The sequence below is a fragment of the Vibrio splendidus genome (assembly GCF_001557875.1).
In the GTDB taxonomy this organism is placed as follows: Bacteria; Pseudomonadota; Gammaproteobacteria; order Enterobacterales; family Vibrionaceae; genus Vibrio; species Vibrio splendidus_F.
The window spans coordinates 230,687-288,026 of record NZ_LNRF01000006.1 but is presented as its reverse complement, the minus strand read 5'-3'; the positions used below and the strand labels follow the sequence as shown (position 1 = coordinate 288,026).

The 57,340-nt window shown below is 44.4% G+C and carries 41 protein-coding genes, 2 tRNA genes, 2 rRNA genes and 1 riboswitch (1 of these 46 only partly in view); of the genes, 35 read left to right on the top strand and 10 right to left on the bottom strand.

Translation table 11 applies throughout. The features are described 5' to 3' along the window. The 4 genes from ATB74_RS15765 to ATB74_RS15750 form a co-directional block, all read left to right on the top strand. Positions 1-102, top strand: a 23S ribosomal RNA gene (locus tag ATB74_RS15765); the annotation flags it as partial. Positions 103-231: 129 nt separating this feature from the next. Further along, positions 232-347, top strand: a 5S ribosomal RNA gene (gene rrf / locus ATB74_RS15760). 43 nt (positions 348-390) lie between these two features. Then, positions 391-467 (top strand) — tRNA-Asp (locus tag ATB74_RS15755). A gap of 60 nt (positions 468-527) precedes the next feature. Next, a tRNA-Trp gene (locus tag ATB74_RS15750) sits at positions 528-604 on the top strand. A gap of 732 nt (positions 605-1,336) precedes the next feature. Here the strand turns inward: ATB74_RS15750 and ATB74_RS15745 are convergent. Next, a complete protein-coding gene (locus tag ATB74_RS15745; RefSeq protein WP_017061334.1) occupies positions 1,337-2,617 on the bottom strand; it encodes a cation:proton antiporter in 1,281 nt (426 codons plus the stop codon). 169 nt (positions 2,618-2,786) lie between these two features. Here ATB74_RS15745 and metH point away from each other — a divergent pair, with 169 nt between their 5' ends. Continuing rightward, positions 2,787-6,464, top strand: coding sequence for a methionine synthase (gene metH / locus ATB74_RS15740; protein ID WP_061019119.1), 3,678 nt, complete (start codon positions 2,787-2,789; stop codon positions 6,462-6,464). Positions 6,465-6,580: 116 nt separating this feature from the next. Here the strand turns inward: metH and lysC are convergent, their stop codons facing one another. Then, positions 6,581-7,948, bottom strand: a complete 1,368-nt coding sequence (gene lysC / locus ATB74_RS15735) for a lysine-sensitive aspartokinase 3 (RefSeq protein ID WP_061019118.1) — start codon at positions 7,946-7,948, stop codon at positions 6,581-6,583. A gap of 108 nt (positions 7,949-8,056) precedes the next feature. Further along, a riboswitch (Lysine riboswitch) is annotated at positions 8,057-8,234 on the bottom strand. A gap of 176 nt (positions 8,235-8,410) precedes the next feature. Between lysC and ATB74_RS15730 the strand changes: the two genes are divergently transcribed. Continuing rightward, on the top strand, positions 8,411-9,550 hold the full coding sequence (locus ATB74_RS15730; protein ID WP_061019117.1) for a pyridoxal-phosphate-dependent aminotransferase family protein: 1,140 nt from the start codon (positions 8,411-8,413) through the stop codon (positions 9,548-9,550). Between the two features lie 101 nt (positions 9,551-9,651). Here ATB74_RS15730 and ATB74_RS15725 read toward each other — a convergent pair whose 3' ends face one another. The 4 genes from ATB74_RS15725 to ATB74_RS15710 all read right to left on the bottom strand — a co-directional run bounded on the left by ATB74_RS15725 (position 9,652) and on the right by ATB74_RS15710 (position 16,170). Continuing rightward, a complete protein-coding gene (locus ATB74_RS15725; protein ID WP_061019116.1) occupies positions 9,652-11,415 on the bottom strand; it encodes a PglL family O-oligosaccharyltransferase in 1,764 nt (587 codons plus the stop codon). Positions 11,416-11,511: 96 nt separating this feature from the next. After that, a complete protein-coding gene (uvrA, locus tag ATB74_RS15720) occupies positions 11,512-14,343 on the bottom strand; it encodes an excinuclease ABC subunit UvrA (protein ID WP_061019115.1) in 2,832 nt (943 codons plus the stop codon). Between the two features lie 150 nt (positions 14,344-14,493). Continuing rightward, positions 14,494-15,366 carry a UTP--glucose-1-phosphate uridylyltransferase GalU gene (gene galU / locus ATB74_RS15715; protein ID WP_061019114.1) on the bottom strand — a complete coding sequence of 291 codons (873 nt, stop codon included), beginning with the start codon at positions 15,364-15,366 and terminating at the stop codon, positions 14,494-14,496. 156 nt (positions 15,367-15,522) lie between these two features. Continuing rightward, positions 15,523-16,170, bottom strand: a complete 648-nt coding sequence (locus tag ATB74_RS15710) for a LuxR C-terminal-related transcriptional regulator (protein ID WP_061019113.1) — start codon at positions 16,168-16,170, stop codon at positions 15,523-15,525. Between the two features lie 278 nt (positions 16,171-16,448). On the opposite strand from ATB74_RS15710, the gene ATB74_RS15705 reads away from it, so the two are divergent. The 26 genes from ATB74_RS15705 to tldD all read left to right on the top strand — a co-directional run bounded on the left by ATB74_RS15705 (position 16,449) and on the right by tldD (position 47,514). Next, positions 16,449-17,003, top strand: a complete 555-nt coding sequence (locus ATB74_RS15705; protein WP_016797199.1) for a single-stranded DNA-binding protein — start codon at positions 16,449-16,451, stop codon at positions 17,001-17,003. A 161-nt stretch (positions 17,004-17,164) separates the two neighbouring features. After that, a complete protein-coding gene (gene csrD, locus ATB74_RS15700) occupies positions 17,165-19,180 on the top strand; it encodes an RNase E specificity factor CsrD (RefSeq protein WP_061019112.1) in 2,016 nt (671 codons plus the stop codon). Between the two features lie 2 nt (positions 19,181-19,182). Next, positions 19,183-20,625, top strand: coding sequence for a hypothetical protein (locus ATB74_RS15695; RefSeq protein WP_061019111.1), 1,443 nt, complete (start codon positions 19,183-19,185; stop codon positions 20,623-20,625). After that, positions 20,625-21,272: a type 4a pilus biogenesis protein PilO gene (pilO, locus tag ATB74_RS15690; RefSeq protein ID WP_060982969.1), complete on the top strand. Its 648-nt coding sequence runs from the start codon at positions 20,625-20,627 to the stop codon at positions 21,270-21,272. The genes ATB74_RS15695 and pilO overlap by 1 nt, the downstream gene beginning before the upstream one ends. Further along, positions 21,265-21,591 carry a hypothetical protein gene (locus ATB74_RS15685; RefSeq protein ID WP_060982970.1) on the top strand — a complete coding sequence of 109 codons (327 nt, stop codon included), beginning with the start codon at positions 21,265-21,267 and terminating at the stop codon, positions 21,589-21,591. The genes pilO and ATB74_RS15685 overlap by 8 nt, the downstream gene beginning before the upstream one ends. 15 nt (positions 21,592-21,606) lie before the next feature. After that, on the top strand, positions 21,607-23,277 hold the full coding sequence (mshL, locus tag ATB74_RS15680) for a pilus (MSHA type) biogenesis protein MshL (RefSeq protein ID WP_061019110.1): 1,671 nt from the start codon (positions 21,607-21,609) through the stop codon (positions 23,275-23,277). 52 nt (positions 23,278-23,329) lie between these two features. Continuing rightward, the gene (locus ATB74_RS15675) at positions 23,330-24,169 is read left to right on the top strand and encodes an ExeA family protein (protein ID WP_061019109.1); all 840 of its coding nucleotides are present in this window, start codon (positions 23,330-23,332) and stop codon (positions 24,167-24,169) included. A gap of 2 nt (positions 24,170-24,171) precedes the next feature. Beyond that, positions 24,172-25,332, top strand: coding sequence for a tetratricopeptide repeat protein (locus tag ATB74_RS15670; protein WP_061019108.1), 1,161 nt, complete (start codon positions 24,172-24,174; stop codon positions 25,330-25,332). Beyond that, the gene (locus ATB74_RS15665) at positions 25,322-27,046 is read left to right on the top strand and encodes a GspE/PulE family protein (RefSeq protein WP_061019107.1); all 1,725 of its coding nucleotides are present in this window, start codon (positions 25,322-25,324) and stop codon (positions 27,044-27,046) included. The genes ATB74_RS15670 and ATB74_RS15665 overlap by 11 nt, the downstream gene beginning before the upstream one ends. 12 nt (positions 27,047-27,058) lie before the next feature. Next, the gene (locus tag ATB74_RS15660) at positions 27,059-28,282 is read left to right on the top strand and encodes a type II secretion system F family protein (RefSeq protein ID WP_048657953.1); all 1,224 of its coding nucleotides are present in this window, start codon (positions 27,059-27,061) and stop codon (positions 28,280-28,282) included. Positions 28,283-28,285: 3 nt separating this feature from the next. After that, positions 28,286-28,741 carry a hypothetical protein gene (locus ATB74_RS15655; RefSeq protein ID WP_060982975.1) on the top strand — a complete coding sequence of 152 codons (456 nt, stop codon included), beginning with the start codon at positions 28,286-28,288 and terminating at the stop codon, positions 28,739-28,741. 79 nt (positions 28,742-28,820) lie between these two features. Then, complete coding sequence (locus ATB74_RS15650) at positions 28,821-29,396, top strand: prepilin-type N-terminal cleavage/methylation domain-containing protein (protein ID WP_017071538.1); 576 nt, start codon at positions 28,821-28,823, stop codon at positions 29,394-29,396. A 35-nt stretch (positions 29,397-29,431) separates the two neighbouring features. Further along, positions 29,432-29,899, top strand: coding sequence for a type II secretion system protein (locus tag ATB74_RS15645; RefSeq protein WP_060982976.1), 468 nt, complete (start codon positions 29,432-29,434; stop codon positions 29,897-29,899). A 145-nt stretch (positions 29,900-30,044) separates the two neighbouring features. Beyond that, complete coding sequence (locus ATB74_RS15640) at positions 30,045-30,536, top strand: prepilin-type N-terminal cleavage/methylation domain-containing protein (RefSeq protein WP_061019106.1); 492 nt, start codon at positions 30,045-30,047, stop codon at positions 30,534-30,536. Then, a complete protein-coding gene (locus tag ATB74_RS15635; protein WP_061019105.1) occupies positions 30,533-31,102 on the top strand; it encodes a type II secretion system protein in 570 nt (189 codons plus the stop codon). Before ATB74_RS15640 ends, ATB74_RS15635 begins: the two co-directional genes overlap by 4 nt. After that, a complete protein-coding gene (locus ATB74_RS15630; protein ID WP_061019104.1) occupies positions 31,102-31,842 on the top strand; it encodes a prepilin-type N-terminal cleavage/methylation domain-containing protein in 741 nt (246 codons plus the stop codon). The genes ATB74_RS15635 and ATB74_RS15630 overlap by 1 nt, the downstream gene beginning before the upstream one ends. Then, positions 31,832-32,260 (top strand): hypothetical protein, encoded by a 429-nt coding sequence (locus tag ATB74_RS15625; RefSeq protein WP_060982980.1) that lies wholly within the window; start codon positions 31,832-31,834, stop codon positions 32,258-32,260. Before ATB74_RS15630 ends, ATB74_RS15625 begins: the two co-directional genes overlap by 11 nt. A gap of 2 nt (positions 32,261-32,262) precedes the next feature. Next, on the top strand, positions 32,263-36,504 hold the full coding sequence (locus ATB74_RS15620; RefSeq protein ID WP_244270924.1) for a DUF6701 domain-containing protein: 4,242 nt from the start codon (positions 32,263-32,265) through the stop codon (positions 36,502-36,504). A 150-nt stretch (positions 36,505-36,654) separates the two neighbouring features. Next, positions 36,655-37,698, top strand: coding sequence for a rod shape-determining protein (locus ATB74_RS15615; RefSeq protein ID WP_017062957.1), 1,044 nt, complete (start codon positions 36,655-36,657; stop codon positions 37,696-37,698). 94 nt (positions 37,699-37,792) lie between these two features. Further along, the gene (gene mreC / locus ATB74_RS15610) at positions 37,793-38,680 is read left to right on the top strand and encodes a rod shape-determining protein MreC (protein WP_004735927.1); all 888 of its coding nucleotides are present in this window, start codon (positions 37,793-37,795) and stop codon (positions 38,678-38,680) included. After that, positions 38,670-39,158 (top strand): rod shape-determining protein MreD, encoded by a 489-nt coding sequence (gene mreD, locus ATB74_RS15605; protein ID WP_004735926.1) that lies wholly within the window; start codon positions 38,670-38,672, stop codon positions 39,156-39,158. The genes mreC and mreD overlap by 11 nt, the downstream gene beginning before the upstream one ends. A gap of 7 nt (positions 39,159-39,165) precedes the next feature. Beyond that, positions 39,166-39,789, top strand: a complete 624-nt coding sequence (locus ATB74_RS15600; protein ID WP_061019103.1) for a Maf family protein — start codon at positions 39,166-39,168, stop codon at positions 39,787-39,789. 20 nt (positions 39,790-39,809) lie between these two features. Next, entirely contained in the window at positions 39,810-41,279 is a 1,470-nt protein-coding gene (rng, locus tag ATB74_RS15595) for a ribonuclease G (RefSeq protein ID WP_017061363.1), read from the top strand. A 10-nt stretch (positions 41,280-41,289) separates the two neighbouring features. Further along, on the top strand, positions 41,290-45,162 hold the full coding sequence (locus ATB74_RS15590) for a YhdP family protein (RefSeq protein WP_061019102.1): 3,873 nt from the start codon (positions 41,290-41,292) through the stop codon (positions 45,160-45,162). 74 nt (positions 45,163-45,236) lie between these two features. Beyond that, entirely contained in the window at positions 45,237-46,049 is an 813-nt protein-coding gene (locus ATB74_RS15585; RefSeq protein ID WP_061019101.1) for a carbon-nitrogen hydrolase family protein, read from the top strand. Between the two features lie 19 nt (positions 46,050-46,068). Next, positions 46,069-47,514 carry a metalloprotease TldD gene (gene tldD, locus ATB74_RS15580; RefSeq protein ID WP_017061366.1) on the top strand — a complete coding sequence of 482 codons (1,446 nt, stop codon included), beginning with the start codon at positions 46,069-46,071 and terminating at the stop codon, positions 47,512-47,514. A 108-nt stretch (positions 47,515-47,622) separates the two neighbouring features. Here tldD and ATB74_RS15575 read toward each other — a convergent pair whose 3' ends face one another. Further along, positions 47,623-49,002 carry a PhoH family protein gene (locus tag ATB74_RS15575; RefSeq protein WP_061019100.1) on the bottom strand — a complete coding sequence of 460 codons (1,380 nt, stop codon included), beginning with the start codon at positions 49,000-49,002 and terminating at the stop codon, positions 47,623-47,625. 466 nt (positions 49,003-49,468) lie between these two features. Between ATB74_RS15575 and rapA the strand changes: the two genes are divergently transcribed. Next, positions 49,469-52,378 carry an RNA polymerase-associated protein RapA gene (gene rapA / locus ATB74_RS15570; protein ID WP_017062952.1) on the top strand — a complete coding sequence of 970 codons (2,910 nt, stop codon included), beginning with the start codon at positions 49,469-49,471 and terminating at the stop codon, positions 52,376-52,378. A gap of 111 nt (positions 52,379-52,489) precedes the next feature. Here rapA and ATB74_RS15565 read toward each other — a convergent pair whose 3' ends face one another. Next, positions 52,490-53,767 carry an NRAMP family divalent metal transporter gene (locus tag ATB74_RS15565; protein ID WP_061019099.1) on the bottom strand — a complete coding sequence of 426 codons (1,278 nt, stop codon included), beginning with the start codon at positions 53,765-53,767 and terminating at the stop codon, positions 52,490-52,492. Between the two features lie 158 nt (positions 53,768-53,925). Between ATB74_RS15565 and ATB74_RS15560 the strand changes: the two genes are divergently transcribed. Further along, positions 53,926-54,660, top strand: coding sequence for a pseudouridine synthase (locus ATB74_RS15560; RefSeq protein ID WP_061019098.1), 735 nt, complete (start codon positions 53,926-53,928; stop codon positions 54,658-54,660). 36 nt (positions 54,661-54,696) lie between these two features. Then, positions 54,697-55,659 carry a D-2-hydroxyacid dehydrogenase gene (locus ATB74_RS15555; protein ID WP_061019097.1) on the top strand — a complete coding sequence of 321 codons (963 nt, stop codon included), beginning with the start codon at positions 54,697-54,699 and terminating at the stop codon, positions 55,657-55,659. 85 nt (positions 55,660-55,744) lie between these two features. On the opposite strand, the gene ATB74_RS15550 is transcribed toward ATB74_RS15555, so the two are convergent. Continuing rightward, entirely contained in the window at positions 55,745-56,182 is a 438-nt protein-coding gene (locus tag ATB74_RS15550; RefSeq protein WP_048609641.1) for a universal stress protein, read from the bottom strand. A 107-nt stretch (positions 56,183-56,289) separates the two neighbouring features. Further along, positions 56,290-57,340: the 3' portion of a TRAP transporter permease gene (locus ATB74_RS15545; protein WP_061019096.1), read on the bottom strand. Its footprint extends 1,529 nt past the window's final position; 1,051 of the gene's 2,580 nt are visible here — the last part of the coding sequence; the start codon falls outside the window, past its right edge — the gene reads right to left on this strand; it ends in the stop codon at positions 56,290-56,292.

Sequence of the window (57,340 nt, the reverse complement as noted above, 5' to 3'; positions counted from 1 at the left end):
GTCCTAAAGGGTTGTCGTAGACTACGACGTTGATAGGCAGGGTGTGTAAGTGCTGCGAGGCATTGAGCTAACCTGTACTAATTGCCCGTGAGGCTTAACCATACAACACCCAAGGGGTTTTGTGGACTCAAAGACAGACCTTGAATGAGTTTGAAAGAGACTTTTAAATACAGTTTTCCAGATTATTTTGCCTTCAGTTTTTAAAAAAGCTGAAAGTAAAAGCAAAATTTGCTTGGCGACCATAGCATTGTGGACCCACCTGATTCCATGCCGAACTCAGAAGTGAAACACAATAGCGCCGATGGTAGTGTGGGGCTTCCCCATGTGAGAGTAGGACATCGCCAGGCTTTAAATTTGAACACTTGTCAGCGACGACAAGTATTCCACTGCGGAGTGGTAGTTCAGTTGGTTAGAATACCGGCCTGTCACGCCGGGGGTCGCGGGTTCGAGTCCCGTCCACTCCGCCACTTATTCGATAACCTCGCCTAGTGCGAGGTTTTTTCGAATCTGAAGTAGTAAAAAGTTTTAGGGGTGTAGCTCCAATTGGCAGAGCAGCGGATTCCAAATCCGCGTGTTGGGAGTTCGAATCTCTCCACCCCTGCCATATTAAGGCTCTAGCAGAAATGCTAGAGCCTTTTTGCTTTCTGAATCTAATATACGCCATTAGCAAAGCAGCGGATTCTCCGACTTATCAAAACAGCACGTGTTTTTTTTTTGGGGGGGGGAGGCCTCTACTCCTGCCATACACAAAGCCTCAGTAAAAAGGCTGGGACTTGGGTGAACTAGACGTCTCCCAGGCTCGTCAGCTCGGTCGAATCTCCGAAGTGCCGGCTCATTCGAACCCTGCCATATTTAAGGTTCTAGACTGCGCGTCCCGGCAGAAATGCTAGAGGCCTTTATTAGAAGTAACGCTGGAAGCACCAAGTACTCCTTTAGCTCAACAATCATTTTGCTTCTGTAGCTCTGCTAGTTAATAACTAACGCTACTCTAGCGAGACATTGAGTCCCGTTATTTGTGTTTCCAGGTGAAAGGTGAGGCCGTCGATTGATACTTATATAATCTTGGAAGTGGTTTATCGGTAGACTAGCGATGGCGCAGAAGAACGAGTTCTCTGTATGACTTAACCTCCAGAAAGAGTTCTGGCCAAATTTAGTCCTCCCCCACATTAAAGTTTTTGATTACTCAAATACTAGCGGTATCAAATATCGATACAAGCTCTATGTTCCACGTATACCCTTCAGCGATAGCTTCAGTGAGGGAATTGGTGAGTTTGACTTTCATTACGTATAAAAAAGGCCACCTAAAGTAGGCGGCCTTGGTTGATCTATCTAGGTGTTAATCTAGCTCTTTCTCTGCTTGTTTTGCTTTCTCTATCATAGGAGTGATTGTTGAGCCTTGAACTAGAATAGAGAACACAACAACTGCATATGTCATGACAAGGATTATCTCTTTTACATCTATTGCTTTGTCTTCAATTACCCAGATACCAGAAGGGATTGAAAGTGCCATCGCTAATGCTAAACCACCACGCAAGCCACCCCAAGTTAGAATCTTAATCGACCATGGGTTGTAAGTTCTAAAGCGTTTAAATCCGATGTAAGACAAGAAAACACTCAAGTAGCGTGCACTCAATACTAGAGGGACTGCGAACGCCATTAAGATCCAGTCTTCTTGGTGGAATTTGAATAGCAGCATCGACATACCAATTAACAGGAATAATACGCCGTTTAAGAATTCATCTATCAATTCCCAGAAATGATCTAGGTGATCTTCACTCTCTTTTGAGAATCCGATAAAGCGAGTCCAGTTACCAATCATGATACCTGATACCACCATTGCTAATGGTCCTGATACATGTAGAACTTCAGCAAACGCATAACCAGCAGTTGGGATACCGATGGTTAATAGCAACTCCATCGAGTGGTCATCGGTGTTGCTGATTAGGTAATGGAATACAAGACCTAAAACAAAACCGTAGACGATGCCGCCAATCGCCTCTTGGACGAATAACATGGTAACACTGCCAACAGTCGGCGCTTCTGTGCCGAATGCGATAGTAAATAGGGTTACGAAGATAACTAAGCCAAAACCATCGTTGAATAGAGATTCTCCCTCGATTTGAGTAGAGATTCTTCTTGGAGCATCTAGCTTCTTTACTATTGCTAACACGGCAATTGGATCGGTTGGGGAGATTAGAGAGCCAAACAGTAGACAGTAAATTAGATCAAATTGAATACCAATGAACTGACAGAACCCGTAAAGTACAAAACCGATAAAGAAGGTTGAAAACAGTGTTGCACCTAATGCGAGTACTGTTATTTCCCACTTCTGGTCTTTTAGGTTTGGTAATTTAATCCCCAAACCACCGGCAAAGAGCAAGAACCCCAAGATTCCCTTAAGTAAGAAATCTTCAAAGTTGATACTGGCAACGGTTTCTGAGGCGATGTCAGCCAATTGGAACCAATTGTTTTGTCCCGCAATGATAATCAATAGAGATAACATCATTGAGCCAGCTGTGATGGCGATGGTTGTCTGCATTTTACCAATTTTGGTATTCACGAAAGCAATAAGCATGGCTGCAGCGGACAAGAAGCATAAGGTGTAATAGACCGACATTGGGATTCCAATATGTAACAAAGTATGAATATGAATTTTCGTTGTCTCATGCTCAAATAGCAAACATTTTTTTGTCATGAGTCGGTAATCAATTTCATTTTTTAGACGTCTAGACTCCTTTTTAATGTGTGATAGGATGGAGGGATAATTAAAGGAATGAGGTTGTACCGTGGGAAGTAATGTAAGGCAAAAGATTGACGCTCTGTTGAAGCAACGAATTTTACTGATTGATGGTGGCATGGGTACCATGATTCAGGATTATAAATTGGAAGAGCAAGACTATCGTGGTGAACGCTTTGCTGATTGGCACAGTGACTTAAAAGGCAACAATGACCTTTTAGTTCTTACGCAGCCTAAGCTTATCAAAGATATCCATTCAAAATACTTGGAAGCTGGGGCTGACATCCTCGAAACCAATACCTTTAACGCTACAACCATCGCTATGGCCGACTATGATATGGAAAGCCTTAGTGAAGAAATTAACTTTGCTGCTGCCAAGCTTGCTCGTGACGCGGCTGATGAGTGGACAGCAAAGACTCCAGACAAGCCTCGCTTTGTTGCGGGTGTGTTAGGCCCAACCAACCGAACTTGTTCTATCTCGCCTGATGTAAATGATCCAGGGTACCGTAATGTTAGCTTTGACGAATTGGTTGAAGCCTATTCTGAATCGACCCGTGCGCTGATTAAGGGTGGCTCAGATCTTATTCTTATCGAGACTATCTTCGATACGTTGAACGCGAAAGCGTGTGCTTTTGCCGTTGAATCTGTTTTTGAAGAAGTGGGTACTACTCTTCCAGTGATGATCTCCGGTACCATCACTGATGCATCAGGTCGTACGCTTTCAGGGCAGACAACAGAAGCATTCTATAATGCCCTTCGTCATGTTAAACCTATCTCATTTGGACTGAATTGTGCTCTAGGCCCTGACGAACTGCGTGAGTATGTTGGCGAGATGTCTCGCATCTCAGAATGCAATGTTTCGGCTCACCCTAACGCGGGGTTACCTAACGCATTTGGTGAGTATGACCTTTCTCCTGAAGATATGGCCGAACACGTTAAAGAATGGGCTGAAAGTGGTTTCTTGAACCTAATTGGTGGTTGTTGTGGCACTACTCCAGAGCATATCCGCCAAATGGCTGAGGCTGTTGAAGGTGTAACGCCGCGTCAATTGCCAGACTTACCGGTTTCTTGTCGCCTTTCGGGGCTAGAGCCTCTGACGATTGCTAAAGAATCTTTATTCGTGAATGTGGGTGAGCGTACCAATGTTACGGGCTCAGCTCGCTTTAAGCGCCTTATTAAGGAAGAGCTTTACGATGAAGCCTTGAGTGTTGCTCGAGAGCAAGTTGAGAACGGTGCTCAAATTATCGATATCAACATGGATGAAGGGATGCTAGATGCTGAGGCGTGTATGGTTAAATTCCTTAATCTATGTGCGTCTGAACCAGAGATATCGAAAGTGCCAGTCATGGTCGACTCTTCTAAGTGGGAAGTTATCGAAGCTGGTCTGAAATGTATTCAAGGCAAAGGCATTGTTAACTCAATATCTCTAAAAGAAGGTAAAGAGAAGTTTGTCGAGCAAGCCAAGTTAGTTCGTCGCTATGGTGCAGCCGTCATCGTGATGGCGTTTGATGAAGTTGGACAAGCCGATACTCGAGAACGCAAAGTCGAGATCTGTACCAATGCCTACAACATTCTTATTGATGAAGTTGGTTTCCCGCCAGAAGATATCATTTTTGACCCGAACATCTTCGCAGTGGCTACTGGTATCGATGAACACAATAACTATGCGGTTGATTTCATTGAGGCAGTTGGGGACATCAAACGCGATCTGCCACATGCGATGATCTCTGGTGGCGTGTCGAACGTGTCGTTCTCATTCCGCGGCAACAATTACGTTCGTGAGGCAATCCACGCAGTATTCCTATACCACTGTTTTAAGAACGGTATGGATATGGGCATTGTAAACGCTGGTCAATTAGAAATTTACGATAATGTTCCAGAAGACCTGCGTGACGCCGTAGAAGATGTAGTACTAAACCGCCGTGATGATTCGACGGAGCGCTTGCTGGATATGGCTACTGAATATCTAGAGCGTGCAGTCGGCAAGGTTGAAGATAAATCTGCGTTAGAGTGGCGAACTTGGCCTGTAGAGAAGCGTTTAGAGCACTCTTTGGTAAAAGGTATCACCGACTTTATTGTTGAAGATACCGAAGAAGCTCGTGTTAATGCCTCTCGTCCTATTGAAGTGATTGAAGGTCCTCTGATGGACGGCATGAACGTTGTTGGTGACCTATTTGGTGAAGGTAAGATGTTCTTACCACAGGTTGTAAAGTCTGCGCGTGTGATGAAACAAGCGGTTGCCCACTTAGAACCATTCATCAATGCATCCAAAGAAGTGGGCGCAACTAACGGTAAGATTTTGTTAGCGACTGTTAAAGGCGATGTTCACGATATCGGTAAAAATATCGTTGGTGTGGTTTTACAGTGTAATAACTACGAGATTATCGATTTAGGCGTAATGGTTTCTTGTGAGAAGATTCTCAAGGTAGCTAAAGAAGAGAATGTCGACATTATTGGCCTGTCTGGACTGATTACACCGTCTCTTGATGAAATGGTACATGTTGCTAAAGAGATGGAAAGACAGGGTTTCAAGCTGCCTCTTCTGATTGGCGGTGCAACCACATCTAAAGCTCACACAGCAGTTAAGATTGAACAAAATTATTCAGAGCCTGTTGTATACGTAAACAATGCCTCGCGAGCTGTGGGTGTTTGTACTTCACTACTTTCTGATGAATTGAAGCCCGCTTTCGTTGAGAAGCTGGATATCGACTATGATCGCGTTCGAGATCAGCACAATCGTAAGAAGCCGCGCACTAAGCCTGTCACACTAGAGAAAGCTCGTGCCAATAAAGTCGCTATCGATTGGGATGCGTATACGCCGCCGGCACCCGCTAAACCGGGAGTTCACATTTTCAAAGATTTTGATGTGGCGACTTTGCGTCAGTACATCGATTGGACTCCATTCTTTATGACATGGTCATTGGTTGGTAAATACCCAGCCATTCTCGATCATGAAGAAGTGGGTGAAGAAGCAAAACGTTTATTCAAAGATGCCAATGATTTACTGGATCGCGTAGAGAAAGATAAGTTGCTTGAAGCGCGTGGCATGTGTGCCATGTTCCCAGCAAACAGTGTTGGTGATGATATTGAGGTGTATACCGATGAATCTCGCACCGAAGTCCTAAAGGTTCTACACAACCTTCGTCAACAGACAGAGAAACCAAAAGGCTTTAACTATTGCCTGTCAGATTACATTGCGCCAAAAGAAAGTGGTAAAGCGGACTGGATTGGTGGTTTTGCGGTAACGGGAGGTATTGGTGAGCGTGAGCTGGCTGATGAATACAAAGCCAATGGTGATGACTACAACGCAATCATGATTCAGGCGGTTGCTGACCGATTGGCTGAAGCGTTCGCGGAGTATCTGCATAAAGAAGTGAGAAAGGATATTTGGGGTTACTCGCCAGATGAGGATTTGTCTAACGACGATTTGATTCGAGAAAAATACCAAGGTATTCGCCCTGCCCCGGGTTACCCTGCTTGCCCAGAGCATACAGAGAAAGGCACTTTGTGGGAGTTGATGGATGTTGAAAAGGCAATCGACATGTCGTTAACCACGAGCTATGCAATGTGGCCAGGTGCTTCGGTGTCTGGTATGTATTTCTCACACCCTGATGCTAGATACTTCGCAATTGCCCAGATTCAACAGGATCAAGTGGATAGCTATGCTGACCGTAAAGGTTGGGACATGTTAGAAGCCGAGAAGTGGTTAGGGCCAAACATTAACTAACTTTTAGACTATAGCGAGCTTTGATTCGTAAAGTAAAAAAGAGAAAGGGTTGCTTAATAGCAACCCTTTTTGTATTTGTGATGTGGTTAATTCAAACCAACCTATTAACCGCTTCCTTATTCAAATAGCTCTTGATGCAGTTTTTGAATTGCGAGTTTAGATACAGATTCATCCAACAAGAAGCACAGGTTGTGTGGGCTTGCTCCGTAACAAATCATACGTAGGTTGAAATCTTCTAGAGTACCGAATACCTGCTTCGCATAGCCTTTGCTTTCACTCATGTTATTACCAATAAGAGCAACAAGACATAGATCGTGCTCAATATCGACAGAACACAGCTCTTCAAGTTCAAGGCGAGCGGCTTCTGGTAACTCTGGAGCACCACCTGATGTGTCAGTTTGATCGAGAGTGAGTGACACACTGATCTCTGAGGTAGTGATAAGATCGACCGAGATTTTATGCTTAGCAAGGATCTCGAACACTTTTGCCAAAAAACCATACGCATGAAACATATTAGCGCTACGTAACGTAACCATAGTTTGGTTGCAGCGTAGGGCAAGCGCTCTAAACAGAGGAGAGCTCTCAACTTCTTGACGAATCCAAGTGCCACCTAACTCTGGTGCTTTAGAAGATCCAACAAATACCGGGATTTGGTGGCGTAGTGCGGGTACTAGAGTCGATGGGTGTAAGATCTTCGCACCAAAGTTTGCCATTTCCGATGCTTCACTGAAGCTGATCTCTGGGATAGGAGATGCTTTCGGTGCGATGCGTGGATCGGTAGTGTAGATCCCCGGAACATCCGTCCAAATTTCTAAGCCAATTGCTTGTACTGATTCGGCAATCAGTGCAGCCGAATAATCACTGCCCCCGCGACCTAAAGTCGTGGTGTTGCCTTCACTATCAGCGCCGATAAAGCCTTGGGTAACGACAACTTGTTGTTGGCAAAGTGGGATAAGTTTTTCTTGTGCTAGAGCGGCGATATTTTCTAGCTGAGGCTCTGCTTTACCAAAATCATCGTTAGTACGCATCACTTCTCTAATATCGAAACGGACTGCGGGTGTACCACGTTCGCGAAGGATTTGAGCAAGGATATGTGTCGACATCAACTCACCGCATGCAACAAGGTGATCGGTCAGTTTGGTACTTGTTTGAAATGATGCAGCTTCTGCTGCGCTCGCAATGTCATCAAGGATGCAGTGAACTTCTTTCTCGATGCTGATTGGGTCTGCGAGTTGGTCAAGAATCGCATTATGAATGTCCGTTAATTGCGTCATTAGTTCCTGACGACGAGCTTTGTCTTGAACACCATTCGCCAGTTCAACCAGCAAATTGGTCACACCAGAACATGCACTACTCACGACTAATTTGGTATTTGAGTTGTTTTCAATAATGGCAGCACAGCGGCTCATGGCTTCAAAGTTGGCAACACTTGTTCCGCCAAACTTAGCGACATTAAAAGAACCAGCTACATTAGATGCACTCACGATATATCTCCCACGACTTCCTAAAATAAAATTACGGTTGGGTAATCCAACGTCCGATGTTTTTCGAAGAGAGTTTTAGAGCAAAAAGAGAGGAATTATTAGAATAGTAACCTCAGAAGCTCTTCACCATATAGAAATGGCGACAGTTGACGGGATTCAGCCCGCTCAACCGATAATAAAGGTCCTGCATCCTTTTATTATCTCGGCACTGCTCCCCCTAAATGTTTTGTATTGGAAATGCGGTTCCACAAAACACCTGCCTGGGCAGTGCTCCTCTTCTGCTAGATAGCCATTTCATTGAACGTGTTTGCAGTAACAATGTCAATCTGTAACTTGAGATAATTGAAAAATAATTTTAACAATTATGTGACAGTGGTTTGACCTCAATACTTATGGCTAATTGCTGAGATAATCAATTTGCTTTAGGGTGGATTGTTCACAACATTAACGTAAGGGATGTACATGTCTAATTTAACACTCACTACTGCTATCGATAGCTTTTATCCACCACACCGAACGTTAATGGGACCAGGTCCTTCTGATATCTCACCTCAAGTGCTGCAGGCTTTGAGCCGTCCTACCATAGGTCACCTAGATCCGCTGTTTATTGCGATGATGGATGAGCTTAAACAACTTCTTAAATACGCTTTTCAGACGGAAAACGAATTTACGATTGCCGTTTCTGCTCCGGGCAGTGCGGGTATGGAGACCTGTTTTGTTAACTTGATTGAGCCTGGTGAAAAGGTGATCGTTTGTCGTAACGGTGTCTTCGGTGAGCGTATGCGAGAAAACGTGGTGCGTTGTGGTGGCGAAGCCATTCTTGTTGATGACGAGTGGGGCAAGCCCGTTTCAGTTGAAAAGGTAGAACAAGCATTGGCAGAAAATCCCGATGCTGTTGCTGTTGCATTTGTGCATGCAGAGACGTCTACTGGAGCGCTATCTGATGCTCAAGCTATCTCAGCTATCGCTCGTCAATTTGATGCGTTAACGATTGTTGATGCAGTGACATCATTAGGTGGTGTGCCATTGCTGGTTGATGAGTGGCAGCTTGATGCGGTTTATTCTGGCAGCCAAAAGTGTCTGTCTTGTGTGCCAGGGCTATCTCCGGTGACTTTCTCTCAGCGTGCTGTTGATAAAATGAAAGCCCGCCAAGCGCCAGTGCAAAGCTGGTTCTTGGATCAAAGTTTAGTACTAGGTTACTGGAGTGGAGAAGGTAAGCGTAGTTACCACCATACTGCACCTGTAAATAGCCTCTATGCTCTGCATGAGTCGCTGGTTTTGTTGAAAAATGAAGGCCTAGATAATGCGTGGTCTCGTCATCATGCAATGCACCAAGAGCTTAAAGAAGGTGTAGAAGCTCTAGGATTAAAGTTTGTGGTTGATGAAGAGAGTCGCCTTCCGCAGCTTAACGCGCTGTATTTCCCTGAAGGCATTGATGAGGCTAAGATCAGAACGCAGCTTTTAGAAGAATATAACCTTGAAATTGGTGCTGGGTTAGGTTCTTTGGCTGGTAAGGCATGGCGTATCGGCTTGATGGGCTACGGTGCTCGCAAAGAGAATGTCGCGCTGTGTCTTAAAGCGCTGCAAGACGTACTTAAATAATAGAATTAGACTCGTTTCAAAGAAAAGCGCACGATCCTCGTGCGCTTTTTTGTGTTTGTTTTAAAAATAAGATGCAATAGTTACATCTCTCTAGTCCTTAGCTATTCTGCCGATGAGACATTGTTTTCTGCTTGAGATATTTTCTTGTATTGAACCTGTGAAAAGTCTCTGTCTGGAAATAAAAACTTTGCTTCACTACGGATTTGTTCCGCTTTGCTTTCTTCCCCTAAACCTTGGTAAGCAAGGATCAGGTTACTGTAGAACGCTGGTCTTGGTTTACTCTTTATGATCTCTAGTGACCAATCAACGTAGGGCTGAATAAGGCTAGGGTCGCCTTTATAAAGACCAATGTTTAGGTAGGTGCTGTATATATCCCAATCGTAGCGATCTTTCCAAACCACAGGGTTGGTGACTTGTTTGAGAATATCTGGGTTTTTAGGTTTAGATAGCTCAAATTTGGTCAGTACATAGTTGGTGTGTAGCGCACTCAACATGTAAACACTCACCAGAATTGGTAACACTAAGCAGGTCACTCTAAATAGTGTTTTGCTAATTATGCTGAACGGCTGTTGATAGTGTCGGGAAGAGCGTTGATCGACCCAGTAAATCAATATAATGAATGTTATCCAGTGAATCGCCGAGTGGTAAAAAGGATACTCGAGTTGAGAGTGCAAAAGGATTGGGATGAATAACGCGAGCAGGGCTAGACGCGTTCCCTTTGCTGAACTTGCTATGCGTGACATCACCAACGCCGCGGCAATCAAGAGGCCGATGATTGGCACAATACCACCTTCTACTCCCCAAAACAGGAACTCATTGTGCGGGTGATCCATTGAAGGGAGACCTGGGTGATAGTTCGAGTTGAGTTGATGTTGGCGAGCCGTATATAGCGTGTATTCAGACTCAAATTTGCCGTAGCCGTAACCAGTAAATGGCTTCTCTACCAACATGTCTAACGTTTGCGGGAAGGTGTAAGCTCGTGGACTTTCTAGATTGGTTCTTTTGCTTGCCAGGCTATCTGTAGCGCTCAAGTTAATAACCGTAAACGCAACAGCGATACCAGCCACTACTGATATACACCATCCGTAGAAGCGTTTTCTTGTCGAGAACTTGTAAAGATAAGGCAGGATACATATCAATCCTATTCCAGCCGCAAGCCAACCAGTACGAGAAGCGATGATAATCAACAAGGGGACGGTTAAGGTTGGAGTTAAATACAGTAGGAATGATTCGCTGATCTTATGGTTATATTTAGCAGGCTGCCTTGCTAAAAGATAAGCGGACAGCACAAAACCAGTAGCAAGAAAGCTTGCCATTACATTCGGTTGTTGGAATATCCCATATGGTCGGTTTGCAGCAGTGTTGTAGCCAAATAGGTTGCCAGGTTCTAATAAGAAATATTGCACATAGCCAAATAGTGCTTGTATAACAACAGCAAGCACAATGAACCACAACATACGTTGCTTGTGTTTATTGCTGAACTTAAATTGCTGCAGCACCACAAATAGGGCAAAGCCCGCCCATAATCCAAGCAAGCGTCCTGACGCTCCTTGAGGTGCAGCATTGCTGTATAAAATGGGTAGCGTGAGTATGATACAGCTAATCAACAAGCCAACCGTTAACTTGGAATACTTGAGTACTCGATTGGTCGCGAGTTGGTAAAAGCCAATTGCTAGCGTGAAGCTTAGCGCCAGCCAAGTGGTAGGGTTAAAGGATAGAGCAAGGCCCGAGCCTCCAGGATTAGGCATGAAAAAATGCATGGCTAACAAGAATACAACAGCTAAAGAAGCCAGAAATGCTTTATTGAGTGGTAGCTGAGTGACCTGATTTTCTAGCTGGGTACCGCTAGTGTGTATTGTTGCCATAAATCCCTAACCTTATAAAAACAGAGCTTGTTCCTTTTGAAACAAGCTCTGTTACTTTAACATTTTTCTGTCTGCTCGCAGGGCGCTATTTTACACCTACTTCAAATTTAACATAGGCTTAAGAAAGCGAGCTGTGTGTGAACCTTCGACTAATGCCACATCTTCAGGTGTACCTTCTGCAACAATCTCACCACCACCTTGCCCACCTTCTGGGCCAAGATCTAGGATCCAGTCTGCTGTTTTAACGACATCTAAGTTGTGTTCAATCACGACAACCGTATTACCGTGATCGCGCAGTCTATGTAATACAGTTAACAGTTGCTGGATATCGTGGAAATGAAGACCTGTTGTTGGCTCATCTAGAATGTATAATGTTTTCCCTGTGTCTCGTTTCGATAGTTCACGCGCCAATTTAACACGCTGGGCTTCACCACCAGACAAGGTTGTCGCTGCTTGCCCCAAGCGAATGTAAGATAGACCTACGTCCATGAGTGTTTGCAGTTTACGTGCAATCACTGGTACTGGATTGAAGAACTCACGCGCATCTTCTACGGTCATCTCAAGAACTTCGTCAATGGTTTTGCCTTTGTAGCGAACTTCTAGAGTTTCACGGTTATAGCGTTTACCTTTACACACATCACAAGGCACATATACATCGGGTAAGAAGTGCATCTCTACCTTGATTACGCCGTCTCCCTGACAAGCCTCACAACGACCACCACGAACGTTAAAGCTGAATCGACCTGGCTTGTAACCACGAGAACGTGATTCCTGAGTGCCTGCGAATAACTCTCGGATAGGGGTGAAAATACCGGTGTAGGTCGCAGGATTTGATCTAGGGGTGCGACCGATAGGGCTTTGGTCAATATCGATCACTTTGTCGAAATGCTCTAACCCTTTAATCTTTTTGTGCTGTGCTGGAACTGCGGTTGTTGCACCGTTTAATTGAGTGTGGGCGACTTTAAAGAAGGTGTCATTGATCAGCGTTGATTTACCCGAACCTGATACACCCGTAATACAACTGAACAATCCAACAGGAATTGTCGCGGTCACATTCTTTAGGTTGTTTCCTGTTGCGCCAACGATCTCTACGACCTTTTTCTTGTCGATAGGCGTTCTCTTTTCAGGTACTGCAATTTCTTTAGCACCGCTCAGGTATTGGCCTGTCAAAGAGTTCGGGTTTTCGATGATGTCTTGCATGGTACCTTCTGCCACTACGTGACCACCGTGCACCCCTGCGCCTGGACCGATATCGATAACATGGTCAGCACAACGAATTGCATCTTCGTCATGTTCCACGACAAGCACGGTATTACCTAAGTCTCTGAGGTGTATCAAAGTTTGCAGTAGACGTTCATTATCGCGCTGGTGGAGGCCAATCGATGGTTCATCCAGTACATACATAACGCCAACTAAACCGGCACCGATTTGGCTCGCCAAACGAATACGTTGCGCCTCACCACCAGACAGCGTCTCAGCACTGCGTGATAGGTTAAGGTAGTTCAAACCAACGTTGACTAAGAAATGCAGACGGTCATTGATCTCTTTCATCACTTTATCTGCGATCTGCCCACGCTGACCGTCTAACTTCAATTCTTGGAAAAATTGTAGTGCGTCAGCAATGCTCAGTTCAACGATTTCCGGCAGTGTTGTATCACCAATGAAAACATTTCGAGCTTCTAATCTTAAGCGAGTGCCATCACAACTTGAACAAGACTTGGTTGAGATGTACTTGGCGAGATCTTCACGCACCGCGCTAGATTCAGTATCACGATAACGGCGCTCTAAGGTATTTAAAATGCCCTCGAATGGATGACGTTTAACTCGAATATCACCTCGGTCATTGATGTACTTGAATTCCACTTCAGTACGACCTGATCCTTTTAGAATGATCTCTTGAGTCTTTTTCGGTAGAGAATTAAATGGCGCATACAGATCAAAACCATAATGTTCTGATAGCGATGTGAGCATTTGGAAATAGTAGTAGTTCTTTTGATCCCAACCTTTGATCGCACCTTCTGCAATGCTTAGGTTTTCATCTAAAATCACTCGGCTTGGATCAAAATACTGTTGAACCCCAAGGCCATCACAAGTACCACATGCCCCTGCTGGATTATTGAAAGAGAATAGGCGAGGCTCAAGCTCTTGCATGCTGTAGCCACACTTTGGACAAGCGAAGTTAGCAGAAAATACGATCTCTTCTTGATCTGTTTGGTCCATCCAGCCAACAACCGCAATACCGCCAGATAGCTCCAGTGTTGTTTCAAAAGATTCAGCCAAGCGTTGTTGTAGATCTGGGCGTACCTTAAATCGGTCAACCACGACTTCAATGGTGTGCTTCTTATGAAGTTCAAGTGCTGGTGGATCGGATAGATCACAGGTTTCACCATCAATTCGCGCACGGATAAAGCCTTGCGCAGCTAAGTTTTCCAGTGTTTTAACATGCTCGCCTTTGCGCTCTTTGACGATCGGTGCCATTAACATCATCTTTGAGCCTTCAGGCAGTTCTAATACCTTATCGACCATTTGGCTGATAGTTTGCGCCGCGAGGGGGATATTGTGATCTGGACAGCGAGGTTCGCCAACTCGCGCGTACAGTAATCTAAGGTAGTCATAGACTTCAGTAATAGTACCGACGGTTGAGCGAGGGTTATGTGACGTCGATTTTTGTTCTATTGAGATCGCAGGAGACAGGCCTTCAATGTGGTCGACATCAGGCTTTTCCATAAGAGATAGGAATTGACGAGCGTAGGCGGATAAAGACTCAACATAACGGCGCTGTCCTTCTGCGTAGAGTGTATCAAACGCAAGTGACGACTTTCCTGAACCGGATAGCCCGGTGATGACAGTCAGTTTGTCACGAGGAATGGTTAGGTTGACGTCTTTGAGGTTATGCGTACGAGCGCCTCTGATTTCTATTTTATCCATCTCAATAGACCATGTAATTTTAAGTGGCTAAAGTATTACATAGAGTGAGATTTGTGCAAAGTTTTACTGGATAAAAAAACAGTAAAACAAAAAAGGGCGACTCACAGAGTCACCCTTTTACCATTCGAAACGCTAGTTATTAACCAGGCGTTATGCTTCTTTCTTGGTCGAGTGCTTACCTAACTCGATTTGCTTTTGGTCTTTTTTGTATAGGTTTTCAAAGCAGTAGTTTGTTGCTTCGATATAACCTTCAACACTACCACAGTCAAAACGTTGGCCTTTAAATTTGTAAGCTAATACACAGCCCGCTTTTGCTTGTTTTAGCAATGCATCGGTAATCTGGATCTCGCCGCCTTTACCTGGTTCAGTCTGTTCGATAAGTTCAAAGATATCCGGAGTCAGAATATAACGACCAATGATCGCTAGGTTGCTTGGTGCAGTGCCTTGTTCTGGCTTTTCTACCATGTCATCAACACGGAAAAGATCATCTTTAATCATTTCGCCAGAGATAACACCGTACTTGTGAGTTTCTTCTTCAGGAACTTCTTGTACAGCAACAATAGAGCAGCGGAACTGTTTGTATAGCGCAACCATCTGAGCTAGCACGCCTTGTTGCTCGTTTACACAAAGGTCATCGGCAAGTACTACTGCAAAAGGTTCATCACCCACCAGTTCGCGACCCGTTAAGATAGCGTGACCTAAACCTTTCATCTCACGTTGGCGAATGTAGGTGAAGTTTGCCGCTTCAATCGTTTCACGGATATTAATTAGAAGGTCTTCTTTATTGGTGCCGCTAATTTGGTGCTCAAGCTCGTAGTTCTTATCAAAGTGGTCCATCAATGAATGCTTACCACGACCAGTGACGATACACATTCCATCCATACCAGCTTCGATAGCTTCCTCTACACCGTATTCAATCAGAGGTTTGTTTACTACAGGCATCATTTCTTTCGGCATTGACTTAGTAGCTGGTAAAAAACGTGTACCGTAGCCAGCAGCCGGGAAAAGGCACTTTTTGATCATGATAAGACCCTTTATCTATAATAATTATTGATTCAACTGAGTTGTTGATATTTCTGAGGGCAACTCTAGCATAAGTTATGTCGAAAATTCAGCAACAATAGCCATGGTTTACTAGAGCTTCCCTCAAAATTATCGTCAGGCTAAGAGGCGGATCGATTATGCAAGTAGGTTCTGGTTTGCCCAAGCAATGGCTTGAACTCTATTTTTGACTGCCAATTTACGGAATATCTGATAAAGGTGAGATTTAACCGTAAACTCACTAATAAACAAGTCATCGGCGATTTGTGTGTTTGATGACCCTGATTGAAGGCAGCGAATCACTTGGATCTCACGAATGGTTAAATCAACATTGGTTGGTGTCGTGTTGGTATTGACCATATTACGATAATAAAACAACAGTTGATTGGTTACCTTCCTTGGCAGCCAGTTATCGCCATCAATGACTTCTTGAAGACCACGAGCAATCTTGTCCTTTTGTTCAGTGTTGTAAAAGAGTCCTTTTAGTACCCCATAGGTAAGAAGCTCTGAGGTTGGAAGTTGCTGGGGGACATTGAATAAAATGATTTCGTGATTTTTCCACATAACAGTCAGGTTAGGGCAAATAATCAGCAGTTGTGGTACTTCTCTGTAATCGACGAGCAAGATCCGGTTACTCTGTTTTCTATCAACAAGCATTAAATCGTTCGGTGTCATCTTATAAAGGATAATAGATAAGTGCTTTTCTATCTCTTTTACGTGTAGGTAGGTGTCGCTTGGATCGATGCACATAAAGTGTAAAGTGCGAGCATATCGAGACTTTCTCATTGAAACTCCGTGTTCTAATAACATGAGATTTCACGTTGTCATGCACGCTTTCGCTTCTCTAGCACCTTGTTTATGACTTGCGTTGAATATCAATCTGCGAAGTAAATGAGTGGTTTGTAAGTGGAGAAAAAAGCAACATCGCTCTGAATATCATGATTTGTTACGTTTTTATTCTTTGTAGTGGAGTGAGAATAGGAAGCGATTTATCACAGCAGAAAAGCGTGCTATTCTTGTGCGCTAAAAATTTTCTGAGACTATGAATTTAGACGGAGCAAATCATGGCTAGCCGTGGAGTTAACAAAGTTATATTAGTGGGTAACCTAGGTAATGACCCTGAAATTCGTTACATGCCAAATGGCGGCGCAGTAGCGAACATTACCATTGCAACGTCAGAGTCATGGCGTGATAAAGCAACTGGCGAGCAGCGTGAAAAAACAGAATGGCACCGTGTTGCTCTGTTTGGCAAGCTAGCTGAAGTTGCTGGAGAATACCTACGTAAAGGTTCTCAAGTTTACATTGAAGGTCAACTTCAAACTCGTAAATGGCAAGATCAAAGCGGTCAAGATCGCTACACAACTGAAGTGGTTGTTCAAGGCTTCAACGGTGTAATGCAAATGCTTGGCGGCCGTGCTCAAGGCGGTGCTCCTGCTCAAGGTGGTATGGGCAACAACCAACAGCAAGGTGGTTGGGGTCAGCCACAGCAGCCACAACAACAGCAGCAGTACAGTGCTCCAGCTCAACAGCAGCCGAAAGCACCTCAACAAGCTCCTCAGCAGGCTCAACCTCAATATAATGAGCCGCCAATGGATTTTGATGATGACATCCCATTTTAAGCCCTGTTTTTAATATATTATAAAGACAGTATTAAATTGGAAAAAGCCGCGTTTATCGCGGCTTTTTGTTACCTACAATTCTTAACGCTTTATTTACAACGTCAATTTATAGTATAAGTAGCAATACGGTATAATGTGAGTTGAAAAGGATTTCGTTATTCATGAGATATACCCCGACACTAAAATTGAGCACCCGATTGGTCGCATTTGTCACCGTGATAGTTATCAGTGCAATGTTCATCCTTTTTATTGGTGGCACACTCTCCTTTAAGCGCATTGGGCAGGAGTATTTAGATCACTATTTGGTTGGTATTGTCGAGGTTGTAGATAAAGAGATGGAAGATCCAGACGCCGCGTATTCAATGCAGCGCTGGATGCCTAAGATGTTGCAAGCGAGCAATATTGTTGAGATGAAACTCTCGAACAAGACTGGCATCGTCTATCGTTTCAAAGATACCTCCCCACAGATAGATCCCAATCGTCTTTATGAAAAAAGCTTTATTTTAGAGCGTAATGAAGGTTACCTAATCGAATTTAAAGCGCTTCCTCCTTATATTGGCTACAACTACTCAATGGAAGCGATGTGGTCAATTACTTTGGCTGTCGCATTGGTCTTGTTCTGTCTAGCTCACGGTGTTCGTTGGTTGAAAGAGCAACTCATGGGTTCTGAGATCTTAGAAGAGCGAGGAAGAATGATCCTTGCTGGGCAGGTTGAACCTCACGCAAAGGGGGATGAGCGTGAATGGCCTTATACTGCAAGTGAAGCCTTAGATGTATTGATCGAAGAGCTGCAAGACGCTCGTCAAGAGCGAAGTCGCTTTGATACCTTTATTCGTACCCATACCTTCCTAGATAAACTCACGGGTACGGCAAACCGAGTTTTATTTGATAATAAACTGGAATCGGTACTGCATGAGAGTGGTGCCCGAGGTGGTGTGTTACTGATACGTATCGACGAATGGGAACAAGTTCGTGATGCTAACGACAAGCAAACCACTGACGGCTTTATTATTGAAGTGGGTGAAGTCTTATCGAATATCGTTCAGCGTTATCCCGATGTCATTTTTTCTCGCTATTACGACGCGGACTTTGCTGTATTTATCCCTCACCAGGGTGCAAAAGATATTGCGACTTTGGCAGCTCAGTGTCTAAGGCAGTTAGATAAATTAAACCCGCCAGAGCCTTTGGAACCTGATAACTGGTGTCATATCGGTGTGACTATGTATACCGAAGGTGAGCGCCACAGTCAGATCATGGATGAAACGGAAACAGCATTAAAGAGTGCCCAGTTGGAGCGTATAAATAACTGGAGCCGTTACCCGAAACAGAATAAGAATGAGTTGGATAGAGGCAGTGTTCGTTGGAGAACATTACTTGATAAAGCTCTGCTTCCTGAAAATTTAGTAATCTTTGCTCAGCGGTGTTATCTTATGCCGGAATCTGGTCAAGCTAATGAATTACATAGAGAAATATTTACTAGAATTCAGGACCCTGACAAGGGTTTATTGAAATCGTCTCGATTTATGCCTGCAGTAGAGCAAGTGGGTTATCAAGCTCAAATGGATCAATCTGTTTTGAAGGTTTTGTTGCGTTCGCTTAAAGAATCAACTCAATCTATCAACTATTCAGTGAATCTGAATGTTACCCCATTTGCTAATAAACAGCATTTTAAGTGGTTTAGGAGTGAGTTGTTACAACTCTCTGCTCAGCACCGCTCTCAGCTTGCTTTTGAGTTTCCGGAAGGACACTTGATTGCTCATCTTGATTATATGAGACCGGTGGCAAAGATGCTGCGAGGTTTAGGGTGTAAAGTGGTGGTTGGTCAAGCGGGGCGAACCATTGTTAGCACTCACTATATAAAGGACTTGAAGGTTAATTACATTAAGCTTCATCGAAGCCTAATAAAGAAAATTGACCAAAGGCATGAGAATCAACTGTTTGTTCGAAGCTTAATTGGGGCATGCGGTGATTCTTCAACTCAAGTTATTGCTGTTGGAGTCGAGACAAAACAAGAAAAGAACACCTTGATAGAGTTAGGCATTAACGGCTATCAAGGGAGATATTTCGACGAAGAACAACAAATTATCCCTTTGCCTAATCACGTTGAAAAGGCTGCAAAAGCGGAATCTGTTGTAAAAGTTGGACGAAGAAATCGATGGCGTAAGAGTAGTAGTTAAGAATGAATTTTAAAGCGATTTTAGACAAGATAAAGCCAACGAATAATAAAGGTAGCTCGCAAGTTGTCCTGCTGGGCAATGATGCCATTTATATTTCATCGACAGAACAAGAACCTCAAGTAACCAGCATTCCCGTGGTTAATGGGGACTGGGAGAGTGCGCTAAAAAAATCGCTTAGCAGTGAGGCGTTTACCAGTAATCGTCTCCAGTTGGTTGTCTGTGCTAACTACTACCAAACCTATCAACTTGATAAACCGGACATTCCAGAGAGTGAATGGTCGGTTGCGTTGCCATTTTTACTCAAAGATCTCGTTTCTGAAAGGGTTACTGAGATCACGGCGAGTGCGGTCGCGCTTCCGACGTCGAACAAGCTGCAAGTGTATGTCTTGCCTAAAAAGCTGTTAGATAAGCTTCTAAATATTGCCAACTCGGTTCAGATCGAATTAGTTGGAGTCGCTCCTGAAGATGAAATCTGGGGTTACAGTGCTGGCGAGTTGTCTAACTTCATACTTTTACAGCGCAGCTCAAATTCACACTTTAAGCTTGGTGCGTTTGTTGAAAATACCGTTTGTTTTCAAAGAACGATTCGAAGTGTTGTTCCACCTTTAACTGGCGTAGCATCAAGTGCCCTACAGTTAGATGGTCTCGCTTTAGAACTACAACGTTCGATAGATTACCTTTCTTCTCAAATTAAAGGCACTCAACTTCATCAGTTAAAAGTCTGTTGTGATGAGGAAGATGAGGCTGAATTACAAAGTGCTTTAAATAGTACGTTGAGCTCGACAGTTTCATTGTTGGTTGAAGGTGAGCGTGATAATTCAGAGAGTTTGTTGGTCAAACTCGCAGCTGAAAAAGAGACTTTTAATGTCAACCTTTACCCTGAACACCTTAAGCCTAAAAAAGAATATTTTACGCTGACAAATGTTGTTGCGAGCTGGGGGATAGTTTGTGTTTTATTGCTTGGTGGGTACTTCGCGATGCAGTATCAAGCTTCTAATCTAGATAAAGAACTAACAGCCTTGCAACAAGACTCGAATCAACTTAACAAGCAAGTTAACCAGTTGAATAGTAAGTTAACTCAACATAAACCGTCCGCAGAGAAAGTGGCGGCTGTTGCGCGTCTCAAACGTGAGACTGAGGCTAAAAAAGAGGCTTTGAAGGCGGTCGGACAATACGACGAATCCCAACAAGTCGGGTATTCTGGCGTCATGAATTCCTTAGCTAAATTAGGCCGAAATGACATCTCTCTTTCGCACATCTACATGACCCACGACACTTTAGATCTTAGTGGTTTGGCTCGTAACGCAAATGTCGTTCCGAACTGGATTGGTCAGTTTAAGAGTGAGCTTAATTTAGTCGGACGTGCTTTTGAAAAACTTAAAATTGGCCGTAATGACCAGGACGTGGTGACGTTTGAATTAAGTACTCGCAGGGAGAGTAAATAATGCAACAGTGGAACCAGCTTAGCGATAAGTTTCTTGCATTAAGCCAAAGAGAAAAATGGCTACTTTCTGTGTGTGGTTTTGTTGGCCTGTCCATGTTGTTATTCACCTTATTGGTTGAGCCCGCGTATCTCGACTTACAAGCGAAAAATGCCAAGACGATGAGCCTGACTCAATCGAATCAAAGGCAGCAGGGTGAATTACTTGTTCTGCAAGCTAAGTTAAACAAAGACCCAGATAAAGAAATTAACCTCGAATACAAGAAACTCATGCGAGAGAGCCAAGACCTTTCTCTGCAACTTTCAGAGATTGTCGATGGATTGATTACGCCTTCTCAAATGTCGCAATTATTGGAGAGTGTTCTTAATGCCGGTAATGGGCTAAAGCTTGAGTCGCTGGAGTCGTTAAAACCGGAAGCGATTTCGAATAATAAAGAGACCAGTGAATATTCTGGCTACTTTCTTCACCCTGTGAGAATGGAATTGACGGGCAGTTACTTTGATATTTCAACTTATCTTCAAGCGCTTGAATCTTTGCCTGTTAGCTACTACTGGCGCACATTTGAATACTCAGTAGAAGAATATCCTAAAGCTCGACTGGTTTTCGAGGTTTACACGTTAGGTACTAGACAGGAGTTTATCGGTGGTTAGAACTCTTTTGTTATTTCTGCTGTTTAGCAGTTCCGCGGTGTGGGCTGAGCAAGATCCCACTGCGCCATTAGGCTGGCTTTCACCTCAACAGAAGACAGCTAAGAAAGCGCCAACTCGTTATCGTCTACCTTCTCTAGAAAGTATTGTGTGCAAGGGAGATGCACCTTGTTATGCCATTCTGAATGGTCAGGTTCTCGGTCAAGGGGAAACGATCCGAGGGTACCGAGTTAAGAACATAGATCCAGAATACGTCACTCTGCAGAGAAGCTCTAAGCAGTGGAAATTAGAGATGTTCTCTTTAGATGTTAAGAATAATTAAGGTTAGAGTGAAGACATGCGTAAACTTGTAGTAGCAATCCTAGTGTCATCTTTGGTCGGCTGTTCGATGGGGCATAGAGATCCTGTTGAGATTAAAGAATCTTTAAACGAATCAATTAATGAAGCCAATAGCAAAGCGCTTCATGATCTACCTTCGTCGGTACAAGATGACCTTATGCCTCAGCTTAGTTCTGACTCTATGTCTCCGGGAATGGAAACGGTTAAGCGTTTTCGTATTCAGGCTAAGGGTGTTGAAGCGAGAACGTTTTTTGCAAGCCTAGTAAAAGGTACTGAATACAGTGCCGCTATTCATCCAAGTGTCGCTGGGAAACTCACTTTAAATCTAACCGATGTGACGTTAGATGAAGTGCTGGCTGTTGCTCAAGATATGTATGGTTACGATATAGAAAAGCGTGGCAAGGTTATTCAGGTTTACCCAGCAGGTCTGCGCACTGTAACGATCCCTGTCGACTACTTACAAGTTAAACGTTCTGGTCGCTCATTAACGACGATCACGACAGGGACAATCACGACTTCTGATTCAAACTCGTCGAGCTCTTCCAGTTCCAATTCAAATTCGTCGAATTCATCCAACTCTTCTAACTCATCGAATTCTACATCGAACGGTGGTACAGAGATTGAAACGACCTCTGAAAGTGACTTTTGGCCACAACTTGAAGCCGCCGTTGCTCACTTAATTGGTTCTGGTGATGGACAGAGCGTCGTTGTTACCCCGCAAGCCAGTGTGATTACTGTGCGTGCTTATCCTGATGAAATCCGTGAAGTTCGAGAGTTCTTAGGCGTATCTCAGAAGCGCTTACAACGCCAAGTGATCTTGGAAGCAAAGATCATGGAAGTGACTTTGAGTGATGGCTACCAGCAGGGTATTAACTGGACCAAGATGTTCTCGTCAAATGGTACTAACTACACAATTGGCATGGGCTCTATTGTTAAAGATGCAGCCGGTACGATAATCCCAGGTACATTGCCAGGAATGGACCCAATTGGTGCAGCTTTAGGTGGTCAATCTAACCTAGTTGTTTCTGGTGGTAGCTTTGAAGCAGTATTAAGTTTCATGGATACACAGGGTGATTTGAACGTGCTGTCTAGCCCTAGAGTGACAGCTGCGAATAACCAGAAAGCGGTTATTAAAGTGGGTACTGATGAATACTATGTAACTGATTTATCAAGTGCTGTTGGTAGTGGCGATAACGCGAATGTCGCTCCTGAGGTTGAATTAACCCCGTTTTTCTCTGGTATCTCTTTGGACGTGACACCTCAGATCGATGATAAAGGCAGTGTGTTCTTACATGTCCACCCGGCAGTTATTGAGGTGGATGAAGAGGTCAAAGAGCTTAACTTGGGTTCAACAACGGGGGTCGTGACGCTTCCTCTGGCAAAAAGCTCCATTCGTGAGTCTGACTCAGTGATTCGAGCTCAAGATGGTGATGTTGTAGTTATTGGTGGCTTGATGAAATCAAATACCAGCGATGTAACCTCTAAAGTTCCATTCCTTGGTGATATTCCAGCCCTTGGCCACTTATTCCGTAATACCAGTCAGTTGACACAAAAAACTGAGCTTGTGATCTTGCTTAAACCGACAATCGTCGGTGTGAACACATGGCAAACAGAGTTAGAGCGTTCTCGAGATCTGCTTCAACAGTGGTTCCCAGATGATGAAGAGTAGTTACTTGCTTTTTCAATGTAGATTGGCAGCATCTAACTAAGCTAGGTTACTTATGTATCAAGCTCATTTTGGTTTTGAACAACTGCCATTTACCTTAACGCCGAATACCGATTTTTTTTATGGTTTAGCGCCTCACTTTGAAGCGATTCAGACGGTAATATCGGCGTTAGAAATGGGCGAGGGCGTGATTAAGGTCACCGGAGAGGTCGGTACTGGAAAAACCATGGTTTGCCGGATGCTAGTCAATCATCTAAATGATTGTACCGCTCTAATTTACCTGCCAAACCCTGTGCTCTCAGGTGCAGACCTACGCCAAGCCGTTGCTAAAGAGCTCGGTTTGACTATCGACAGTGAAGCAACCTTGGTTGACAACATTCAGCATAAGCTCATTGAATTGCACAATTCGGGTTTAAGAGTGGTGGCAATTCTTGATGAAGCTCAGGCCCTATCGGATGAAGCTCTCGAAACACTAAGGCTGTTTGGCAACCTTGAAACAGAAGATAAAAAGCTGCTGCAGATTGTTTTATTGGGGCAGCCTGAGCTGGATGCTCGACTAGAGGCTTACCATCTCAGACAGTTTCGCCAAAGAATCACGTTTAGTTCAATTTTGAGGCCGCTGACTCTCGATGAAACGGTGGCGTATATTGATAACCGGATCGCTAAATCTGGTGGTAATCCTGAGTTGTTCAGTTTGAATCAAAAAAAGGCGATTTGTCGATCGTCGTTAGGTATCCCTAGATTGATCAATCAACTTTGTCATAAGGCTCTATTGCTGTCGTTCAGTGAAGATAAGAAAAGTATCGACAACCAGCATCTGTTTTCCGCTATGCATGAAACATACGATGTGTGTAAGCCTAAATTTAAAACGCCAATACTGTGGGGTTGGAATTAATTATGAGCGTCATTAACAACGCCTTGTCTGAATTAGCAAAGAAAAAATCAGCGACTTCGATTGAAGCGGCAGTTGTACCTAAAGTAAAAACACGTTCCCCATTGGTTTGGGTCGCAGCAGGCTTTACTCTGAGTTTAGCAATGGGCGGTTGGGCGATATCGCAAGGTCCAGTGATTGAACAGTCAATCTCAACTCGAGATTTACAGGTTCAGGTCTCTGTCGTTGATGATTCAAATGGTATTCAGAAAGCAGTTCAACCTATCTCATCACCAACTAAGAAACTGGTGAAGCTAGACTCTGCGAGCTTTTCAACAGAAAACTCCGCAATAGTAAAAAGCGTTCAAGCTAAGCCAGTTGTATCTGATCCGGTTGCTGCGTCTATCCCACAGCCTAAAAAACAGCAAGCATCAACGAAAGCTCTAAGCGCGCCTCAAACGACTAAGACTGAAATTCCTCAGCCGATTTACGTTGCTAATGTGGCAAAAACAGATTCAGCCTCTACCTCTAATGGGTCAGTAACTTCTGGTGGTTCAGAATATAACGGAATGTTGATCGAACAGGTTGAGTTAACACCTGAGCAATTATCTGTGAATGCACAAGGGCGAGCTCAAAAAGCGCTTGATGCGAATGATCTTACTGGTGCTCTGAAAAGCTACACTGAAGCTCTACGTTATACGCCACGAAATGAAGATGTTCGTCAAAAACTCGCGATTCTCTATTTTGGTAAGGGTGATACACGTAAAGCGTACGAGCTGTTTCAGTCAGGGATTAAGCTTAACATTAACAGTGAAAAGCTACGCTTGGGCCTATCTAAGCTTTTGGTTAAAGCGAACCAAGCAGAAGCGGCTTTAAGTCCATTAATACATTTACCACCGAACCCTACACAAGATTATCTAGCAATGCGTGCGGCATTGAGTCAAAAGTCTCAGCAAGAAGAAGTGGCCTTGGAAAGTTACCAAAAGTTGGTTGAGATTGATTCAGATAATGCTCGCTGGTGGTTAGGCTTAGCTATCCAGCAAGAACGTCAGCTCGATTTCGTCGCAGCTAAAGCGTCATACCAAGGTGCGTTAACCAGAGTAGGTATCTCATCTCAATCACAAAGCTTTGTGCGTGACCGGTTAAAAATACTCAATGCTTTAGAGGAGAGCGGCGATGCAAATTAGATTAAGAAAAAGGCTTGGTGATTTGCTTGTCGAAGAGGGCATCATCACTGAGGCTCAAGTTGAGCAAGCACTAGCTGCTCAGAAAAGTACCGGTCGTAAGCTGGGGGATGCACTGATTGAACTTGGCTTCTTGTCAGAGCAACAGATGTTGAGCTTCTTGTCGCAACAGTTAGCGATTCCTCTTATTGATTTAAGCCGAGCTGTTGTCGACGTCGAAGCGGTACAGCTTTTACCGGAAGTACATGCTCGTCGTCTTCGTGCATTGGTGATTGGACGCCAAGGTGACACTTTGCGTGTTGCAATGAGCGACCCTGCCGATCTGTTTGCCCAAGAATCTTTGCTTGGTCAGTTAGGAGATTACGCACTTGAATTCGTTGTTGCTCCAGAGAGGCAATTGGTTGATGGCTTCGATCGCTATTATCGAAGAACTAAAGAGATCGCCTCATTTGCTGAGCAGCTTCACGCTGAACACCAAGTTAATGATGCCTTTGATTTCGATATCGCTGAAGAAGACAGTGACGAAGTTACAGTAGTAAAGCTAATTAACTCGCTATTTGAAGATGCAATCCAAGTCGGCGCTTCTGATATCCATATCGAGCCAGACTCAAACGTACTGCGTCTTCGCCAACGTATCGATGGTGTGCTGCATGAAACATTGCTGAACGAAGTGAACATTGCTTCTGCACTTGTACTACGCTTAAAGCTAATGGCAAACCTCGATATCTCAGAGAAACGTCTTCCTCAAGATGGTCGCTTTAATATCCGTGCTAAAGGTCAGTCGGTTGATATTCGTATGTCGACCATGCCAGTACAGCACGGCGAGTCTGTGGTTATGCGTCTTCTTAATCAATCAGCGGGTTTACGTAAGTTAGAAGCGTCGGGTATACCTAGCGATCTGTTGGTTCGTCTTCGTCAGCAACTGCGCCGCCCACACGGTATGATCTTGGTTACTGGACCGACAGGTTCGGGTAAAACCACAACCTTGTATGGTGCATTAAGCGAACTCAACGAACCGGGTAAAAAGATCATTACCGCGGAAGATCCGGTGGAATACCGTCTTCCTCGTGTAAACCAAGTTCAGGTAAACCCTAAGATCAATCTCGATTTCTCTACAGTCCTAAGAACCTTCTTGCGTCAGGACCCCGATATCATTCTTATTGGTGAGATGCGTGACCACGAAACGGTTGAGATTGGCCTAAGAGCTGCATTAACCGGCCACTTAGTATTAAGCACCCTCCATACCAATGATGCGGTAGACAGTGCACTGCGCATGATGGATATGGGAGCACCAGGTTACTTGGTCGCAAGTGCTGTTCGAGCGGTCGTTGCACAGCGCTTGGTTCGCAAAGTGTGTACCGATTGTAAGGTTGAGGATGAGTTAGATGAACCTCGTAAGCAATGGCTGAGCGTTCGTTTCCCTAACCAAGTGGGTGTGCCGTTTATGAAAGGCCGTGGCTGTCAGAACTGTAATTTAACCGGTTACCGTGGGCGTATTGGTGTATTTGAAATGTTGGAGCTAGAACAAAACATGATGGATGCGCTAAGAGCTAATGATGCGGTTGGTTTTGCTCAAACAGCCCGACAGTCTGAAAATTACAAACCGTTATTGGCTTCTGCGATGGAACTGGCTCTGCAAGGTGTCGTGAGTCTCGATGAGATCATGCATCTTGGCGAAGGCGATGCTTCTGGTGCCACCGACCCAATTTATTTGTAGGGGTAGAGTGATATGCCAACGTATCGTTATGTAGGTCGCAGCTCTGATGGTAGCCAAGTGAGTGGTCAATTGGATGCGAATAACGAAGATCTTGCTGCTGAAAGTTTGATGAGCAAGGGGATCATTCCAACCTCTATCAAACTAGGTAAAAGTGGCGGCTCAGTCTTAGATATGGATGTATCGAGCCTGTTCTCTCCGAGTGTACCTTTAGAGGTGTTGGTTCTGTTTTGCCGACAGTTATACAGCCTAACCAAAGCGGGTGTACCACTTTTGAGGTCGATGAAAGGCCTTACCCAAAACTGTGAAAATAAGCAGTTGAAGGCTGCTCTCGAAGAAGTGGTTGCTGAGCTTACTAATGGTCGAGGGTTAGCGGCATCAATGCAGATGCACCCTAAGGTGTTTAGCCCGCTGTTTGTATCTATGATTGGCGTTGGTGAAAACACAGGTCGTTTAGATCAGGCTTTACTGCAATTAGCTGGATACTACGAACAGGAAGTTGAGACTCGTAAGCGAATCAAGACCGCTATGCGTTATCCAACGTTCGTGATCAGCTTTATTTTGATCGCAATGTTCATTCTTAACATAAAGGTGATTCCACAGTTCTCTAGCATGTTTGCGCGCTTTGGCGTCGACTTGCCGCTACCGACTCGTATCTTAATTGGCATGTCGGAGTTCTTTGTGAATTATTGGGGCTTAATGCTTGGCGTGATCTTTGGTCTTATCTTTGCTTTTAAAGCCTGGGTTAAAACAGATAAAGGCTTGGAAAAGTGGGACAGATTACGCTTAAAAATGCCAGTTATTGGCGGGGTAGTGAATAGAGCACTATTGTCACGCTTCTCACGTACGTTTGCTTTGATGCTAAAAGCCGGTGTACCACTAAACCAGTCGCTAGCATTATCGGCGGAAGCCTTAGATAACCGCTTTCTAGAGTTGAGAGTTCAAGCTATGAAGTCGGCCATTGAAGCCGGTAGTACGGTTTCATCGACCGCGATTAACAGCGAAATTTTCACACCGTTGGTGATACAAATGATTTCAGTAGGTGAAGAAACTGGTCGTATTGATGAACTCTTGCTTGAGGTGGCTGATTTTTATGATCGTGAAGTCGATTACGATCTGAAAACCTTAACTGCCAGAATCGAACCGATCTTGTTAACCATCGTTGCAGGTATGGTGCTGATTTTGGCGCTAGGCATTTTCTTGCCGATGTGGGGAATGCTGGATGCAATCAAAGGCTAGGGAATGCTAAATAACCTACAACGCTCACGTTTTGTTATTTGGACTGTGGTTATTCTTTTTCTTATTGTCGGTGTGCTTTCAGCATTTAAAACAGTAGAAGAAGAAGCGACTAACACGGCATTGATCGTGGCGAGCAAGCGGATTTTAGAGCAAGCAAATTTATTCAAACAGCAGTATTTGTTATCAAGCTCCGAGCAAAACAATGCTTCGGAGCACCCCAAAAGTTATAGTCGAACGGGCTGGATAAAGCCGATTCAAGGTACGGAGCGAGACTGTAATTATTGGCTTGAGGAATTATATCCCCAAGAGAGTATTTTAGGGCTAAGATCGCCAAGTATTGAAGACAAAAGTGATAACATACATTTTCATTGTCGTTATCATTATAGTGATAAGTATCAAATAGATATATTACTCAAAAATGAAAGGTTTAGTGTGAAAGCCAATATTTTGGCTTTGTGAAAATATTGACACTGTTTTTATGGTTTTATACGTGTGCAAATGTATAATGCGCGTTAGCAATTAGATGAGTAGGTAGAAAATGCTTAAAAATCAAAAGGGTTTCTCCCTAGTCGAGTTGGTTATTGTGATTGTAGTCGTTGGTTTATTGGCGGTTGCTGCTTTACCTCGTTTCTTGGATGTGACCGATGAAGCCAAGAAATCAAGCATTGAAGGTGTCGCTGGTGGTTTTGCAACCGCAGTTTTGTCGGCAAGAGCACAATGGGAAGCGGAAGCAAGGCCTTCAGAGAAGATTGGTGTTGAAACATACAATACTGTAAATTATGATGGTGTTGATTTTTGGTTAACAAGATCAAAGAACAGTAACAACGTGGAAACTGACTTCCGTGATGGCTACCCTTGGACTCTGAATAGCGATTCTGGTACAGCGCCACAAGATATTTCAGACCAAACATGTTCTGAGTTGATGGAAAACTTATTGCAGAACCCACCTAAAGTAGGTGCGGTTTCAGATGTTGCTAGCGACTCAAATTACAAATATTCAGCGCAAGCGAATTCAGGTGACGCAACGTGTACTTACATTCAATTAGAAGGTAATACCGAACACCAATTTGTTTACGAAATTAAAACTGGTCGTGTGACCGTAACTTTGCAGTAAGTCTGCGTAAAATTAAACATAGAGAGAGCTTAACTATGAAAAGACAAGGCGGTTTCACCCTAATCGAACTAGTGGTTGTAATTGTTATTCTAGGTATTCTTGCTGTAACTGCGGCACCACGTTTCCTAAACCTGCAAGATGATGCTAAAAATGCAACACTTGAAGGTCTAGCTGGTGCTATCCAAGGTGCTGCAGGTATTGTTTACGGTAAGTCAGCTATTGATGGTGAGGAATCTTTATCATCAGCGTCTGTTACTATTGACGGCAATGAAGTTGCTACAGTTTTTGGTTACCCTGCTGCAACATCTGGTGCAATTGAAGCTATTGTTCAAGGTGTTGGCACTGGAGAAGATTTTGAGTTTTTAGGTTCAGGTACAGATACAGCAGTATTTGGTATTACCGGTTATACAACGAGCTGTGTTGTATATGCTCCAGCAACAGCAACAACAGAAGCTACTGCAAACGCAGTCGTTAGTGCTGGTGTTTGTACTAACGTACAATAGATAAATTTTTGTTGAATAAAAGGCCAGCTCCTGCTGGCCTTTTTTCTATCTACTACACATAAATATCAAAACTATTCATATACATAAGATCGTCAGTTTCGTTATCTTGTATAATCAGTATTCGTTAGGCAGTTAGAGGCTCATTATGGATAACAGCCCCACACCCAACGGCTTTACTCTGGTAGAGCTGATCATCGTTATCATTATCCTCGGTATTATTTCAACGTTTGCCGCGAGTCGCTTCGTTGGTACCTCTAGCTATTCTACTTTTACTGCGCAAGAACAAGCCATCTCCGTAATTCGCCAAATCCAAGTCAATCGAATGCAATCAAACGTTTCTGCTGCTAATGATAGCTTTCGTCTTGCTATTAATAGTGATTGTTTAGGCTCAGTGGCCGCGTGTAACTTAAATCTTTCGAATAGCGCTCAAAAAACACAGGCCGATGCACGTAGTGATTATGTGCGTGAATCAGATATTTCATTTTCTCCAGCGCATACGGTTATCGACTTTGATTTATTGGGAAATCCTTCAGTAAGCGCTGGAGTGAACATTACGATTAACTCCACCACTTCAAGTAATAGCGCTCAAGTTTGTATTAACTCTCAAGGTTATGTACGTGAGGGAGTGTGTCTATGATTCGTTCACGTGGCTTTACTCTAATTGAAAGCATTGTGGTGATTATCGTATTGGGAATTGCGATGGTCACTATTACTAGCTTTTTAGCACCACAAGTTGCAAGTTCTGCTGACCCACATTATCAAAACCGTTCAGTGGCGCTAGGCCAGAGTTTGATGAACCAAATATTGGCACGTGGTTTTGATGAACATAGTGATTTTGATGGTGGTCTGGTGCGCTGTGGGGACGCAGATGCGACTGCTTGTTCTGCTCCTAATGAACTCGGAGTGGATGGGACAGAGGCAACGCCCGCAGCTTTCAATGATGTCGATGACTATATCGGTTGTTGGTACACTGATACTACGGAGCCAGCGTGTGTCTCATCAACTAAGTATCCGCTCGCTAATATCCTTGATGAAAATATTGAAGACAGTTATGCCAATTTTCGTGTTGAGGTTTCCGTGCTTTATGATCAAAACATGGACGGTATTAACGATAACGTTATCGGCACGATGAAACGCGTTGAATTAGAGATTTTTGGTGGTAACAACCGCTATAGCGTGATCGCTTACAAGGGGAACTACTAATGAAGCAACGTGGTTTTACTCTTATAGAAATGATTGTCACGATCGTGGTCGTTGGTGTTATTGGGTTAGCAATTGCGGGGTTTGTTGAATATGGCATGAAAGGGTATGTTGAGACTATTGACCGACAAAAGGTACAAGTGAAAGGGCAATTTGTTGTCGAGAAAATGTCGCGAGAGATAAGCCACGCGGTTCCTAACAGTTTTGATTCGAGCATTGTGCCTGCTTCGGCTTTTGCTCAAAAATGTCTTACCTTTTACGCTATTAAATACTCAGGCTTTTATCACCTTGATGAAGCGACAGATGAACTGAATTTTATTATCGGCCAGGACTCCCCAATACTTGATGCAGATGACTTTCTAATTATTAACCCAACGAATTACTCTGACTTAGGAGCGGGTTCAACTAAACGGATTTCAGTCTCAGGTTTGATCTCTACGAATAATGTGTTTACCGCGACCTCTGTTAATCTTAGCAGTCAGTCTATTGCTCAACGCCATTATATTTACGATGAGAGTGCTTCGGTGAGCTACTGTTTGGTGAATGATACCGTTCAGAATCAAGGCCTAATTCAACGCAATGGAGTCACCGTTGCGGATAGTATTAATTATGCTGAAAGTAATTTTCGTTATGAAGAACCAAGCTTACAAAGAGGTGGTGTGATTCACATCGACCTTGTGCTTGAGCAAAACAGTGAAGTAAGTGTTTACCAACAAGATGTGCAGGTACTCAATGCGCCATAGAAAATCATCTCAACAAGGCAGTGTTTTGGTCGTCGCAGTATTTGTTATTGTGGTGATGGGCTTCCTTGCGACTTCTTTAGTACAAGTTCAGTGGTCAAATCACGATACATTGACGCGCAAGCAGCTTGGAACACAGGCTTGGCTATTAGCACATTCAGCGAATGAGTGGGCACTCACTCAAGTTTATCCATTAACAGTGTCGCCTGCGGTTTCAACGAGTGTGAGTACTGTGTGTAGCAACTTAAATGCCAATCAAGTGAGTAGTGGTATGTCGACTATCTGTAGTGTAGACCAGTTAACTTGTCGTCAGATCGGTGTTTTAGATGGCGTTGGTTTTTTCAAAATAGAATCAACAGCTATCTGTGGCTCGGGTATCAACCAAGTACAGCGTATCCAAGAAGTTTGGGTGAGGGAGTAGTTATGTGGAAGTATTTCTTTTTTATATCTCAATTCTTTGTCGCGAACTTCGCATTTAGTAGCTCATGGGATTCTTGCACTATCAACCTATCGGGTAAGGATGGGTTTGAGATTACTTATGAGGTTGATCATAATTCGAACACTGAATTGTCAGAGTCTAGTAACCTTTTATGGAGTAATAAGTCTTCAGGCCAGTCGCCTATTATCAGAGATCCTAATGCCAGAGATGATGATGATATTCGACTTGTATACTCTAAAACGAATAAGACTCTAACTGCATGGAGAAATGGTTCTCATACATCAACCGCTTCAAGCTCCCTTTACGAAAACAATAATGGGAATGTAACTTTTTGGCTTCATCATGGTGATGATCTGAGTTGCGATGTAACGGAGCCACCAATCAACCAAAATCCTCAGTTTGAATTTGGCACCCTAACTGATACAGAGTGTACTACTTCTCAAAATGGCCAACGTACTTGTACGATTATTTTTGATAACACTTATGATTCGGCTAAGCCAAAGCCATTAGTTTTCGTTATGCCTACTATCGACGCAGGTCTATCTAAGCTCTCTCTTAATCAAACTGAATTACCTTCAACAGCTTCCGTTACTGCGACTACAAGACTAACTGCTACCATTGTTCAAGAGGTTGCCCCCCATCGAAATGCGGCAAATTACGTTAACTTTGTAAATGATGCCCCAATGCATAATATTGATTACTTTGTTATTGAACCTGGAGTTATCACCCTAGGTAACAAGGCGAAGATAGTCGCAGGCTCGATTGAAACTAAGGTCGCCGCTTCATATATTCAAAGTGAACGAGGTAACAAAGTTACGATTAACTATCAAGATTATGGTTTACCTTCCAACTTCTCCAATACTCCCGGGGTTCTTGTTCAACCTCAAACCAAAAGAAACAGCTCTAAGTGGTTTACGGGTATGGCTAGAGAAGTTAAAAAAGATAGATTTTTCTTGTCATTAGAGAAGTCAGAGGTGACGAACAACAATCACCTTAGCCAGAAAGAGACCGTGGGTTTCGTTGCTGGTGAGGGTAACGGGTTTATTCAAGGTGCACGTTTTTGGTTAGGTGATGGGCAGACACTCAAAACAACTGAACTTAATGAGAAGGTCATATCTCCTATTGAGCAGGGATGTTTAGAATATACCGATATCGGATTTGCGGGGTTTGATGCTCCGCCGATTTTAGTCGCTAACAAGAACTCTCGTGACGGTAATAATGGGGGGTGGTTACGTCGCTGTGACGTCACTAAAAACAAAGTTTATTTTGTCGTTGAAGAGGATATGGATAAAGATAAAGAGCGTGGCCACGTAAAAGAAGACGTTGGTTTCTTTATGTTTGACAGACCTAATGACATAGGAATTTGTGAAGGCTTTAATAATAAGAGCCCAGTGCAAACATGGAAAGGATCCAATGGTAGTTTGGAAATCAATGGTTCTCCCCAAATAGTAGGGTCACTGAGAGATGGCGGGAATCGTTACGTAGGCTTTTTAAACTCAAATACCAATGATAGAACGGGTGTCGCTTGTGAAGGCCAGCAATGTTTCGGCTTAGATGATTTACTTATTGATAAAGAAGCATTAGAAGATGTTCCAGATAACTTAGGCAACTCATTAGATATCCCTTACACCCATAATGTCATTTCCTTACCTATCACTGTTGGTGGTGTGAAGATCTACGAATATGACAGCATCTCAATTGGTACTGGTGCTGTGGTCGAAATAGAGTCTGGTAAATATAAAATTGGCACACTGAATATCAATGGCACGGGGAAATTACGCGTCAAGAGTGGCGATACGGTGACCGTTTTCACTAAAAACTTATCAGTAAATAATGATGGTTCTGCGGGAATCCCAATCATTCGTTGGAATGGTGATAAGCCAGTTCTTGCGGGTGACACTCATTTTAGGGTGAACGTATTATCAAGTGGCACTCCATTTGTGAGCCTAAATGGAAATGGAACGTTTGTAGGTTTGCTTTACAGTGAGCAAAACGTGGATATGAGCGGAAATGCCAGGGTGTATGGTGCAGTCTCTGCTAAATCTGTGAATATGTCATCAAGCGCTTTAATTCATGCTGAGACCAGTTGTATCGTACCTGTTGATGACTATGAAATAGATATTTCTCCTGCGACCGATTTAGCTTTGATGTGTGGTGATGACTCTCCTCAATTTACGGTTAATACTTCGAATAATGGCGTGGCAGAAAGTCTAGAAGTGACTATAAGTATCACGCCAACTCCTGAGGAGTTTGATGTTTCCGTAAGTAAAGGTACTGGAGCATACCCTAACTATGTTTCAAATGAGGATGGTGAATTAACTTTAAAAGTTGTCGCTAAAGATACTGCCAATATTGATTTTGATACAGATTATAAGCTAACGGCGACATTAGTAGATGATTCTGGCAAAGAGGTAGAAAGTCAGTTCAAGTTCGTACCATTTAAATTCTCTTTAGTGGATGGCAGTACTCCAAAAAATCGTCTTGACGTTATTGCGGGGCAAGCTACACCGACAGTAACTAAAGTTTTAGCGTGTGATTCTGGTGATTCAATCGTAGTTGCTGAAAATTATGTAGGTGAAGCTGGGGATGAAGTTACCATTGCTCACGAACTTGATAGTTCTTGGAGTGGCTCCGATGGCTCGCTGACTTACTTACCTGAGTTCAAAAAAGGCAGTGCCTCAACTGACTTAACTATCTCTGAGTCAGGGCTTTTCAACGTTACTTTAAAAGATAGTAGCTTTGATTGTACTGGTTTCGCTGGCTGCCCAGAAGATGGGAGTTATGATGTTGAAGGGAGTTTCTCTGTCTACTCTCGCCCGTGGAAATTTGCAATTTGTACTAATAAGAGTTCGGACGGAAACAGTAACGATAAAGACTCAGACAGTTTCAGTAGTGCGGGAGAGTCATTCGATGTTTATGCTCGCCCAATAAAGCATACAAATTCATCTGCAGTTTGTACTGACGATAACTTGCTGACGAACAATTACTTTAAGTCGACAGCAAGCGTAAAAGTTACAACGACTTTAGATACCCCTCTAATTACGGTTTATCCTGACGCTAAGTTAGGTGATTTAACCCCTGTAGCTCAGCTAACTAAACAAATTTCGTCGAATGACCAGGCGAATAAAGGTTATAAGTTCGATAGTTTGAAGTACTCAGAAGCGGGTAGCTTTAACTTCATTGCGACAGAAACGGGGAGTTTCTACGGTTCAATTTTAGGTGGTTTATCTGGCAGTAAATCGATAGGTCGTTTTTATCCTAAATTCTTTGTTCAAGGTACTCCGGAATGGAATGTCGCCAATCAAAATGATATAGCATACTTAAGTCAAACTTATGATTCTACAATTCACCAAGTATATCCAATGGCATCTGGTGAAAGTGATACGGATGATGCGCTCAATAACTACCGATTCTTCAGTTCAGACCTGCAAGCTAGTTTTGGTATTCTGGATGACACCAGTATAGATAATGATTTCTTGCTAGATACGGACGCTGGTACATGGTCTGCTGATCGTAAACATTGGTTACTGAATGACAATGCAGCTGAGCTGCAACGAGTTACGGATTCAGATTATGTTAGCCGCAGAGATGGTCCTTTCAATACCAGTGATGCTAGCGCAATAGCCACTAATTTTGGTTTAACAGTGACAGGAGTAGATCCTGTGTCATTTACGGATTCAGACTCTGTTACCGGTTCGACAGTATTCCCAGTTCAACCTCCTGCTCGTTATGGTCGAATGGCGCTCGATGATATTGGTGGCAATTCCGGTTCTACTTTAACGATTCCACTTCGTGCTGAGTTTTGGGATGGCAGTGAGTTTGTTGTGAATGAGGATGATGATCGCAGTACTTTCAATGGTTCAAATGTTTGTAAGCAAGTCATTTGGACCAGTAATGATGTGAAAACCACATTAGTTTCACTTAGTGGTAGTGGAGATGTAAATGATGGTGAAGAAGAAGTAACTGCGGATCAAAATACGCCGACTGGTACGGATACACCACGAGAACAGGTTCGTTTGTGGCTAAGAATGGATGACTCGGAGCCAAGCAAAAAGACTGGCGAAAATGACATATCATGTTCTGGTAGCGATCAAGAGCAGCCATGGCTGCGTTACAACTGGCGACACTTGGGGGACGAAGATCCCTCCACGGTCGTCACATTTGGCATCTATCGCGGTAACGATCGTGTGATCTACCGAGGGGAAAGTGGCTTAACAGGTCAGTAATAATATAATTTTTGCCCCTTAAGTTAGGAATCTGTAAGAAATTGCGGGTTTCAGTCCATGTTTATACTTCAATGCCTTGCCGTGACAGCAAGGCATTGGTACATTTAGTGCAATTTTTGTCTTCTAATTCTTGCAGGATGAGCGAAGAATATGTTTAAAAAACTTCGTGGCATGTTTTCAAACGACCTATCGATTGATTTAGGTACAGCCAATACCCTTATTTATGTAAAAGGCCAAGGCATTGTTCTTGATGAGCCTTCAGTTGTAGCTATTCGCCAAGATCGTGCGGGTTCTGCAAAGAGTGTCGCTGCTGTTGGTCACGCTGCTAAGCAAATGCTTGGTCGTACGCCTGGTAACATCTCAGCGATCCGTCCAATGAAAGACGGTGTAATTGCCGACTTTTACGTAACGGAAAAAATGCTTCAGCACTTCATTAAACAAGTACATGACAACAGTGTGCTTAAACCAAGCCCTCGCGTTTTGGTTTGTGTTCCTTGTGGTTCTACGCAAGTAGAGCGTCGTGCTATCCGTGAATCAGCACTAGGTGCTGGTGCTCGTGAAGTTTACCTAATCGATGAGCCAATGGCTGCTGCGATCGGTGCTGGTCTACGTGTCTCTGAACCAACAGGTTCAATGGTTGTTGATATCGGTGGTGGTACTACTGAAGTTGCGGTTATCTCACTAAACGGTGTGGTTTACTCGTCTTCTGTTCGTATCGGCGGTGACCGTTTTGATGAAGCGATCATCAACTACGTTCGTCGTAACTACGGCAGCTTGATCGGTGAAGCGACAGCAGAGAAGATCAAACACGAAATCGGTTCAGCTTACCCTGGCGATGAAGTGGAAGAGATCGAAGTGCGTGGTCGTAACCTTGCTGAAGGTGTGCCTCGTAGCTTTAGCCTAAACTCAAACGAAATCCTTGAAGCACTTCAAGAGCCTCTATCTGGCATCGTATCTGCAGTAATGGTTGCGCTAGAACAGTGTCCGCCAGAGCTAGCTTCTGATATTTCAGAAAACGGTATGGTACTAACAGGTGGTGGTGCACTGCTTAAAGACCTTGATCGTCTGTTAACAGAAGAAACAGGTATCCCTGTTGTTGTTGCAGAAGAGCCATTAACGTGTGTTGCTCTAGGTGGCGGTAAAGCTCTAGAGATGATCGATATGCACGGCGGCGATCTGTTCAGCGAAGAATAATATCTAGTGTTAGGCTCTTTTATTATCTAGTTTTATGTAAAGAGCCTAGGACCTTGTCTATAGGATCAAATGTAGCTCTAGGACCAAATATAGAATGAAGCCAATTTTTGGTAGAGGTCCCTCTCTACAATTGCGCCTGTTTTTTGCTGTAATTTTATCAGCCAGCCTTATGCTGGCTGATAGTCGTTTAGATGCTTTCTCAAATGTTCGCTATCTATTAAACAGCATGGTTGCGCCTATTCAATATGCAGCCAACTTACCTCGCACTATGTTCGATGGTGTTTACGACCGTTTTAGCACTCGCAAAGGGTTAATTGAATCCAACCATAATATTAAACGAGAAGTCTTGCGTTTGAAGAGCGAGTTGATTCTGCTTGAACAATATCAAGAAGAAAACAAGCGTCTTCGTAAGCTGTTAGGATCTCCGTTTATCCGTGATGAGAAGAAAGTCGTCACAGAAGTTATGGCGGTAGACACTTCACCATATCGTCATCAAGTCGTGATCGATAAAGGTCAGATTGATGGGGTGTACGAAGGTCAACCGGTGATCAACGAGAAAGGCATTGTTGGCCAAGTCACTTTCGTCGCAGCTCACAACAGTCGTGTTTTACTACTCACCGATGCAAACAATGCGATTCCTGTGCAGGTTATTCGTAATGACATCCGTGTGATTGCTTCGGGCAATGGCATGATTGACGAGATCCAGCTAGAGCACATTCCAACCAGTACTGATATACAAGAAGAAGATCTGTTGGTGACATCGGGTCTTGGTGGAGTCTATCCAGAAGGTTACCCAGTCGCCTATGTTACTGCCGTTGATTACGACCCGAAACGAGAGTTCGCCGTTATCAAAGCAGAGCCTGTGGTTGAGTTCGACAAGCTCAGATACTTGCTGCTTGTATGGCCTGATGAAAATAAACAGATGCAAGCGGATCAATCCAGCATAGAACAAGCATTGTTAGAGGGTGAAGATGGCCAATAGCGTTTTAAGAAGCAAGGTCGTAATTGGCTGCTCATTTTTAGTAGCACTTATTCTGCAAACGATCCCTTGGCCTGGTAGCTTAGATCTATTTAGGCCATCTTGGTTGCTGTTGGTTACGTGTTACTGGGTTTTGGCTCTACCGCATCGTGTTAACGTAGGTAGTGCTTTGATTCTAGGCTTATTGTGGGACCTTTTGATCGGCTCTACTCTAGGTATTCGAGGTATGATGATGGCAATAGTGATGTACATTATTGCGATGAACTTCCTCGTTATTCGTAACATGGCGCTATGGCAGCAAGCGATGATCATTGCTGCGTTAACGGTGTTGTTTGAGGTATTGATCTTCTTTGGTGAATATTTGATCCAAGATGTCGTTTTCAACCCATTATCGCTATGGAGCGCATTGATAAACTGTATACTTTGGCCTTGGATGTTTTTATTAATGAGACGCGTGCGTCGTCATTGGCATGTGAGGTAGCGTGACGATGGAAAAGAAACATTTAGTTTTGGCATCCGGTTCACCACGCCGCAAAGAATTACTATCGCAACTCGGTTATGAGTTCTCTGTCCTTGTAACCGATGTTGAAGAGTGTAAACACGCTCAAGAAACCGCCGAAGAATATGTTAAGCGACTATCTTTAGATAAAGCCTTAGCGGCATTGTCTTTATTAAAAGATAACCCTTCTGAAAGGCAGCATGTCGTTCCTAGTTCTGATACTGTAGATAATGGCTCTGATATAGTCGTTCTTGGTTCTGACACAGTCGTCGTTAGCCAAGGGCAAGTGCTTGAGAAGCCCTCCGATTTTGCTGACTCTAAGCGTATGCTTACTCAGTTAGCGAATGAACGTCACCAAGTGATGACGGCGGTTTCTGTGGTTTCAGAAGAAAAACAAAGAACAGAAATCATTATTACCGACGTATGGTTTAAACCCCTCAGTGAAAAAGAAATAGAACAATACTGGCAAACAGGGGAGCCATGCGATAAAGCCGGTAGCTATGGGATCCAAGGTTTGGGCGGACGCTTTGTCACCCGAATCGAAGGTAGTTATTACGCCGTTGTCGGCTTACCTTTATTTGAAACGGACCAGCTACTGCAAGAATTCTTATAATTACTAATCTGAGGTGCACCATGAGTGCTGAATTGTTGCTGAACGTGACCCCGAGTGAAACTCGTGTGGCCATGATTGAAGGGGGGGCTCTTCAAGAGATCCATGTCGAACGAGATGCTCGACGCGGTATCGTAGGAAATATCTATAAAGGACGTGTAAGCCGTGTTCTTCCGGGAATGCAGGCGGCTTTTGTGGATATAGGCCTTGAGAAAGCAGCTTTTTTACACGCCTCTGATATTGTTCCACACACTGAATGTGTCGCTGAAAATGAAAAGAAGCAGTTTCAGGTTCGTGATATTTCAGAGCTTGTTCGTCAAGGGCAAGACATTGTGGTGCAAGTGGTCAAAGACCCTCTTGGTACTAAAGGTGCCCGCTTAACCACTGATATCACTCTACCGTCTCGTTATCTGGTATTTATGCCGGGAGCAAGTCATGTTGGTGTATCTCAACGTATCGATAGCGAGTCTGAACGCAACCGTCTTAAAAAAGTTGTGTCTCGTTACTGTGACGAACACGGTGGCTTCATCATCCGTACCGCAGCAGAAGGTGCAGACTCAAATGAGTTGGCACAAGATGCCGCCTTCTTAAAGCGACTGTGGCTAAAAGTATTAGAGCGTCGTGGAAAACACAAAGCTCGTACTCGTTTGTATGGTGAGCTTTGCTTAAGCCAACGTATCTTACGCGACTTCGTCGGTACTGAACTGAGCAAGATTCAGGTCGATTCTCGCCTAGAATATGAAAACCTTAAAGAGTTTACCTCTGAATACGTGCCAGAACTGACAGACAAGCTTGAGCTGTATGAAGGTGATAAGCCTATCTTTGATATGTACGATACCGAGAACGAAATTCAGCGTTCATTGGATCGTAAAGTTGAATTAAAGTCTGGTGGATATCTGATTATCGACCAAACTGAAGCGATGACCACGGTTGATATCAACACTGGCGCGTTTGTTGGTCGCCGTAATTTAGAAGAGACGATTTTCAACACCAACGTAGAAGCAACTCAGGCGATTGCTCGCCAGCTGCGTTTGCGTAACCTCGGTGGCATCATCATTATCGACTTTATTGATATGTTGTCAGAGGAACATCGTAAGCGAGTACTAACTTCTTTAGAGGCTGCGCTCGACAAAGACCGTGTGAAAACCAATATTAATGGCTTCACGCAGCTTGGTTTGGTTGAGATGACTCGTAAACGTACTCGTGAAAGTATTGAGCATATCCTGTGTTCTAGCTGTCCTGCTTGTGAAGGTCGCGGCAGTGTGAAGACAGTTGAAACCGTTTGTTATGAAATTCTTCGAGAGATCACGCGAGTGAATCGCGCGTACGACGCCGATAAATTTGTGGTCTATGCGGCAGCTGCCGTGGCTGAGGCGTTAGAGGGCGATGAATCTCATGCGCTTGCCGAGCTTGAAGTGTTTATTGGTAAGCAAGTTAAAATTCAGGCTGAGCCTCTGTACATACAAGAGCAGTTTGATGTTGTTATGATGTAATGGAAATTTTGTGAGCTCAAGCGTTACTCTGATTCTACGTGCATGTTTATGGTTAGTGGTTACTCTCTTGGTAACACTAGCCATTGCCGTAACTACACTGCGTGTAGCCTTACCCAATTTAAATAAGTATCAATCTGAAATTGAGCTTTGGGTAAACCAACATTCCGGTTTTGAGTTTTCTATTCAAGACGTGGGCGGTTTTTGGCGTAACACTCACCCTTCTATTGCTCTACAAGGCGTTAAAGCTAGCCTCCCCAATGCAGAAGATGTGACCTTCTCTGTTGAGCGTGTTGAAGTCGAGTTTGACTTGATTCAATCGCTCGTGCAGATGCGCCCGGTTGTGGCAGATCTAGTCATGAATCAAATGTATCTTGATATCCGCTCTATTGATCTGTTTGCCGGACAAAATGGCAAAGACGAACCTAAAGATCCTGGATCTTCCAAGCGAGTGATACAAGAGCTCGATAATTTACTGCTGAAAACTTTGGTGGATGTGACCGCTAAAGATTCCTCTCTTTTATATCGAACTATTTCTGACGAAGAACGTCAGCTTGATATCGAAACTCTGAAATGGCAAAACTCTGGTAAGCATCACCTTGCGGAAGGCGTGGTGAGTATCAAAGATGCCAATCTAAACTCTTTGTCAGTGAGCGCTAACTTTGTTGATGGCGGCTCGTTAACGGATATGACGGGTGAGTTTTATGTCAGTGCGGACAGCATTTCGGTTAAGCCTTGGTTAACTCGTTATATGCAGGCGGAATCCGGCATTGAGACGGGCACTGTGAGCTTGAATAGCTGGCTAACACTGCGTAATAGCAAACCTGTGAGCGCTTATGTTGAAGTTCTACCTTCAGAATTGACGTGGAACGAAGATGGCAAGCATGACCTGATGCTTGAGTCTGGTATCTTTAAGTTGTCTCCGGTTGATGATGGTTGGCAGGTAAATGGCCACTCACTAAATCTTAGAACAGACGACACACCTTGGCCTGAACTCGACGTTGCGTTTAAGTGGAACCAAGGTCCCTGGGAGCTCAATGTCTCTGAATTAAACATTGAGACAATTACGCCGTTGATTAAGCTGCTGCCTGACTCTGAACAATCAACCAAAATGATCAACGTATTGGCGCCGGGTGGTTCTGTTTCTGATATTCGCGTATCTATGGGGGCAGACATTGAGAGCCTGCGTTACTCTGCCAGTTTTTCTGAGCTGGCGATTGAGCAGTGGGAGTTAGTCCCTGGCTTTAGTCAAGTATCAGGTAGTGTGTTTGGTTCGGCTTCGGAAGCGAAAGCCAGCCTTCACGTTATTGACGATGTGTTTCCTTATGGCGATGTTTTCCAAGCGCCTCTGAATATCAAACAAGGTCAGGTTGATATTGTTTGGCAGCAAGATGAAAACGGCTGGAAACTGTGGTCGGACAAAATCACAGCTGCCACACCCGATTTACAAGTACTAGGCGCATTCCGTTTAGACTTCCCAAAAGATGCGAGCCCGTTCTTATCTTTCTATGGCGAAGCGGACGCTTACAATGTCGGTGAAACATGGCGTTACTTACCTACGCTGGCTCTTGGGCAAGATCTAACAGACTACCTTTCAACTGCGATTCAAGCCGGTAAAGCGGATACCGTAAAACTGTTGTGGCATGGTGATTTGTCTCAATACCCATACACTAACCACGATGGTATTTTTCAGGTTTGGGTTGGCTTAGAAGACGCGAAATTCAGCTTTGATACAGCGTGGCCATTGATTACTGACCTTCAACTTGATCTGTTGTTTGAAAATGATGCGATGCATCTGGATTCTCGTTCAGCTCAATTGATGGATGTGACGGCCGACCGAATCACTGGACGTATTCCTTACTTAGGGGAAGGCGGCCACATTGAGATTGAAGCTAAAGCAACGGCGTCAGGCAATGCAGTGCGCGATTACATGACGTCTTCGCCACTGGTGGGTTCAGTAGGCGCAGCGTTAACCGCACTTCAAGTGAGTGGTGATGTCTCTTCCGAGTTCCAGCTCAATATCCCGTTTGATTCTGAAAAAGAAGCAAGAGCATGGGGTTATGCAGACCTTAGTGGCAACCATGTTGAGATTGAAGCGCCGCCAATGGTGCTTGAGAACACCACGGGACGTATCGAGTTTGATAATGATGTAGTGACGGCAAATGGCCTTGCCGCTGATTTACTTAAGCAAGGTATATCACTCGACTTTAAAGGTCAGAATGATGGCCCTGGCTATGCTGTTGATATCGATGTGTTGGGTGATTGGGATGTTAAGCCTCTAGAACCTTACATTGGTGAGCAGTGGTTAAGTCGCTTGTCAGGCCATGCGCAATGGCAGAGCCAGATTGATATCCAACTTAATGATATCGGATTTACTTACCAACTTGATTTACAGTCTGATCTTAAATATTTGGCGAGCGATTACCCGTATCCACTGGCGAAAAAATCACTAGAAAGTGGCTCTGCAAGGCTACAAGCATCGGGCAATCAAGAAGCGATTACCGCGCGTCTGCAATTGCCGAACACTAAGTACCAAGCTGAGATTGATATTACAGGTGACGTTCCTGAGTTAACGGCGACTAATTTAGTTCTGGGCCGTGGTGGCTACAAAATTAGTCCTGTTGTTGGTCATCATGCGTTGATTCGTACTGACAAATTCAATGCTGATGATTGGTTATCGGTTGTAATGGAACCAGTGCAGCCATCTAATGCTGTGCTTAGCCAAATGAACACGCCAACCATTCCAGCACCAAGCCGTATTACCTTTGAGAGTAAAGAGCTGATCTTGGGGGGGATATCTTGGAATGATGTCGATTTTAGCGCCCGCAAGAACAAGCAAGCGTGGCAAATGGAAGTCTCTAGCCAAGAGCTCGAAGGGGATATTAATTATCTGCCACCTTACGATTTGACCGTTTCACTGGATCGTCTACATCTGTTCGTTCCTGAATGGAGCGACAAGAAAAATCAAGAACAACTGTTGCAACGTAAAGCACAAGCAGCGCCATTGATCTCTGAGCTAGATAGGAAGATCCACGATGTGATGCCGAACCTGAAGCTGACCCTGAACGATTTTTGGCTGCAAGGCTATAAGGTTGGCAAGGTCGATGTTGAAATGACTAGGAACGCAGATCGCATTGAGTGGAACAAGATTCAGGTTCGAAGCGGCGGTAACAAAGCGGATGTTAGCGGCTGGTGGGAATTGCAAGGTGACAAGAGTCATTCATCTCTAGCCGTTGACGTTGAGGGTGAAAACAACAGTGAGTTAATGGAGCGCTTCGGCATTACTTCTGGGATTCAAAAAGCGCCATTCGCGCTGGAAGGTCAACTGAACTGGGATGGTTCGCCTTGGGGGATCAAAATGGACACCCTTGATGGCAACGTTAAAACCAAGTTTGGTAAAGGTATTATCTCGGATGTGAGCGGTGCGGCTCGCTTACTTGGTCTGTTTAGCCTAGATTCGATCATCCGTAAGATGCAGCTAGATTTCTCAGATGTGTTTGATAAAGGCATGGCATTCAACAGCATCACAGGAACGGGTGAGATTCAAAATGGCATCTTCCTGACTAACGACCTCAATATGGATGCGGTGGCTGGTGAAATGAAGATCAAAGGTATCGCTAACCTCAACACACGACAGGTTGATGCTGAGGTGAACTTTACCCCAGATATTACCTCAGGTATTCCAGTCTTAACGGCCTTTGCGGTAACTCCTCAAACGGCGCTGTACGTATTGGCGGTGACCACGGTTATTTCACCTGTCGTTGAAGTCTTTACCCAAGTGAACTACTCGGTTAAAGGGCCGCTGGATTCACCAACGGTGAGTGAGCTTTCTCGTAGCTCTGGTGAATTCCAGCTTCCAGAGAAACTCCGAAAATTGGCTGAATAGTTGTTAGACACTCGTGGGTTAATATACGACTAAAATTAAAATTCTGAATCATAATAAATGGAGAAGCGGTACACATGGATTGTGTTGGATTGATTCAAATGACTTCAGGCCCTGATCCTGAAAGCAATCTCGATTATCTCGCTCAAGAGATAGTAAAGTGCAAAGAGCTAGGCGCTAAGTGGGTCGTGTGCCCTGAAAACGCATTAGTTTTTGGCAGTAAAGCTGACTATCACCACTATGCTGAGCCTTTAAATGATGGCCCTTTGCAAAAGAAAATTTCTGAGTTAGCAAAGCTTCACCGAATTTGGATCGTTATTGGTAGTATGCCGATAAGCACAGCTAAAGGTGTGACTACCACAACCTTGGTGATTGATGATTTTGGTGGTTTAGCCGCTCATTACGATAAGCTGCATATGTTTGATGTGGATGTCGCCGATGCGCATAAGTGTTATCGAGAGTCGGATATTTTCACACCAGGTGACCGAGTTGTGACAACGGAAACGCCTTTTGGTCGCTTAGGTTTGAGTATTTGTTATGATGTGCGCTTTCCTCACTTGTATTCAGAGTTACGTAAGCAAGGTGCACAAATCATGGTTGTACCGGCAGCGTTCACCGCTGTAACCGGTCAAGCGCACTGGGAAGCACTGTTAAGATGCCGCGCTATTGAAACGCAATCGTGGATTGTCGCGGTGGGGCAAGGTGGTAAGCACCCTTGCCAAAGAGAGACATGGGGACACTCTATGGTGGTTGATCCCTGGGGGCGAGTAGTCGCACAGTTAGACCAAGACCCTAAAAGTATGGTGGTTGAGATAGACATATCCAGTTGCGAGTCAATTAGGCAAAATATGCCAATCACGCAACACACTCGATTCACCAATCAATTTTAATTACAAACAAGAGCCATCTATGAGCATTAATCAAATTGAAGAAGCGCTACTGAACCCGACAGGGCTTACGGAGCAAAATATCGCAGATACATTGGCGAGCATTGCTACCCGCCAAATTGATTATGCTGATATCTACTTTCAGTCAAGCTGGCACGAATCTTTGGTGCTAGAAGACAGCATTATTAAAGACGGCTCTTTCAATATCGATTGCGGTGTTGGCGTTCGTGCAGTATCTGGTGAAAAGACCGGTTTTGCTTACTCTGACCAAATCCAACTGGATGGTCTTAAGCAGAGCGCAATTGCGGCTCGTGGTATTGCTAAACAAGGTCAAAACGGCAAGGTTCAAGCGTTCAAACGCAACTCTAACCAAGCTTATTATGATGCAGTTAACCCGCTAGCGAGCTGGGAAAAACAACAGAAAACAGAATTACTAAAATCATTAGATGCTTACATCCGCACTAAAGAGCCGATGGTGACTGAAGTATCGGTGAGTTTAAGTGGTGTGCATGAGCAGATGTTAGTTGCAGCGACAGATGGGACTTACGCTGGCGATATTCGTCCGCTGGTTCGCCTGTCTATTAGCGTACTTGCACAGAAGGGTGATCGTCGTGAGCGTGGTAGTGCTGGTGGTGGTGGCCGTTTTGGTTATGACTTCTTCTTAAGTGATGACAAAGGCACTCAAGTAGCTTATCAATTTGCTGATGAAGCGATTCGCCAAGCATTAGTTAACCTTGAAGCTGTGGCTGCGCCTGCTGGTGCAATGCCTGTGGTTCTTGGTTCTGGTTGGCCGGGCGTTCTGCTGCATGAAGCGGTAGGCCATGGTTTAGAAGGCGATTTCAACCGTAAAGAGTCATCAGTCTTCTCTGGCAAAGTTGGCGAACAAGTGACCTCAAGCCTATGTACGATCGTCGATGACGGCACATTAACGGATCTACGCGGTTCATTGAACGTCGATGATGAAGGTGTTAACGGTCAGTACAACACGTTAATCGAAAACGGCATCTTGAAAGGTTACATGCAAGACAAGCTGAATGCGCGTCTAATGGGTGTAGCACCGACAGGTAACGGTCGTCGTGAGTCTTACGCGCATCTTCCTATGCCGCGCATGACGAACACTTACATGCTACCGGGTGAGCACACGCCAGAAGAGATCATCGCGACGGTTGAGAAAGGTATCTACGCACCGAACTTCGGTGGCGGCCAGGTTGATATTACTTCAGGTAAGTTTGTATTTTCAGCTTCTGAAGCGTACATGATTGAAAACGGTAAGATCACTCACCCAGTGAAGGGCGCAACGCTAATCGGTTCTGGTATCGAGGCAATGCAGCAGGTGTCTATGGTCGGTAACGACCTGAGCATCGACCGCGGTGTTGGTGTGTGTGGTAAGGCTGGTCAAAGTGTACCAGTGGGTGTTGGTCAACCAACATTGAAACTAGACTCGCTAACCGTTGGTGGTACTGAGTAATTCAGACTAACCTCTGCCGACTTACTTCAAAATATTAAATTGAAAAGCGCCTCCAATGTGAGGCGCTTTTTATTTTTAGATTACTGATTCAGTGAGCGTATAGAGTCACTACATGTTCTCTTCCGCAAACTCAGCCAGTCGGCTACGCACCACACCATTGAGGTGGATGTTGGCACTGCCTTCGAAGTTTTTAAAACGCTCGACCATGTAGGTTAAGCCTGAAGTCACAGGGGTTAGGTAGGAAGAATCTATCTGCGCGAGGTTTCCTGAGCAGACGATCTTAGTACCCTCACCACAACGGGTGATGATGGTTTTGATCTGTGAAGCGGTCAGGTTCTGACACTCATCCAAAAGCACAAAGGCATTCTGAATCGAGCGGCCACGCATGAAGTTGATTGATTTGAACTGGATATTGGCTTTGTCACAGATGTACTTCATCGAGCCTTCTGTGCAGTGGTCGTTCTTGTGCAGCGCTTCCAGTGTATCGGTCACTGCGGCTAACCAAGGCAACATTTTCTCTTCCTCTGTACCCGGAAGGAAACCTATCGATTCACCAATATCAGGGGTGTTTCGGGTTACGATGATCTTATCGAACTGTTTGCGCTCAATGGTTTGTTCAAGTGCAGCGGCCATGGCTAGCAGTGTCTTACCACTACCTGCGGCGCCGGTGAGAATTACAAGATCAATATCAGGGTCGAGCAGCGCATCTATCGCCATACCTTGATAGACGTTTTTGGGTGTGATGTCCCATGCCCTGCGATTCATTAGCCTTTCACGACTGAGGTCTCTCAGTGTGATGCTTTCTGGCTCAATCTCTTCGACTCGAGCGGCAAAATCACTCTCTTCGTCAATCACATATTGGTTGAGGAAGGTAGGTTCGAAAGGTTCTCTTGCTAAGGTGTGCAGCGTTTTACCACCTAAACTTCTGCTCTCGACATTGTCGATACCATCCCAAAATGAACCTTCCAGCTGCTGAAAGCCTTTGGTGAGGTATTGGATATCATCAATCAGTTGGTCGGTTTGATAGTCTTCAACGAAACGGACACCAGCGCCTTTTGCTCGCAAACGCATATTGATGTCTTTGGTGATAAGAACCACTTCGCGTGGTGCGCGTTTATTTTGAAGATAGAGGACAGCGTTGAGGATTCGGTTATCGCCCGCCTTGTCATCGGCAAAGGCTTTGATGCTTTCTTGAAGTTCGTAATCTGCGAGTATTGAAATACTGCCAGATGCATTTATGTCTTTAGAAAAGGGGATGCCTTCCGATATTTGGTCTGGTGTGGCTTCCCTGAACAGGTCTTCGAGCGTTCGAATCGCAATTCTCGCGTCTCGAGCAACGTCTCTTTTACTGTCTTTGATTCTGTCGAGTTCTTCTAGCACTGTCATGGGGATAACGACATCGTGCTCTTGGAAAGAAAATATAGCGAAGGGTTCGTGAAGTAGGATATTGGTGTCTAAAACAAATAGCTTCCGGTTGGTCTCGCCCATAGCATCTCCTTGCCGACGTGCGGCTTGCCTTGCATTCATTGAACGTAGATAAAGCTCATATAAAGATTAGTATCTGACTCTGGTGATAGTCAACTACTCACCTAAACTTCATCTAGAGGAACAACGCCATATCGTTACGAGTGAATATCGCGTGTTCGTTTGAGAGCAGCAATCTGCTACCTATAGATTAACCATGAATTTTTGACAGTTTGATTGCACTGGCGAAAACAGAAAAAAAGCATGAAATCATCTCCTTTAGGCGTGACCTAAATCACAGCATCGAGTAAGATTAGCGACCTTTTTCTGCACCATTTTCTCGAGATATTTATTATTGAGAGCGCACTTAAAAAGTGGCTGCAAACTAGACATTTTTGGCTATATTTTTAATTCAGGAGCGATAACGTTCTTGTTTGAAACTGCAGTTAAGAAGACCAAATTCCAACTATAAGATTGAGGTAGTCGATTCATGACATTTGCTTTGGGGCAACGCTGGATAAGCGATACGGAGAGCGATTTAGGTTTAGGTACCGTTGTAGCAATGGATGCTCGCACAGTGACACTAATGTTTGCAGCGTCAGAAGAAAACCGTGTTTATGCACGTACTGATGCTCCCGTAACCCGAGTAACGTTTAATGTAGGCGATGTCATCGAATGCCAAGAAGGTTGGTCTCTGTCTGTCGAAGAAGTTATCGAAGACAAAGGACTGCTAACCTACTTAGGTACTCGCGAAGATACCCAAGAAACAGAAGTCACTCTGCGTGAAATCTTCTTAAGTAACCAGATCCGCTTTAACAAGCCACAAGATAAACTGTACGCAGGTCAAATCGACCGTATGGATAACTTCGTGTTGCGTTACCGCGCGTTGAGTAACCAGTACCAACAACACAAGAGCCCTATGCGTGGCTTGTGTGGTATGCGTGCTGGCTTGATCCCTCACCAGTTATACATCGCTCATGAAGTGGGTCGTCGTCACGCTCCGCGCGTTTTACTGGCTGATGAAGTTGGCCTAGGTAAAACCATCGAAGCGGGCATGATCATCCACCAACAGGTGTTGTCTGGCCGTGCTGAACGAATTCTGATTGTGGTTCCTGAAACTCTACAGCACCAATGGTTAGTAGAGATGATGCGCCGTTTCAATCTGCACTTCTCTATCTTCGATGAAGAGCGTTGTATTGAAGCGTTTGCTGAATCGGACAACCCATTTGATACCCAGCAGTACGTTCTGTGTTCTTTGGATTTCCTACGTAAGAGCCGTAAGCGCTACGAGCAAGCACTTGAAGGCGAGTGGGACTTGCTGGTTGTCGATGAAGCGCATCACCTTGAGTGGAGCCAAGACAAACCAAGCCGCGAATACCAGGTGGTTGAAGGCTTAGCGGAAAATACGTCTGGTGTGCTACTACTAACAGCAACGCCTGAGCAATTGGGTCGTGAGAGCCACTTTGCACGTCTGCGTCTGCTTGATCCTGATCGCTTCTACGATTACGAAGCATTTGTTGAAGAAGAAGACCAATACGCACCCGTTGCTGATGCAGTAACGGCTCTGTTCTCTGGTGTGAAGCTTGAAAACAGCGCGAAGAACCAGATTACGGAACTGCTTTCTGAGCAAGATGTAGAGCCGCTGTTCCGTGTTATCGAAGGTGATAGTAGCGAAGAAGAGCAAGCGTTAGCTCGCCAAGAATTAATTGATAACCTTATGGACCGCCATGGTACTGGCCGTGTTCTATTTAGAAACACGCGAGCTGCAATCAAAGGCTTCCCTAAGCGTAATGTAAACCTACTGCCGATGGAGATTCCAACGCAGTACACAACCTCAATGCGTGTATCTGGCATGATCGGTGGCAAGATGGCTCCCGAAGCTCGTGCTATGAAGATGCTGTACCCAGAAGAGATCTTCCAAGAGTTTGAAGGTGAAGACTCAAGCTGGTGGCAGTTCGATTCGCGTGTTAACTGGTTGATTGAAAAGATCCAAGACAAGCGCAGCGAAAAAATCTTAGTGATCGCATCACGTGCAAGTACGGCGCTTCAATTAGAGCAAGCACTGCGTGAGCGTGAAGGTGTGCGTGCAACCGTATTCCATGAAGGCATGTCGATCCTTGAACGTGATAAAGCGGCGGCTTACTTTGCTCAAGAAGAGGGCGGTGCTCAGGTTCTGATCTGTAGTGAAATCGGCTCTGAAGGTCGTAACTTCCAGTTCGCGAACCAGCTAGTAATGTTCGATCTTCCGTTCAACCCAGACTTGCTTGAACAACGTATTGGTCGTTTGGACCGTATCGGTCAGCTGCGTGACATCGACATTCATGTTCCTTACCTAAAAGGCACATCACAGGCGATTCTTGCGCGTTGGTTTGATGAAGGCCTGAACGCATTTGCAGAAACCTGCCCAACGGGTCGCACGGTTTACGATAAGTACTCAGATGTTCTTATTGAGATGCTGGCTTCTGGTAACACAGAGCAACTTGATGAAGTGATTGAAGAGTCTGCCAAGCTAAACCAAAGCCTGAAATCAGATCTAGAAAAAGGCCGTGATCGCCTATTAGAGATGCACTCAAACGGCGGCGACAAAGCGCATGAGATTGCAGAAAAGATCGCGTCGACTGACGGCGATACTAACCTAGTGACGTTTGCATTGAGCCTGTTCGACACGATTGGCTTAAACCAAGACGACAAGGGTGAGAATGCTCTGGTTGTGACGCCATCTGAGCACATGATGGTACCAAGCTACCCAGGCTTACCATACGAAGGCGCAACCATCACGTTTGATCGTGATACTGCGCTTTCTCGTGAAGACATGAACTTCATCAGCTGGGAACACCCAATGATTCAGGGCGGTATCGATCTGCTACTGAGTGAAGGTGTTGGTGCATCAGCGGTATCGCTACTGAAAAACAAAGCGCTGCCAGTGGGTACTATCCTACTTGAGCTGGTTTACCTTGTGGATGCGCAAGCGCCGAAACGCAGCGGTATCAGCCAGTTCTTACCTAAGACGCCAATTCGTTTGATGATGGATGGCCGTGGTAATGACTTATCAGCTCAGGTTGAGTTCGACAGCTTTAACCGCCAATTAAGCCCTGTAAACCGTCACCTAGCGAGCAAGTTGGTTAACTCGGTACAAGGTGAGATTCATAAGTTAATTGAAGCGGGTGAGACGCACGTACTTCCTAAAGTGGAAGAAGTGCGTGAACAAGCTCAACGAGACATGCAGACTAACCTAAACGGTGAGTTAGAGCGTCTACAAGCGCTTAAAGCCGTGAACCCTAACATTCGTGATGAAGAGCTAGAGGTAATCGAAGCTCAAATCAATGAATTGACTGGTTACATCAGTAAAGCTCAGGTTCAGCTAGATTCATTACGCTTGATTGTGGTTTCTCACAACTAGTTTTGAATGAGCGAAATGCTTCAACGAAATAAGGCCTTCATCATGAAGGCCTTATTTTTATCTAGCGTTTGAAAGCTGTTTTTGTTGTTGAAAGATGTATTGGCTGAAGAATTACATCAACCACTTCCACCAAACAAATACTGCTAAGAAACCAAACAGGTAAACAAGACCCGCGACAGACAGCCATTTTAGCTTGCTGCCAATGGCTAGCGCTTCTGGAAGCTTAGCCTTGTTCACTAAGATGAAGTTAAGCAGCGCGAAGAATGGCGTGGTCGCAAAGGCAAGTACCATTGCAAAATCAAGCATTGGCATCAGTGCAGCGCTAAAGAACATTACAATCGCGAGTGCCGCGAGAGAGACAATGATGATCCAGCCTTGCAGCATTCTAGGGCTTGAATCTTTTTTGAATAATAGGCGCTGTGATTCAGCAAGCACGCGAGAGTAGCCATCGATAACCGTAATCGTGCTACCAAAGATACAGAAGAAAGCGATAAGAGCGATTAGCGGACGAGACCATTCACCAATTGTCGAAGCGTAGATGCCGACCAATTGATGAGTGAAGCCAACACCGGAGCGAGACAGTTCCACGCCTGAACCGTGAAGCACTAGCGCGCCTAATGCAACAAATACTAAAGCAAGCAATGCAGTACCAATGTAGCCAACGTTAAAGTCGAACAGTGCTGATTGTGCGGTCACTTCCTGCTTCTCTTTTTGGCTTTTTAGCCACATAGAGGTGATGCTTGAAATCTCGATCGGCGCAGGCATCCAACCCATGGTCACCACAATAAAGCCAATAGCAGCTAATGACCAAGGTGATGGTGGAACAAAAGCAGCATCCGGTTCGACAGGTGAGCCAATAGCAATTGCGACAGCGGCTAGAGTGGTGATCGTGAGGATCGCCATGATCGCTTTAGATAGTGTATCGAGCGCGCGATAATGGCCAGCAAAAAGAATGATCAAACAGGTCGCTAAAACGATCATGCACAATGTGCTGGTGGCTAATTCGAAAGGAACAAAGTAGCTAAGTAGGCTTGCACTAAATAACAGTAGTGCTGCAGTATTTACCACGGCGGAAATGGCACTCAGTATCGAAAAGATAACAAGGTAAGGTCGGCCAAGGTTAGAGTATCCTTCCACCAAACTTTGCCCTGTGCCAAGAGTATATTGGATACCAGCTCTGAAGAATGGGTACTTAAATATGTTTACCAGGATAATAAGTGCGGCAAGCTGCCAACCATAAATCGCACCAGCCTTGGTTGAGGCGACTAAGTGAGATCCACCTACAGCTGCTGCGGCCATCATAATACCTGGGCCAAGGGACTTGATTAAGCTTGATAGGGGAGCTGAGGCTGGTGTTTTTGTGTTGGTGGTTTTAACCGTACTTTCCATCATTTTTCCTTTGATGCTGACTTCTTATTTTCCGTTACTCTATCAATACCATGTTTCGTAAAGTCGTCAACTTTTATGTACAAAAATATTGGAAATTGTATTTAATAATAAACAAATCAACCGTAAATTATTTATCCACTAGTAATTAAGAGGCTTCAATGGCGTTAGAACAGTACACACCACCACGTGAACCGTGGATTGATATTGTCTATCAAGATGACGATATTCTTGTGGTGAACAAGCCTGCTGGCCTACTTTCAGTGCCAGGAAGATTGCCAGAACATTACGATAGTATGTGGAGTCGGTTAGTTGTCGAATTTCCGGAGATTCAAGTCGTGCATCGATTGGACATGTCGACATCGGGCTTGATGCTACTCGCTAAACATAAACCAGCAGAGCGACATCTGAAGAAGCAATTTCAATATCGACTGACTCACAAACTCTATTACGCACGAGTGTGGGGTTCAGTTGAAAAGAAAGAGGGATTGATTGACCTTCCTCTTATTTGCGATTGGACGAATCGCCCGAAGCAGAAAGTGTGTATCGAGGACGGTAAATCATCTCAGACTCGCTATGTGGTGGAGCAACAAGAAGCTCAAACGACATTGTTGAAGTTACTGCCGATTACTGGCCGCTCTCATCAGTTACGTGTGCACTGTATGGAAATAGGGAACCCAATTGTGGGCGACGAGTTTTATGCAACGCCAGATGCGTTTAACTATAGCGATAGGTTAGCTCTGCACGCGTGTGAACTCAGTTTTTATCACCCCGCCAATGATCAGTTATTCAAAGCCTTTGTTCCGTGTGAGTTTTATCCTCAAGCATCGCCACAAATCGAGCAGCACTTTGAAATTGCGCCAGAGCTTCCAGACTACAGTAAGCTAAAAGCTTAGAATGGATGGATTCATAGATTTAACCAAGGAAGAAGAATGCCAACGTTGAAAGTCGTGTTTCTTGATAGAGCGACCATCCCATCTCAAATTCATTTAAAGCCTCTGAGCTTTGAGCATGAATGGGTGGAGTATGATTTCACGGCTCCTGAGCAAGTATCGGAGCGAGTTGAAGAAGCTGATGTGGTGATCACTAACAAGGTAGTGCTCAATGAGTCGAATCTCGCTGGTGCGAAAAAACTCAAGTTGATCGCGGTTTCAGCGACCGGTGTCAATAATGTCGATGTGGAATACTGTAAATCTAAAAACATTGCAGTGACAAACGTACAAGGTTATGCGACTCAGTCGGTACCTGAACATGTGATTGCTATGTTGTTTACGCTAAAACGAAATCTTGTTGGCTACCATCAAGACATTGAAGCCGGCGAGTGGCAAAAGGATAAGCAGTTCTGTTTCTTTACTCATCCTATTCAAGATGTGGCTGGTAGTACATTGGGTTTAATCGGTAGTGGCAGTTTAGGGCAAGCGACTGCGATATTGGCTAAAGTGATAGGCATGAACGTCATTTTTGCTGAGCGAAAAGGGGTGGAGTCTTGTCGAGAGGGGTATCTGCCTTTTGATACAGTGTTGCAGCAAGCGGATGCGATCAGCTTACATTGTCCGCTGACCGAAGCGACTCGAAACCTGATTTCAGAGCGAGAGCTAGCAATGATGAAACCAAGTGCGGTGTTGATCAATGCGGGGCGTGGTGGATTGGTCGATGAGCAAGCCCTAGTTGAGGCTTTGAAGAGTAATGAGATCGCAGGTGCAGGCATGGATGTGTTCACACAAGAGCCGGCAGACAACTCGAACCCACTATTGGCTAACAGTCACCTAGCTAACTTATTGCTGACACCCCATGTTGCGTGGGGCAGTGATAGTTCAATTCAAAAGCTGTCTGATATCTTAATCGATAATATTGATGGGTTTGTCGCGGGTAATCCGCAAAACTTAGTGAGTTGATTGAAGAATTGAATGGTACGAGCACAAAACAAAAAAGGTTGGCTTTTAGGCCAACCTTTTTAGATCGTTATGTCGATTAAGTGATTTAGCCTTGCGGCTTAACTACCAATACATTGATTGGTGAGTTCTGTACCACTTTGCTTGCAACAGAACCAAGCACAACCTTGTCGATTTTCGAACGCTTATGGCTAGGCATCACGATAAGGTCAGCGCCCAGTTTTTCTGCGTAATCTAGAATCGTTGTGTAAGTCTTGCCTTCGGCAACGTGAACTTTATACACCACTTCATCGTCAATGTGCTTGTCAGCAAACTCTTTCAGCTGATTTTTAACATCAAGCTTCATTTGGTTCGCTGCATCTTTCGGGAAGTAAGACGCCACCATCGACATGTGAATGCCCGGTAGTACGTTCAGAATGTGGACTTCAGCATTGCTGTGTTTCGCGTGCCATACCGCTAGCTCGACTGCTTTATCAGAAAAGCCTTTGTCGTTAAGATCAACGGGAACAAGGATTTGTCTATACATGTATTCGTCTCTTTTTGAGCAGCGCTTAGTACATACCAAACGCTGTAATTATCTTTTCCATGTAGTAAAAAAGCCAAATAGAGTAGAGCGCTACTTGGCTCTATCCATTACGCGCTAATCTCATCCTTACGAGCACGCCTTCTTTGGTTCATCGCTAAACCAATCAAAATCAGTAGGGCAGGTAAGAATACCCACTCTTTCATTGGTCGTTCTGCGTCTTGGATAACTGATTTAATTTCCCAATCAAAGTCAATGCCAGCGGCTTCTGCAGGGCTACCAAACTCAACCATATCAACAATCATCTTGTCGTCAGCTTGTGTCAGCATTAGGCCCATGGAAGCAATGCGGTCTTCACTTGTTGTCGCAGAATCTTCAAATGGAAGGCGGACTGTTTTCTCAGAATAGTTACCTTCTAAGTTTTCGCCACCTACTCTCAATTCAAGTGATTGTCCCACAGATAAATTTTCTGTGATTTGAGCGATCTCAACTCCTGGCGAAAGAACTTTCTCTGGATAAATCATGTCCCACCAGAAACCTGGGCGGAAGAAAGAGAAAGTCAGAACGATAAGCAGTATGGTTTCCCACCACTTGTTCTTAGTGAACCACCAACCTTGAGTTGCTGCTGCAAAGATAAGTACTGCAGTAACCGAAGAGAAAATCGTTAACGCTAAGTGCCACCAAGAATCAATGCCCATCAACAGTAGTTGGGTATTGAATATGAACATGAACGGTAAGATCGCGGTCCGGATATCGTAGGTAAAGCCTTGAATACCCGTACGAATCGGATCTGATTTAGCAATCGCGGCGGCCGCAAATGCTGCCAAACCTACCGGAGGGGTATCATCGGCAAGAATACCGAAATAGAACACGAATAAGTGAACGGCAATCAGTGGAATGATCAGACCGTGCGCAGCACCTAGGGTCACGATTACCGGAGCCATCAGCGTTGATACAACGATGTAGTTTGCTGTGGTTGGTAAGCCCATACCTAAGATCAAGCTGATTACCGCAGTGAATAGCAGCATAAGAATGATGCTACCGCCTGAGATAAACTCAACGAAATCCGTCATTACAAGGCCGATACCTGTCAGAGTCACCACGCCTACAACCGTACCTGCAGCAGCTGTCGCTACACCGATACCGATCATGTTACGTGCG

Excerpts from the sequence above, each read along its gene's own strand:
- ATB74_RS15745 (WP_017061334.1), bottom strand. The coding sequence starts at position 2,617 with ATGTCGGTCTATTACACCTTATGCTTCTTGTCCGCTGCAGCCATGCTT.
- ATB74_RS15730 (WP_061019117.1), top strand. The coding sequence starts at position 8,411 with ATGTCTAATTTAACACTCACTACTGCTATCGATAGCTTTTATCCACCA.
- ATB74_RS15725 (WP_061019116.1), bottom strand. The coding sequence starts at position 11,415 with ATGGCAACAATACACACTAGCGGTACCCAGCTAGAAAATCAGGTCACT.
- uvrA (WP_061019115.1), bottom strand. The coding sequence starts at position 14,343 with ATGGATAAAATAGAAATCAGAGGCGCTCGTACGCATAACCTCAAAGAC.
- galU (WP_061019114.1), bottom strand. The coding sequence starts at position 15,366 with ATGATCAAAAAGTGCCTTTTCCCGGCTGCTGGCTACGGTACACGTTTT.
- ATB74_RS15710 (WP_061019113.1), bottom strand. The coding sequence starts at position 16,170 with ATGAGAAAGTCTCGATATGCTCGCACTTTACACTTTATGTGCATCGAT.
- ATB74_RS15705 (WP_016797199.1), top strand. The coding sequence starts at position 16,449 with ATGGCTAGCCGTGGAGTTAACAAAGTTATATTAGTGGGTAACCTAGGT.
- csrD (WP_061019112.1), top strand. The coding sequence starts at position 17,165 with ATGAGATATACCCCGACACTAAAATTGAGCACCCGATTGGTCGCATTT.
- ATB74_RS15695 (WP_061019111.1), top strand. The coding sequence starts at position 19,183 with ATGAATTTTAAAGCGATTTTAGACAAGATAAAGCCAACGAATAATAAA.
- pilO (WP_060982969.1), top strand. The coding sequence starts at position 20,625 with ATGCAACAGTGGAACCAGCTTAGCGATAAGTTTCTTGCATTAAGCCAA.
- mshL (WP_061019110.1), top strand. The coding sequence starts at position 21,607 with ATGCGTAAACTTGTAGTAGCAATCCTAGTGTCATCTTTGGTCGGCTGT.
- ATB74_RS15675 (WP_061019109.1), top strand. The coding sequence starts at position 23,330 with ATGTATCAAGCTCATTTTGGTTTTGAACAACTGCCATTTACCTTAACG.
- ATB74_RS15670 (WP_061019108.1), top strand. The coding sequence starts at position 24,172 with ATGAGCGTCATTAACAACGCCTTGTCTGAATTAGCAAAGAAAAAATCA.
- ATB74_RS15665 (WP_061019107.1), top strand. The coding sequence starts at position 25,322 with ATGCAAATTAGATTAAGAAAAAGGCTTGGTGATTTGCTTGTCGAAGAG.
- ATB74_RS15660 (WP_048657953.1), top strand. The coding sequence starts at position 27,059 with ATGCCAACGTATCGTTATGTAGGTCGCAGCTCTGATGGTAGCCAAGTG.
- ATB74_RS15655 (WP_060982975.1), top strand. The coding sequence starts at position 28,286 with ATGCTAAATAACCTACAACGCTCACGTTTTGTTATTTGGACTGTGGTT.
- ATB74_RS15650 (WP_017071538.1), top strand. The coding sequence starts at position 28,821 with ATGCTTAAAAATCAAAAGGGTTTCTCCCTAGTCGAGTTGGTTATTGTG.
- ATB74_RS15645 (WP_060982976.1), top strand. The coding sequence starts at position 29,432 with ATGAAAAGACAAGGCGGTTTCACCCTAATCGAACTAGTGGTTGTAATT.
- ATB74_RS15640 (WP_061019106.1), top strand. The coding sequence starts at position 30,045 with ATGGATAACAGCCCCACACCCAACGGCTTTACTCTGGTAGAGCTGATC.
- ATB74_RS15635 (WP_061019105.1), top strand. The coding sequence starts at position 30,533 with ATGATTCGTTCACGTGGCTTTACTCTAATTGAAAGCATTGTGGTGATT.
- ATB74_RS15630 (WP_061019104.1), top strand. The coding sequence starts at position 31,102 with ATGAAGCAACGTGGTTTTACTCTTATAGAAATGATTGTCACGATCGTG.
- ATB74_RS15625 (WP_060982980.1), top strand. The coding sequence starts at position 31,832 with ATGCGCCATAGAAAATCATCTCAACAAGGCAGTGTTTTGGTCGTCGCA.
- ATB74_RS15620 (WP_244270924.1), top strand. The coding sequence starts at position 32,263 with ATGTGGAAGTATTTCTTTTTTATATCTCAATTCTTTGTCGCGAACTTC.
- ATB74_RS15615 (WP_017062957.1), top strand. The coding sequence starts at position 36,655 with ATGTTTAAAAAACTTCGTGGCATGTTTTCAAACGACCTATCGATTGAT.
- mreC (WP_004735927.1), top strand. The coding sequence starts at position 37,793 with ATGAAGCCAATTTTTGGTAGAGGTCCCTCTCTACAATTGCGCCTGTTT.
- mreD (WP_004735926.1), top strand. The coding sequence starts at position 38,670 with ATGGCCAATAGCGTTTTAAGAAGCAAGGTCGTAATTGGCTGCTCATTT.
- ATB74_RS15600 (WP_061019103.1), top strand. The coding sequence starts at position 39,166 with ATGGAAAAGAAACATTTAGTTTTGGCATCCGGTTCACCACGCCGCAAA.
- rng (WP_017061363.1), top strand. The coding sequence starts at position 39,810 with ATGAGTGCTGAATTGTTGCTGAACGTGACCCCGAGTGAAACTCGTGTG.
- ATB74_RS15585 (WP_061019101.1), top strand. The coding sequence starts at position 45,237 with ATGGATTGTGTTGGATTGATTCAAATGACTTCAGGCCCTGATCCTGAA.
- tldD (WP_017061366.1), top strand. The coding sequence starts at position 46,069 with ATGAGCATTAATCAAATTGAAGAAGCGCTACTGAACCCGACAGGGCTT.
- ATB74_RS15575 (WP_061019100.1), bottom strand. The coding sequence starts at position 49,002 with ATGGGCGAGACCAACCGGAAGCTATTTGTTTTAGACACCAATATCCTA.
- rapA (WP_017062952.1), top strand. The coding sequence starts at position 49,469 with ATGACATTTGCTTTGGGGCAACGCTGGATAAGCGATACGGAGAGCGAT.
- ATB74_RS15565 (WP_061019099.1), bottom strand. The coding sequence starts at position 53,767 with ATGGAAAGTACGGTTAAAACCACCAACACAAAAACACCAGCCTCAGCT.
- ATB74_RS15560 (WP_061019098.1), top strand. The coding sequence starts at position 53,926 with ATGGCGTTAGAACAGTACACACCACCACGTGAACCGTGGATTGATATT.
- ATB74_RS15555 (WP_061019097.1), top strand. The coding sequence starts at position 54,697 with ATGCCAACGTTGAAAGTCGTGTTTCTTGATAGAGCGACCATCCCATCT.
- ATB74_RS15550 (WP_048609641.1), bottom strand. The coding sequence starts at position 56,182 with ATGTATAGACAAATCCTTGTTCCCGTTGATCTTAACGACAAAGGCTTT.